Annotated in this window: 50 protein-coding genes (1 of these 50 running past the window's edge); 25 read left to right on the plus strand and 25 right to left on the minus strand. The window is 42.5% G+C overall.

From position 1 onward, the window contains the following. Nucleotides 1–282 precede the first annotated feature (282 nt). From fusA to JMY06_RS07025, 4 genes are all read right to left on the minus strand, one after another. The gene (fusA, locus tag JMY06_RS07010; RefSeq protein ID WP_201528837.1) at nt 283–2,409 is read right to left on the minus strand and encodes an elongation factor G; all 2,127 of its coding nucleotides are present in this window, start codon (nt 2,407–2,409) and stop codon (nt 283–285) included. A gap of 365 nt (nt 2,410–2,774) precedes the next feature. Next, nucleotides 2,775–3,248, minus strand: coding sequence for a 30S ribosomal protein S7 (rpsG, locus tag JMY06_RS07015; protein ID WP_201528835.1), 474 nt, complete (start codon nt 3,246–3,248; stop codon nt 2,775–2,777). Nucleotides 3,249–3,458: 210 nt separating this feature from the next. After that, the gene (rpsL, locus tag JMY06_RS07020; protein ID WP_201528833.1) at nt 3,459–3,833 is read right to left on the minus strand and encodes a 30S ribosomal protein S12; all 375 of its coding nucleotides are present in this window, start codon (nt 3,831–3,833) and stop codon (nt 3,459–3,461) included. Between the two features lie 320 nt (nt 3,834–4,153). Further along, nucleotides 4,154–5,431 carry an EcsC family protein gene (locus tag JMY06_RS07025; RefSeq protein ID WP_201617544.1) on the minus strand — a complete coding sequence of 426 codons (1,278 nt, stop codon included), beginning with the start codon at nt 5,429–5,431 and terminating at the stop codon, nt 4,154–4,156. A 633-nt stretch (nt 5,432–6,064) separates the two neighbouring features. Between JMY06_RS07025 and JMY06_RS07030 the strand changes: the two genes are divergently transcribed. After that, nucleotides 6,065–7,318: a beta-ketoacyl synthase N-terminal-like domain-containing protein gene (locus tag JMY06_RS07030; protein WP_201617546.1), complete on the plus strand. Its 1,254-nt coding sequence runs from the start codon at nt 6,065–6,067 to the stop codon at nt 7,316–7,318. A 3-nt stretch (nt 7,319–7,321) separates the two neighbouring features. Then, entirely contained in the window at nt 7,322–9,022 is a 1,701-nt protein-coding gene (locus tag JMY06_RS07035; protein WP_201617548.1) for an anthranilate synthase component I family protein, read from the plus strand. An 84-nt stretch (nt 9,023–9,106) separates the two neighbouring features. On the opposite strand, the gene hisC is transcribed toward JMY06_RS07035, so the two are convergent. The 8 genes from hisC to JMY06_RS07075 all read right to left on the minus strand — a co-directional run bounded on the left by hisC (nt 9,107) and on the right by JMY06_RS07075 (nt 17,363). Beyond that, on the minus strand, nt 9,107–10,228 hold the full coding sequence (gene hisC / locus JMY06_RS07040; RefSeq protein WP_201617550.1) for a histidinol-phosphate transaminase: 1,122 nt from the start codon (nt 10,226–10,228) through the stop codon (nt 9,107–9,109). An 87-nt stretch (nt 10,229–10,315) separates the two neighbouring features. Continuing rightward, the gene (hisD, locus tag JMY06_RS07045; protein WP_201617552.1) at nt 10,316–11,614 is read right to left on the minus strand and encodes a histidinol dehydrogenase; all 1,299 of its coding nucleotides are present in this window, start codon (nt 11,612–11,614) and stop codon (nt 10,316–10,318) included. Between the two features lie 293 nt (nt 11,615–11,907). Continuing rightward, a complete protein-coding gene (hisG, locus tag JMY06_RS07050; RefSeq protein ID WP_201528821.1) occupies nt 11,908–12,633 on the minus strand; it encodes an ATP phosphoribosyltransferase in 726 nt (241 codons plus the stop codon). Between the two features lie 142 nt (nt 12,634–12,775). After that, nucleotides 12,776–14,044: a UDP-N-acetylglucosamine 1-carboxyvinyltransferase gene (murA, locus tag JMY06_RS07055; RefSeq protein WP_201617560.1), complete on the minus strand. Its 1,269-nt coding sequence runs from the start codon at nt 14,042–14,044 to the stop codon at nt 12,776–12,778. Between the two features lie 105 nt (nt 14,045–14,149). After that, entirely contained in the window at nt 14,150–14,401 is a 252-nt protein-coding gene (locus tag JMY06_RS07060) for a BolA family protein (RefSeq protein WP_320157855.1), read from the minus strand. A gap of 163 nt (nt 14,402–14,564) precedes the next feature. After that, nucleotides 14,565–15,611, minus strand: coding sequence for an alpha/beta hydrolase (locus JMY06_RS07065; RefSeq protein WP_201617562.1), 1,047 nt, complete (start codon nt 15,609–15,611; stop codon nt 14,565–14,567). A 292-nt stretch (nt 15,612–15,903) separates the two neighbouring features. Beyond that, a complete protein-coding gene (locus tag JMY06_RS07070; protein ID WP_201617564.1) occupies nt 15,904–16,695 on the minus strand; it encodes a BON domain-containing protein in 792 nt (263 codons plus the stop codon). Nucleotides 16,696–16,853: 158 nt separating this feature from the next. Beyond that, nucleotides 16,854–17,363, minus strand: coding sequence for a YraN family protein (locus JMY06_RS07075; protein ID WP_201617566.1), 510 nt, complete (start codon nt 17,361–17,363; stop codon nt 16,854–16,856). Between the two features lie 213 nt (nt 17,364–17,576). Between JMY06_RS07075 and rsmI the strand changes: the two genes are divergently transcribed. Both rsmI and JMY06_RS07085 read left to right on the plus strand, forming a co-directional pair. Continuing rightward, nucleotides 17,577–18,554, plus strand: a complete 978-nt coding sequence (rsmI, locus tag JMY06_RS07080; RefSeq protein WP_201617568.1) for a 16S rRNA (cytidine(1402)-2'-O)-methyltransferase — start codon at nt 17,577–17,579, stop codon at nt 18,552–18,554. A gap of 59 nt (nt 18,555–18,613) precedes the next feature. Beyond that, nucleotides 18,614–19,636, plus strand: a complete 1,023-nt coding sequence (locus tag JMY06_RS07085; RefSeq protein WP_201617570.1) for an adenosine kinase — start codon at nt 18,614–18,616, stop codon at nt 19,634–19,636. A gap of 119 nt (nt 19,637–19,755) precedes the next feature. Here the strand turns inward: JMY06_RS07085 and JMY06_RS07090 are convergent, their stop codons facing one another. Together JMY06_RS07090 and nfuA are read right to left on the minus strand one after the other, a co-directional pair. Then, nucleotides 19,756–21,075 carry an O-acetylhomoserine aminocarboxypropyltransferase/cysteine synthase family protein gene (locus JMY06_RS07090; RefSeq protein WP_201617578.1) on the minus strand — a complete coding sequence of 440 codons (1,320 nt, stop codon included), beginning with the start codon at nt 21,073–21,075 and terminating at the stop codon, nt 19,756–19,758. A gap of 173 nt (nt 21,076–21,248) precedes the next feature. After that, nucleotides 21,249–21,923: a Fe-S biogenesis protein NfuA gene (gene nfuA / locus JMY06_RS07095; RefSeq protein WP_201528804.1), complete on the minus strand. Its 675-nt coding sequence runs from the start codon at nt 21,921–21,923 to the stop codon at nt 21,249–21,251. An 823-nt stretch (nt 21,924–22,746) separates the two neighbouring features. Here nfuA and JMY06_RS07100 point away from each other — a divergent pair. From JMY06_RS07100 to JMY06_RS07130, 7 genes are all read left to right on the plus strand, one after another. Continuing rightward, nucleotides 22,747–23,244, plus strand: a complete 498-nt coding sequence (locus JMY06_RS07100; protein WP_201528802.1) for a dual specificity protein phosphatase family protein — start codon at nt 22,747–22,749, stop codon at nt 23,242–23,244. Nucleotides 23,245–23,528: 284 nt separating this feature from the next. Next, nucleotides 23,529–24,554, plus strand: coding sequence for a bifunctional nicotinamide-nucleotide adenylyltransferase/Nudix hydroxylase (locus tag JMY06_RS07105; protein WP_201617701.1), 1,026 nt, complete (start codon nt 23,529–23,531; stop codon nt 24,552–24,554). Between the two features lie 38 nt (nt 24,555–24,592). Beyond that, complete coding sequence (locus JMY06_RS07110) at nt 24,593–25,147, plus strand: Pycsar system effector family protein (RefSeq protein WP_201617585.1); 555 nt, start codon at nt 24,593–24,595, stop codon at nt 25,145–25,147. 2 nt (nt 25,148–25,149) lie between these two features. Then, a complete protein-coding gene (locus tag JMY06_RS07115; RefSeq protein WP_201617587.1) occupies nt 25,150–26,373 on the plus strand; it encodes an adenylate/guanylate cyclase domain-containing protein in 1,224 nt (407 codons plus the stop codon). Beyond that, a complete protein-coding gene (locus JMY06_RS12010) occupies nt 26,370–26,483 on the plus strand; it encodes a nucleotide-binding domain-containing protein (protein WP_227672233.1) in 114 nt (37 codons plus the stop codon). The genes JMY06_RS07115 and JMY06_RS12010 overlap by 4 nt, the downstream gene beginning before the upstream one ends. Nucleotides 26,484–26,569: 86 nt before the next feature. Further along, complete coding sequence (locus JMY06_RS07125; protein ID WP_201617589.1) at nt 26,570–27,967, plus strand: nicotinate phosphoribosyltransferase; 1,398 nt, start codon at nt 26,570–26,572, stop codon at nt 27,965–27,967. After that, entirely contained in the window at nt 27,967–28,812 is an 846-nt protein-coding gene (locus JMY06_RS07130) for an SGNH/GDSL hydrolase family protein (RefSeq protein WP_227672228.1), read from the plus strand. Before JMY06_RS07125 ends, JMY06_RS07130 begins: the two co-directional genes overlap by 1 nt. A 160-nt stretch (nt 28,813–28,972) precedes the next feature. Here JMY06_RS07130 and JMY06_RS07135 read toward each other — a convergent pair whose 3' ends face one another. Beyond that, nucleotides 28,973–29,260: a type B 50S ribosomal protein L31 gene (locus JMY06_RS07135; RefSeq protein WP_201617600.1), complete on the minus strand. Its 288-nt coding sequence runs from the start codon at nt 29,258–29,260 to the stop codon at nt 28,973–28,975. Between the two features lie 464 nt (nt 29,261–29,724). Between JMY06_RS07135 and JMY06_RS07140 the strand changes: the two genes are divergently transcribed. Continuing rightward, on the plus strand, nt 29,725–30,348 hold the full coding sequence (locus JMY06_RS07140; RefSeq protein WP_227672229.1) for a YceI family protein: 624 nt from the start codon (nt 29,725–29,727) through the stop codon (nt 30,346–30,348). Nucleotides 30,349–30,543: 195 nt separating this feature from the next. Here the strand turns inward: JMY06_RS07140 and JMY06_RS07145 are convergent, their stop codons facing one another. Continuing rightward, nucleotides 30,544–30,978, minus strand: coding sequence for a hypothetical protein (locus JMY06_RS07145; RefSeq protein WP_201617602.1), 435 nt, complete (start codon nt 30,976–30,978; stop codon nt 30,544–30,546). Between the two features lie 882 nt (nt 30,979–31,860). On the opposite strand from JMY06_RS07145, the gene JMY06_RS07150 reads away from it, so the two are divergent. After that, on the plus strand, nt 31,861–33,486 hold the full coding sequence (locus JMY06_RS07150; RefSeq protein ID WP_201617604.1) for an FAD-dependent oxidoreductase: 1,626 nt from the start codon (nt 31,861–31,863) through the stop codon (nt 33,484–33,486). A gap of 138 nt (nt 33,487–33,624) precedes the next feature. On the opposite strand, the gene JMY06_RS07155 is transcribed toward JMY06_RS07150, so the two are convergent. Further along, on the minus strand, nt 33,625–34,302 hold the full coding sequence (locus tag JMY06_RS07155) for a TIGR00730 family Rossman fold protein (RefSeq protein ID WP_201617606.1): 678 nt from the start codon (nt 34,300–34,302) through the stop codon (nt 33,625–33,627). A 327-nt stretch (nt 34,303–34,629) separates the two neighbouring features. Here JMY06_RS07155 and JMY06_RS07160 point away from each other — a divergent pair, with 327 nt between their 5' ends. Next, on the plus strand, nt 34,630–35,256 hold the full coding sequence (locus JMY06_RS07160; RefSeq protein ID WP_227672230.1) for a M23 family metallopeptidase: 627 nt from the start codon (nt 34,630–34,632) through the stop codon (nt 35,254–35,256). A 31-nt stretch (nt 35,257–35,287) separates the two neighbouring features. Here the strand turns inward: JMY06_RS07160 and dtd are convergent, their stop codons facing one another. Next, complete coding sequence (dtd, locus tag JMY06_RS07165; RefSeq protein ID WP_201617608.1) at nt 35,288–35,740, minus strand: D-aminoacyl-tRNA deacylase; 453 nt, start codon at nt 35,738–35,740, stop codon at nt 35,288–35,290. Nucleotides 35,741–35,879: 139 nt separating this feature from the next. Here dtd and asd point away from each other — a divergent pair, with 139 nt between their 5' ends. Next, complete coding sequence (gene asd, locus JMY06_RS07170; protein ID WP_201617610.1) at nt 35,880–36,713, plus strand: archaetidylserine decarboxylase; 834 nt, start codon at nt 35,880–35,882, stop codon at nt 36,711–36,713. Nucleotides 36,714–36,738: 25 nt separating this feature from the next. Here the strand turns inward: asd and JMY06_RS07175 are convergent, their stop codons facing one another. From JMY06_RS07175 to fadB, 3 genes are all read right to left on the minus strand, one after another. After that, nucleotides 36,739–37,314, minus strand: a complete 576-nt coding sequence (locus JMY06_RS07175; RefSeq protein ID WP_201617612.1) for a hydrolase — start codon at nt 37,312–37,314, stop codon at nt 36,739–36,741. Nucleotides 37,315–37,679: 365 nt separating this feature from the next. After that, the gene (gene fadA, locus JMY06_RS07180; RefSeq protein WP_201617620.1) at nt 37,680–38,852 is read right to left on the minus strand and encodes an acetyl-CoA C-acyltransferase FadA; all 1,173 of its coding nucleotides are present in this window, start codon (nt 38,850–38,852) and stop codon (nt 37,680–37,682) included. Nucleotides 38,853–38,993: 141 nt separating this feature from the next. After that, nucleotides 38,994–41,153, minus strand: coding sequence for a fatty acid oxidation complex subunit alpha FadB (gene fadB, locus JMY06_RS07185; protein ID WP_201617629.1), 2,160 nt, complete (start codon nt 41,151–41,153; stop codon nt 38,994–38,996). A 644-nt stretch (nt 41,154–41,797) separates the two neighbouring features. On the opposite strand from fadB, the gene JMY06_RS07190 reads away from it, so the two are divergent. From JMY06_RS07190 to JMY06_RS07205, 4 genes are all read left to right on the plus strand, one after another. Continuing rightward, nucleotides 41,798–42,841, plus strand: coding sequence for a polyprenyl synthetase family protein (locus JMY06_RS07190; RefSeq protein ID WP_201617631.1), 1,044 nt, complete (start codon nt 41,798–41,800; stop codon nt 42,839–42,841). A 94-nt stretch (nt 42,842–42,935) separates the two neighbouring features. Beyond that, nucleotides 42,936–43,754 (plus strand): DUF72 domain-containing protein, encoded by an 819-nt coding sequence (locus tag JMY06_RS07195; RefSeq protein ID WP_201617633.1) that lies wholly within the window; start codon nt 42,936–42,938, stop codon nt 43,752–43,754. 44 nt (nt 43,755–43,798) lie between these two features. Continuing rightward, nucleotides 43,799–44,266: a hypothetical protein gene (locus tag JMY06_RS07200; RefSeq protein WP_201617635.1), complete on the plus strand. Its 468-nt coding sequence runs from the start codon at nt 43,799–43,801 to the stop codon at nt 44,264–44,266. Continuing rightward, nucleotides 44,259–44,993, plus strand: coding sequence for a hypothetical protein (locus JMY06_RS07205; protein WP_201617637.1), 735 nt, complete (start codon nt 44,259–44,261; stop codon nt 44,991–44,993). The genes JMY06_RS07200 and JMY06_RS07205 overlap by 8 nt, the downstream gene beginning before the upstream one ends. Nucleotides 44,994–45,127: 134 nt before the next feature. On the opposite strand, the gene JMY06_RS07210 is transcribed toward JMY06_RS07205, so the two are convergent. Beyond that, nucleotides 45,128–45,757 (minus strand): superoxide dismutase, encoded by a 630-nt coding sequence (locus tag JMY06_RS07210; RefSeq protein ID WP_201528772.1) that lies wholly within the window; start codon nt 45,755–45,757, stop codon nt 45,128–45,130. A 537-nt stretch (nt 45,758–46,294) separates the two neighbouring features. On the opposite strand from JMY06_RS07210, the gene rdgB reads away from it, so the two are divergent. From rdgB to JMY06_RS07240, 6 genes are all read left to right on the plus strand, one after another. Further along, a complete protein-coding gene (gene rdgB, locus JMY06_RS07215; protein ID WP_201617645.1) occupies nt 46,295–46,954 on the plus strand; it encodes an RdgB/HAM1 family non-canonical purine NTP pyrophosphatase in 660 nt (219 codons plus the stop codon). Between the two features lie 240 nt (nt 46,955–47,194). Further along, complete coding sequence (gene tig / locus JMY06_RS07220; RefSeq protein ID WP_201528767.1) at nt 47,195–48,538, plus strand: trigger factor; 1,344 nt, start codon at nt 47,195–47,197, stop codon at nt 48,536–48,538. A gap of 380 nt (nt 48,539–48,918) precedes the next feature. Next, a complete protein-coding gene (gene clpP, locus JMY06_RS07225) occupies nt 48,919–49,551 on the plus strand; it encodes an ATP-dependent Clp endopeptidase proteolytic subunit ClpP (protein WP_201528841.1) in 633 nt (210 codons plus the stop codon). Nucleotides 49,552–49,648: 97 nt separating this feature from the next. After that, nucleotides 49,649–50,974 carry an ATP-dependent protease ATP-binding subunit ClpX gene (gene clpX, locus JMY06_RS07230; protein ID WP_201617651.1) on the plus strand — a complete coding sequence of 442 codons (1,326 nt, stop codon included), beginning with the start codon at nt 49,649–49,651 and terminating at the stop codon, nt 50,972–50,974. 197 nt (nt 50,975–51,171) lie between these two features. After that, entirely contained in the window at nt 51,172–52,206 is a 1,035-nt protein-coding gene (locus tag JMY06_RS07235; protein ID WP_227672231.1) for an SDR family NAD(P)-dependent oxidoreductase, read from the plus strand. 527 nt (nt 52,207–52,733) lie between these two features. Further along, nucleotides 52,734–53,726 (plus strand): c-type cytochrome, encoded by a 993-nt coding sequence (locus JMY06_RS07240; protein WP_201617653.1) that lies wholly within the window; start codon nt 52,734–52,736, stop codon nt 53,724–53,726. 108 nt (nt 53,727–53,834) lie between these two features. Here JMY06_RS07240 and JMY06_RS07245 read toward each other — a convergent pair whose 3' ends face one another. From JMY06_RS07245 to argS, 3 genes are all read right to left on the minus strand, one after another. Next, entirely contained in the window at nt 53,835–54,929 is a 1,095-nt protein-coding gene (locus JMY06_RS07245) for a PTS sugar transporter subunit IIC (RefSeq protein ID WP_227672232.1), read from the minus strand. Nucleotides 54,930–55,132: 203 nt separating this feature from the next. Beyond that, on the minus strand, nt 55,133–55,963 hold the full coding sequence (locus JMY06_RS07250; RefSeq protein ID WP_201617657.1) for an SPOR domain-containing protein: 831 nt from the start codon (nt 55,961–55,963) through the stop codon (nt 55,133–55,135). 134 nt (nt 55,964–56,097) lie between these two features. Then, nucleotides 56,098–57,671, minus strand: partial view of an arginine--tRNA ligase gene (argS, locus tag JMY06_RS07255; protein ID WP_201617659.1) — the 3' portion only. Its footprint extends 256 nt past the window's final position; the window shows 1,574 of its 1,830 coding nt (coding positions 257–1,830); the start codon falls outside the window, past its right edge; the stop codon is at nt 56,098–56,100.

Raw genomic sequence — 57,671 nt, forward strand, 5'->3', positions numbered from 1 at the left:
TGTCCGATGGTGCCGACGTTGACGTGTGGCTTGTTGCGTTCAAACTTGGCCTTTGCCATGGGGTATTCCTCTTTATTTGGGGTTCAGCGCTTAATCAATGCTAATACAATAGTTAAGGCGATGCTGACCACATTAAGATAAGTGTTAAAAGGGTGCACATACAGTGTGCAGATATTATAAGAAAATCGCGACCAATAACAAGTCTTTTAATAAGTTATTGGTGTAATCAAAGCTGACAATACAAAGATAAGCTTTATATTGTCATAATTAACTAACTGTTAGTTACTCGTCGCCATCTTTAGAGTTGAACTTGGCGATAATTTCTGCTGCAACCGATTTTGGAATCTCAGCATACTTTTGAAATTCCATTGAGTACGTTGCACGGCCCTGTGACATCGAGCGCATTTGTGTGGCATAACCAAACATTTCCGCTAATGGAACTTCAGCGCGAATCTGCTTAGTACCACCAGGTAAGTCTTCCATACCTTGAACCATACCGCGGCGGCGGTTTAAATCGCCCATGATATCGCCCATGTAATCCTCAGGAGTCTCCACTTCAACTTTCATAACTGGCTCAAGAAGCGCAGGATTTGCCGCTAAGAAACCTTTTCTGAAAGCAATAGAACCAGCCATTTTAAATGACAATTCATCAGAGTCAACATCATGGTAAGAACCGTCATACAATGTAGCTTTTACACCAACGATTGGATAACCAGCAAGTACGCCGTTTTTCATGCGTTCTTGAATACCTTTATCAACAGCACCATGGAATTCTTTTGGTACAGTACCACCAACCACTTCTTCAGCGAATTCATATAAAACTTCACCCGCTGGATCAAGAGGCTCAAGACGTAACCAAACGTGACCAAATTTACCACGACCACCTGTTTGACGTACGAATTTGCCTTCTTGTTCGATAGTCTCACGAATCGTTTCACGATAAGCAACCTGCGGCGCACCGATGTTAGCTTCCACACTGAATTCACGCTTCATACGATCAACAAGAATTTCTAAATGCAGCTCACCCATACCACTGATGATAGTCTGACCAGATTCTTCATCGGTATGCACACGGAATGATGGATCTTCTTTAGCCAAACGACCTAGGGCAATTGACATTCTTTCTTGGTCAGCTTTAGTTTTAGGTTCAACCGCTAGGCTGATAACTGGATCTGGGAATTCCATGCGCTCAAGAGTAATGACATTGCTTTCGTCGCATAGCGTATCACCAGTGGTTACATCTTTCATACCTACTAAGGCAGCGATATCACCTGTACGAATCTCTGCAAGCTCTTCTTGCGAGTTCGCCATCATCTGTACGATACGACCAACACGCTCACGCTTCATTTTAACTGGGTTATAAACGCTACCACCTTGCTTGACAACACCTGAATAAACTCGTACGAAGGTTAAATTACCCACGAACTTATCATTCATGATTTTGAATGCAAGCGCTGAAAACGGTTCGTCATCTGAAGCTTCACGGAAGCCTTCGCTTTCGTCTTTGTCATTAAGAATACCTTTAATAGCAGGTACATCTATTGGGGCTGGTAGATAACGAATCACCGCGTCTAACATTTTTTGCACGCCTTTATTTTTAAAGGCAGTACCACAAAGCAACGGAATAATTTCGTTATTAATTGTCAGTTCACGTAAAGCAATATGAATTTGTTCTTCAGACAATTCACCATTCTCGATATATAAATTCATCAATTCTTCTGAAGCTTCAGCAGCGCTCTCTACCAGGAATTCGCGATATTCTTCCGCTTTTTCTTGGAGTTCAGTTGGGATTTCGCGCTCATCATACTCCATACCTTGAGACGCTTCATCCCAATAGATGGCTTTCATAGTCACTAAATCAACCACACCTTCAAAGTCATCTTCTTTACCAATGGGAATAACCAATGGTACGGGATGACCGCCTAGACGAGTTTTGATTTGTTCGATGACGCGATAAAAGTCAGCACCAACGCGGTCCATTTTATTAACGAACGCAAGACGTGGCACTTTATATTTATTTGCCTGACGCCATACGGTCTCAGACTGTGGCTGCACGCCACCTACTGCACAATAAACCATGCAAGCACCATCAAGTACCCGCATAGAACGCTCAACTTCAATGGTGAAGTCAACGTGTCCTGGGGTGTCAATGATATTGATACGATGTTCGTCGAACTGCTTTGCCATACCTGACCAAAAGCAGGTAGTCGCCGCTGAAGTGATAGTAATACCACGTTCTTGTTCTTGCTCCATCCAGTCCATGGTGGCTGCACCGTCATGGGTTTCACCAATTTTGTGACTGACACCAGTATAGAACAAAACACGCTCAGTAGTGGTCGTCTTACCAGCATCAATGTGCGCTGAGATACCAATATTGCGATAGCGCTTTAGGGGAGTTTTACGAGCCATAGTGTTTTCCTAGGGGAAGTCATGTATGTATTAATGTATTGTATACCTCTACCTTACATCCTTGGCAATAGCCATCAAGCTTGCCATTTTGTTGACTGTTTAGTAAACCTAATACGGTTAAAAAAGCGTCGATAATAAGAATATAGTGGCATCAAATTTGGGACAAAACGATTATACAAAATCATCATGATAGATGTCTGCTATCTGCAAAGTCTAATAACTTAAGCGACCAAACTGAGCCATTAGCGATAGCGGCAATCAATAGAATAAATAATATAGTTATTAATATTAACTATATATCGTGGTCAATCAGTTGAACTAATGACAGTATCTGATTGGCCACGACTTAAAAGCATTAAGCTTTCTTAGAAACGGTAATGTGAGAATGCCTTGTTAGCATCTGCCATGCGGTGAACTTCATCACGCTTTTTCATAGCATTACCTTTGCCTTCTGATGCATCACCCAATTCGCCAGCAAGACGCAGAGCCATTGATTTTTCAGAACGCTTTGCAGCAGCTTCAGCTAACCAACGCATAGCCAATGCGGTACGACGGGAGGGGCGTACTTCCATTGGTACTTGATAGGTTGCACCACCAACGCGGCGAGCTTTTACTTCTACCATTGGGCGAACATTTTCGAGAATGTCTTCGAAAAAAGATACTGGGTCTTCAATATTACGCTTTTGGGTTGCTGTTTCAAGAGCACCGTAAACGATACGTTCAGCAGTAGATTTCTTACCATCACTCATCACGTGATTGATAAATTTAGCGATGGTTTGGCTACCAAACTTAGGATCCGGTAGGATCTCACGGGTAGCAACGATACGACGTCTTGGCATAATAATTTTCCTTGTCTTCAGGAGTGTCTGACATTCACAATCTCGCACCCGCCAATAATTTTGGGGCGTAGCAGCAAGTTGTCAGTCAGCCTTACTGCATGGTGGTATGTTATGGTGGCAGTCTAATAAAACACTTAAACCAATGACACCAAACCCATGCACAGTTAATAGGTAGTACAAATAAACGCTAGTTTAATATTATCGCTAATATTAAACTTTAGGTTTCTTCGCACCATATTTAGAGCGACCTTGCTTACGGTCTTTTACGCCAGCGCAATCTAGTGCGCCGCGAACAGTATGATAACGTACACCTGGTAGATCTTTTACACGACCACCACGGATAAGAACAACACTGTGCTCTTGTAGGTTATGACCTTCGCCGCCGATGTAGCTTGCAACTTCATAGCCTGAAGTCAAACGTACACGACATACTTTACGCATGGCTGAGTTAGGTTTTTTAGGCGTGGTAGTATATACACGAGTACATACACCGCGACGTTGTGGGCACGCTTGCAATGCAGGAACTTTTGACTTTTCCTTGATGGTTTTGCGACCCTTACGAATCAATTGGTTAGTTGTTGCCATGAGGCATCCTTCTCCCGTTTGGTATAAAACAAAAAAATGGGTCAATCCACCAATCGTCTCACATTATACGAGATTTTTTAGGGAACCCATTTTTAGGACAGTGTATTATAAAGATATGTTGTTGATATTTCAACTACTTATCAGCAGTTTTACTTTACAAATATTCTTAGATGTGCTTTGAGCTTGATTGGCTTACCATGACTAAATGGCGATGTAATAACTTTTTTCAAGGGCCCCATTTAAATGAAAATTCTCAGCGCCCTAGAGGGCTATCATCATATCGCTTACTAAGTATACGCTTAACTAGCAACACTTATAAGCTATTTTTTAGCAGCCACTTTATGCTCAGAGTCCGTAGCCTTTTTAGATTTTTCTTCAGACTTCTCTTTTTCTTTATCAGTAGCGCCAGTATCAGCTGATTTCTCTGCTTTTTTATCGGTACTGGATTTCTTGGTATCCGTTTGTTTAGTAGTAGGCTTATTAGTATTGGCTTTATCAGAATCAGCTTCGTTGGCACCCTTCACCTTATTAGAGCCTTTCTCATCTTTATTTTCAGACTTGTTCTTTTCAGACTTGTTCTTTTCAGATTTACTTGCAGATGACTTGTCTTGATGATCTTCTTCGGTCTTTTCAACTTCAGCTTCATTGCTACTATCATCAGTAATGGCTCGATTAGCCAGTTTTGGCTCAGGAGCGAAAGTAGCTTGGGCCACGCCAATAACTTCATCAATCAAGTTACTATTATAGCGCATGCCTACCGCAACGGCAGTTACTGGTAAGAAACGGCGAATCCACGACAGATTGATTTGATCCAAATCAATACCTATTTGGCTGGCAATACTGTCTACCTGTTCAGCATAAAAATTAACATTGGTATTTTTAAAACCTAAATTTTTCAGCTCGCTATGTAAACCCCGGCTTTGTACATTATCAAGCAAGCCCTTACCTACTCCGATACCCGCTAGCAATGCCTGCTTTTCTTGCATTTTACTTAGGTCAGCATTAGCCAGTAACTCATAAGCCATTTTGATGCCTTGCTTACCCGTCAGTGGTTTATCATAAACTGCTGCCAACTGATAAACCGTACGTAAAGACACCAATAGCAACCATAAGGTATCAGCCAATAGTCCCGGTAAACCTGCAAGACCAGTAAGCCCACCCAAAGTTGCAAGTGCACGATTTTGATTAGCGATATCAGTCGCTAACGCGTAACGCTGTTCACTATCTAAAGTAGCGATATCTGCAAAACGATGCTCGCTTGGTAAATCTATTTGACTCCAATTGGCCGCCAATTGTGCAACTTTTACAAAAGCGCTATCCACCACTGAGTCAAACAAACTATTAGGGACTACTTTTTTGGCATATTTACCATAGGTCGCAAATCGCGTACCAAGCAGCTGCTGAGTGGTTTTTAGCGTTTGCTCACGGAATAAATCCTGCTGATAATCATCATCGCCTAGATTGACCGCTTTATATTGCCGTGGTTTACTCGTTTTAGCATTGACGCTATCAATCATTGAACCCATACGCTCAAGATTATTACGGGTAAAATGACCAATAGTGCTGATACTTTTAGTGAGAGTACTCTGCTTTGCCATAGTTATATCCTTAACATGAGGGTTATTGTCATTGAGTATTAAAGGTTAATATCTAAGTGCTTTTATTTATAAGTGTTTTTTATTTAATTTGTTGATTTAGTTTCCGTTGATTTAGTTGCCTATATTTTGAGTATTTGGGCAGCTATTACTTAATAGGAGCAAAATATTAATACAGCCTATAATATGCACTTATCCGCTAGATTCAGTCTATTATTCTAGCTACATTTTATCGTTAGTGTCAGTGATAACAATGTTATTAGTCGCATAAAGTTTGTATCTAAAAGTATAGCTTAGTTATCATAGTCAATGTCACCGTTGCTAAAATTTAATAATCCTTGTAGCAGTCACAGTAATTGTTCACTGCTATTATTTAAAAATAGTAAATTTTTACTGTTAGTCAAAGATTTTGCAGCGTTGATAGGCTATCATACTATGATGTAAGTCATGATTGAGAATGTGCTCAAACATTATCAATATTATAATGAATGTATTTAATAAAAGCTTTAAAAAATAGTTTAGAGGCCAGTCTAAAAGCTACCTCTTCTTAAACGGGAACTATAAGAAACTAATACTTCCATTAGAAATTAGCATTATACATAGTCGTCACTAAACAGCCATCATAAGGAATAGAGTATGCGCCGAGTTGTCATCACTGGAGCAGGGATTGTCTCTTGTATCGGACATGATTTAGCCACAGTTACCACTGCCCTCAAAAATGGACAGTCAGGTATTGTCTTTAACGAATCCTATGCTGAACATGGCTTTAAATCGCAAGTTAGCGGTAGCATTGATAAAGCGGCGCTGGATACTTCTGCCATTGACCGTAAGCTTAAGCGCTTCTTTAGTGATGCCAGTCTTTATGCTTATGTAAGCGCACTGGCAGCGATTGAGCAATCAGGCTTGTCACTTGAAACCATTAATAATAACCCGCGTGTGGGTGTCATTGCAGGTTCAGGTGGCGCCTCAACAGAAGGTGTAGTCACTGCAGTAGATGCAATGCGCGAAAAAGGTCTGCGCGGTGTTGGAGCGATGGCGGTACCAAAAACTATGAGTAGCTCAGTATCAGCAGCGCTCGCAACGGGTCTTAAAATCCAAGGGGTTTCCTACTCAATCTCTTCTGCCTGTGCTACGTCAACCCACTGTATCGGTCATGCTGCTGAACTTATTCAGCTGGGCAAGGCAGATGTGGTATTAGCCGGTGGTAGTGAAGCTGAAGACTGGACGCAGTCCTGTATGTTTGATGCGATGGGCGCGATGAGTACCCAATATAATGAGACGCCCAAACAATCCTCGCGGGCTTATGATAAAGATCGTGATGGCTTTGTGATTGCTGGTGGCGGTGCGATGGTTGTGGTTGAGAGCTTAGAGCATGCACAAGCTCGCAGCGCAAATATTTTGGCTGAAATCGTTGGTTATGGTGCCAGCTCCGATGGAGCAGAGATGGTCGCACCCAGTGGTGAAGGTGCCGTGCGCTGTATGCAACAAGCTTTAGATCAAGCAGGATTAACAAGCGTCGATTATATCAATAGCCATGGTACTAGCACGCCACTAGGAGATATTACTGAGCTGAAAGCCATTGCTGACGTGTTTGGTGCTCATGATAATACGGTTGATTCTAAAAAGTCTGTTCCGCCTATCAGCTCGACCAAATCAATGACTGGTCATAGCTTAGGCGCCGTTGGGGCGCAAGAGCTTATTTATTGCTTACTGATGCTGCAAGAAGACTTTATCGCGCCAAGTATTAATATTGAGCAACTAGATGCGGCTGCCGAAGACTTTGATATTGTCACTGAAAAGCGTGATGCTAATCTTGAAACCTTGATGAGCAATAGCTTTGGCTTTGGTGGTACCAATGCCACATTAATTATCAAGAAGTTTGATGCTTAAGATATGATTGCACCCGATAACATTAAAAAAGTCCATCCCACCAAAACGCCATCGGTTCAGAACCGATGGCGTTTTGGTGGCTTGCCTGCGGCAGAATTTCTACCGCTACTCCAACGTTATTTAACAATGCAAGATTCTCGTGCACAGTGGCAACTGGTTTGGCTTAATAATGACGGCCGACCGGTGATTGGCTTACTACCGAAAGTAATATGGCACGTTTATTTTAACGACAACTCCCATTCGCTTATCCCCATAACCGTGCCTATCTATAAGATTATTAAAACCTGCCGCGATAATAATAATTCTGTCACGACAGCTTATATGAGTTATACCGACTGGCAAGATGCATTAATCAGTTATAGCAAACACTATGAAACTGTTTACAACGCTCCTGTTTCAATAAACAGTGAAAGCATTAAGCCAAGTTATCACCACGGACTCATGGGCTTTATTGGCTATGATATAACTGCTTTTGAGCTAAGCCCAGCGGCTGAAATCCAGCCGGTAACTCAACCTTTTGCGGCGATGGGACATTATGATATTTACTTAACCCCGACTGACAATGAAAAATATTGGGCACTAAATATTGAGATAACGGATACTGACGATGAATTAGATAATCCCAAACTAGCAGCGCTTATATCCTATTTGGATACGCTCGATAATAAGCTATCTGCTATAGACAGAGCTAACGAACCTACAGACTCACTAGCGCCGCTGATATTAACTGCTAAATGGCATAAAAGCGATTATCAGCAAGCCTTTGCTCAAGCCCAGTGTTACTTGCAACAAGGCGACTGTTATCAAATCAACCTAACCCAAGCGTGGCAAGGTAGCCTTGTTACCTCTAACAACCTGAATGAGAACGCTACAACAATAACCAAGCTTATTGATTATTTGCCCGACCTACACCGTAATACGCAAGCACCATTTGCCGGTTATATTGGTATTAGTACTCTGGAAAATGATAGTTCAAAAACTGATAGCTCAGACAATATTAACTTTGAACTATTAAGCTGCTCGCCGGAGTTATTTTTTACCTTTATCAAAGCAAGTAATACAGATGGCAATACAGCCTCGCATCATATCCGTACTAAACCCATTAAAGGTACAAGACCGCGTGGCATGAATGCAGAGCAAGATTTGACCCTAATGCAGCAATTAACTGCTAGTGATAAAGACCGAGCTGAGAATGTCATGATTGTGGACTTGCTTCGTAACGACTTAGGTAAATACGCCAAGACTGGGAGCGTAAAAGTGCCAGAGCTATTTGCTATCGAGAGCTTTAGTAATGTCCATCATATGGTCAGCACTATCACTGCTAAGTTAAAAGTGGACGCCCATCCATTAGCCGTATTGTTTGGTAGCTTGCCGGCAGGATCTATCACCGGTACGCCTAAAAAGCGCGCGGTAGAGATTATCTCTGAGCTAGAAGCTGATGCGCGTGGTGCCTATTGTGGAACTATGGGCTATATGAACTTTGATGGTAGCGGACAGTGGAATGTGCTAATCCGTACGCTGCAAGCACATATCTCATCGAGTACTACTAGAGAAGTCAGCTTATGGGCAGGCGGCGGTATTACTGTAGCTTCAGATTGCGATGATGAATACCAAGAATGTCTAGATAAGGTCGGAAATCTATTAAACGTCCTGAGGCAAGCGGATAGCATTCAACAAACCTTTATCGAGACAAACTGGGCTTGATTCTCGATGTCCATTTAGGATATATCTAGCTACTAATTGATATCAGCTTAAACAAGACATTTCTAAACCAACTTTGCCATCAAATTACAATGCCTTTAATGCATTAATCAACCGTTCATGCTGTGCTTTCGTACCGATAGTAATGCGTAGATACTCTTCAATACGTGGCTGATTAAAATGACGAACGATAATACCTTGCTCACGTAGCGCATTCGCAACCATACTCGCATTGCCCTCTTTAGGACGCGCAAATATAAAGTTGGCATGCGATGGCAACACTTGATAGCCTAATGTCGTTAAATCAGCCGTCAACGATTCCCGCAAATCAATAACTTGCTGGCAGGTTTCCTCAAAATAAGGCTTATCTAACACGCTAGCGGTTGCCCCTGCTTGTGCTAACTTATCCAGCGGATAGCTATTAAAGCTGTTTTTCATACGAGTCAATGCTTCAATCAATGACGCATTACCAAAAGCCATTCCTACTCGTAATCCAGCCAGTGAACGCGATTTTGAAAAAGTTTGAGTGACTAATAAATTATCAAACTCGTTAATAAGACTGATAGCTGAAACTGCTTTATCCGAGCTGTCTTCAGCTGCATAAGCGAAATCAATATAAGCTTCATCAATCACAATTACTGCATCAGGATGCGCACTTGCTAGCTTACGTATATCAGCAAGTGATAATAATAAGCCTGTAGGCGCATTAGGATTAGCGATAATGATACCGCTACAAGGCTGACTATAATCATTAGCATCGACACTAAAATCATCTGCAAGGGCAATCTGTACCAAATTTATGCCAAAGGTTTGCGCATAGACCGGATAAAAACTATAGCTGATATCTGGTGCTAACAACGGCTGCTCTTTCATAAAAAAGCTAGCAAAAGCCAGCGCCAATACTTCATCTGAGCCGTTACCAACAAAGACTTGCTTGCTATCAAGACCATGTAATTGTGCTAAGGCCGCCCGTAAGTCATCAGACTCAGGCGCAGGATACAGACGCAAATCGTCCGCTTGATTGGCTAAAACCGCAGAGATAGCCTCGCCTACTTTTGCAGAGGGTGGAAATGGATTTTCATTGGTGTTTAATTTACATAAATTATCGTGCTGAGGCTGCTCACCAGGGACATAAGGAGATAAATTCTTTGCTTTATTTGACCAGAGTCTAGTGTCTGTGTTTCTGTTATCTATCGTTGAATCACTCATAAATTATCCTACTATCAAGCGTATATATAATTATAAAAATTATAAAATAAGTTTAGAAATATCTTCATGAAATACCGCTAATAAACACTACGATTGATAGCGATAGCGAGCTGAACGCGCATGGGCTTCTAAATCTTCACGCTGCGCGAGAATATCAGCAGTCTCAGCTAAAGGCTTACTACCGCTCTCGCTACAGTAAACAATTGACGACTTCTTTTGGAAATCATAAACGCCAAGCGGTGAAGAAAATCTTGCGGTACCTGAGGTTGGCAATACATGATTAGGACCTGCACAGTAGTCACCGATGGCTTCAGGCGTATGACGTCCCATAAAGATAGCACCGGCATGACGAATGTCATCAAGCAAAGTATCAGGATCATCAACGGACAACTCTAAATGCTCAGGTGCAACGCGATTAATTACTTCCATGCCCTCAGCGCGGTCTTGAACTAGAATGAGCGCACCACGGTTTTTTAGAGAATCACGGGCGATATCAGCTTTTGGTAAATCTGCTAATGCTTTTTCAATCTCTACAGCCACTTCTGCAAGCTGTTCGGCACTGGTAGTCACAAAAATTGCTTGAGCGATACGGTCATGCTCAGCTTGCGATAATAAGTCCATCGCTAGCCAATCAGCGCGATCATCAGCTTGCCCTTCAGCATACACCAATACTTCAGACGGGCCAGCAATCATATCAATGCCCACTTGGCCAAATACGGCACGTTTAGCTGCGGCAACGTATTTATTACCGGGGCCAGTAATCTTATCTACAGAGGGAATAGTTTCAGTACCATAAGCCAATGCTGCGACTGCTTGTGCACCGCCAATAGTAAAAACCCGATCAACTTTCGCCAAATGTGCCGCTGCTAAAACTAACGGATTGAGAATACCTTTTGGGGCAGGCACGACCATGATGATCTCTTTAACGCCCGCTACTTTTGCAGGGATAGCATTCATCAATACTGATGATGGATAAGACGCTAAACCGCCCGGTACATAGATCCCTACCCGATCAAGTGGCGTGACCTTTTGACCCAAACGGTTGCCAAGCTCATCTTTATATTCCCAAGTTTCTTGTACTTGGCGTTCATGAAAGGTCTGTACCCGTGTTGCCGCTGTAGTTAACGCTTCTTTAACCTTAGTATCAAGGTTAGTAAAGGCCTTTGCCAAAGCTTCTTGGGATAATTCTAGCTCGTGCATTGAGGTTGCTGGATGCTGATCAAACTGCTGGGTTAACGCCAATACTACGCTGTCGCCATCATGGCGTACCTGCGCAATAATATCATCGACCGTTTTTAACAAATCGGCATCATTCACCGTCTCAAAAGCAAGCAAAGTAGTTAACTGCTGCTCAAAATCGGCATCTTGGGTACTTAACTGGCGCATAACCTATTCCTATGTTTAAGCTAAAAATACGAATCCAAAAATAAAGGATCTATATGTCTGTATGCTTTACGGCAACTAAAATTATTAAGCTACTTATCACTATTATTCTATTATTATAAGGGGCTTTTATTTGCAGGCATGCAGACGCAATAAAACCAGTTTAGCATGCTATATCTATCTGGTAGCGCTAAACTGGTTTAATAATGCTAATGGCAATCCTTTGTATTATTAGCAGTTATCTGTCAACAATAATAAAGACACTTATATTTAGAAAGCTGGGCTAAATAGCAGTGCTATGACGCTGCCGCAATGCTGTCTTTAAAGCTTTCAAGAATAGGCTTAAGTAGCGCAAACTTACGCTTATAGCTGACTTGGTTGACAATCAAACGTGAAGACACATCACAGATATGATCACGCGGCTCTAAACCATTAGCAATCAGAGTATTACCAGTGTCTACCACATCGACAATTAAGTCACCTAGACCAACTAGCGGTGCTAGTTCCATCGAACCATATAACTTAATAACGTCAACTTGCTGACCTTGGCTGGCAAAATAAGCACGGGCGACATTGACATACTTAGTCGCGATACGTAGACGACGATTAGGCAGCGGCGCACCTTTTACACCAGCAGTCATCAGCTTGCACTGAGCAATCTGCAAGTCTAATAGCTCATAAACATGATTGGCACCATGTTCAAGTAGCACGTCTTTACCAGCGACACCAAAATCCGCAGCACCGTGTTCTACATAAGTTGGCACGTCACTGGCACGCAAAATCAAGACGCGGACATTGGGATTGGTCGTTGGAAAAATCAATTTACGTGAAGCGGCAGGATCTTCTAACAACTCCACCCCAGCGGCCTGCAACAACGGCATGGTTTCTTCTAGAATACGGCCTTTAGATAACGCTAACGTTAAGCCATTGAACTCATTGTCCACTTCATTTAATAAGCTGTTTGTGGGTAAGTGTTCAGTTTGCTCAGTCTTAGTTTTTTCAGTCTCAGTTTGTTCAGTCATAGGAGCTAGGTGTCCGTGTGCGGTTAGTGTCCCTTGGCGGTCAGGATTTTATAGGGTTATAATTTTAATAAAAGGGCAACAATCCATTACCCTTTTACTAAAATTAAGCATTACTAGTTATGAGATTTAAATACTGAAAATATCAGTCATTAGAGTTAATACGTTCGATATTAACACCTAGTGCGCGCAATTTGTTTTCAACGTCTTCATAACCGCGATCAATATGATAAATGCGATCAATTAAGCTTTCGCCTTCAGCAGCAGCAGCAGCCATAACCAATGACATAGAAGCACGTAAATCAGTTGCCATCACGGGCGCTGCGGTAAAGCATTCAACGCCTCGAACGACAGCAGTATGACCGTCAATTTTAATAGAAGCCCCTAAACGGTTAAGCTCAGGCACGTGCATAAAGCGGTTTTCAAAGATATTTTCGATAAAAGTACTCGTGCCATCAGCAAGACAAGAAATAGCCATCAGCTGTGCTTGCATGTCCGTCGGGAATCCTGGATGCGGTTGGGTACGAATATCGACTGGATTTGGACGTTCAGTCATTTGCGCGCGAATCCAATCTTCACCAGTCGTAATCATAGCACCCATCGCTTCAAACTTCTCGAGCACTGGAATTAATAATAAGGCAGACGTATTCTTAGCCAGTACATCACCGCGAGTCATCAACGCCCCTGCCAAATAAGAACCGGTTTCGATGCGATCAGGCACTACTGAATACTCACAACCATACAGACGCTCAACGCCTTCAATAATCATAGTTGCCGTGCCAATACCACTTATTTTAGCGCCCATTGCTACTAGCATATCGGCCAAATCAACCACTTCTGGTTCAAGCGCACAGTTGCCCAAAACAGTCGTGCCTTTGGCTAATGCTGCCGCCATAATGACGTTTTCAGTACCACCAACCGTAACCATATCAAAGGAGAAATTACAGCCAATAAGTTTGCCGCCTTTAGGAGCATGTGCTTTTACATAGCCATTTTCTACGCTAATTTCAGCACCCATCGCCTCAAAGGCTTTAAGGTGTTGATCAACCGGACGTGAGCCAATCGCGCAGCCACCAGGAAGCGACACTTCTGCTTCACCAAAACGTGCCAGCAATGGGCCAAGTACCAAAATTGAGGCACGCATGGTCTTAACTAAATCATATGGCGCATAAAAATTATCAATATTCTTGGTATCGCAAGTGACGGTATCGTCCTGCTTTTGGATACGAATACCCATACCACCAATCAGCTTAATCAACGTTGTCACGTCTTGCAATGAAGGCACGTTATGTAACGTCGTTGGGGTCTCGGCCAAAATCATGGCCGCAAGTAAAGGCAAAGCGGCATTTTTAGCGCCTGAGATAGTAACTTCCCCTGCAATACGACTGCTACCGGTGATTAAAAACTGATCCATATATGTGACAACCTAACTGTGAATGTGGGAAAAATGAAGGATTAAAGAGATAGAAAATGAGCAACTTAAGCGTTAGTCACCTAAAGCTAACGGTATAAAAAACAGTTAGCCTTGTGACTGAACATCCCACTCAGCAGGGGTTAAAGCCTGAATATTAAGCGCATGAATATCGCCACTAGCAATTTTATCATTAACCAAGGCATAAATAGCTTGTTGACGCTGTACGGAACGTTTGCCCTCAAAGCTGGCATCGACTACGCGTACATCAAACTTATTGCCTTGATTAGCGGCTTGGATAAAAGCGTCTGGGAAGTGCTGCTGTAAAAATGCGATCAAATCGTCGGCGTTCATGCTCATAGAATATCCTGTATTATCTTTAAAATAGCGTTTAGGTTCAATAGGAAGTCATTATAACAAGAGTTTGATTATCTTACAGTACTGTCTGCTGATATACGCTCGAACTTTGGGCAGTTAAAATGGCTAACAATGACTGATAGTGATTACTAATGCTTTCAATGTATTAATTAAGCTCTTTATCTAAATACCGTAATACTTGCGCGCGCACATCATTTAGCCAACGTAGAGGTGGTGCCATGGCACCAATACTGGTGGCGTGACTGGCGCCCTTAATCACGCCGTTTTCCACGGTTGCACCATACTTTCTTAATGCTTTAGTCATATTAATGGTATTTTGATCATAAACGGTTTTATCATTTTCAGCGGTCAACAGTAGATAAGGCGGCTGTGTGCCTTTGATATGTCTATCTGGCATGACCTCATCAGGGGTAACATCATTAGCAAAAGCACTAGAGCTACCATATTTACGAAAATCATAGCTATAAGGACCTGCAATGCCAATGACGGCGCTGATATCTTTTGGACTGATACCATAGGGAGCTAGAAAATCTGAATTAGACACTGCTGCCATCATATTAAAGGCGCCAGCTGAATGCCCAACCACGGCCAAACGCTGGGGATCGGCATGGAAATTTGCGGCATTATCATGGCTCCATGCAATAGCCTTGGCGGTATCTTCAACGTAATCCGGATAAACGTGCTCGGGCGCTTTGCGATAGTTAATCACAGCTGTAATGTAGCCTGCTTGCGCCAGACTCTGCCCAACAAAGGCATAGTCCTCTTTACTGCCACTCTCCCATGAACCACCGTGGACGAACACCACCATCGGATAGCTTTCGCTGATACTTTCCTGTGCCTGCGTCTGCATCGCTTGCGCTAAAGGCTTAGGATAATACATGTCCAAATCTTGCAGGGGCGCGTCGCCATATAAGATGTTTTTCGTGACCCCAACGCCGCCACTTGAAGTAAACGTATTAACTAGGCTCAATGCAGATAAAGCCTGAGCCTGTTGCGCGGCTAGGGCAATACCGCCTATAGCTATTACTGCAGTCACGCCTGCGCCTGCCAGCTTAAGTCCACGCGGTTTAGGTGTTTGGGGCTTGTTACCCTGTAACTCCTGCGCTTGTAACTTAGCCGTCTGTGAATTTGTGACAGTGGTCCCATTAGCTGGCTTGTCCGTAAGATGACAGTCCTTTTTTGTATTCTTCATATCCGTATCCCTATCAGGTTTCAATTAACTGGGTAGCAACCATCACCCTAGTATTGTTGGTATCAATAATGAGCGCCGTACTGACCGCTAGATTATTCAACTTAGTTTCTTTTTATACCCTTGTTATCTTACCGACTTCTTTAAAATTTACCGTCTTTTTACTGTTATGACTCTTAAGGTTCTTGTGAATAGTGCTTATACCAAGATAAATAGTACGCAATAGGAAAATAGTACTTGTCTCTTTTTACATGAGTTAGTGAGGTGAGTTATCTATATGAGTTATTTAACTTATTTATTGATTGTCATACAAGTCAATATAAGGGCTAGATGTCTCTTGCGCTGCTGGGTTATTATTGTCTAACACGACAATTGGTGCGGCATCTCTAACCATCGGCTTAGCAACGGTTGCAGAGGATTTTATGTTACTTTCAAACATAATATCATCCTCATTAATCGGTGCTCCTCTATCATCTAATAAGGTCGTCAACAAAACCAACTCAGTGATACCTACCGTTTTATTAGCAATATCAATCAGCAAGCTTTGCTGAGTCGGCGTCATCCGTCCCATCACATAGACCACGCCGTTATTGGTTACCGTTTTAATTTGTGACGCTCTTATACCATTGTTAGCGGTCACTCTTCCCAGTAGCTTCGAGGTAATATAACCATCATGGACGGTTGAGCTATACCCTTTGGCAACGCTGATATTCATCTCGTTATAGACGCTGTGAACGTCGGGCATGGAGCGCACTACTTCCTCAATTTGCTTTTTAAGTGCTTCCGATGGCACTTCACCGGTCAGCAATACTTCGCTATAAAAGCTGTTGATACTAATGCGACTGTTTTGTTGCAGATTTTCTTGTAGGCCATAAATATTGACCTTGACGGTGTGCTCAATACTACGATCAAGCAGGCGCTGTGGAATGGTGCGTTCGGTCACGGGTACGCCATAAGTCCCTTCGGTGCTATTGGTTAGATAATTGGTGGTACAGCCGGTATTCGCAATGCTGGCCATGACGATTGCGCCAATTAGAGCACGGCGCGGCGTGGTAAAGATAGTGGTGAGCGAATGCATCCTTGTCATTATTTACCTCATAAGACATTATTAAATAGGTGACGTCGATTATTACGGTTACTTTAATTGAAGTTACTTTACTTACATTTTATCTTTGACGGTTAGGTATTTGGTAACGGCATATTGTTAAAACCCTTCAGTTACCTTTTGAATGGAATTTTTAATCATTACCACGCTGCGGCCATAAATGCACCCATAAACCATTCAGGCTGGTAATCAGTTTTTAAATGGTTCACTTGCTCAATATCATAAGCAATCACATCAAACCGGCAATCATAGCTGGCATATTTAGGAGTCTGCTGTAAAAAGTATTTAGCCGTTTTGATAACTTTACGCTGTTTTGACTTCGTGACACTAAGGGCGGCATCACCAAAACCTGAACGTAGCCGCTGACGTACTTCAATAAATACTAAGGTCGACCATGCCTGCCCGGCCTCTAGCATGACCAAATCCAGTTCACCGACTTTAGGCTGCTGCCAGTTTTTTGCAATCAGCGTCAGCCCCTTATATTGCAAAAACACCAATGCTTGTTGCTCAAAATAACTGCCCTGCCGCTGCTTAGGAGAGTTCAGTGCCAGCGGACGATGATGGTTGCTTTTATTAGTATTGTTATCAGTATTAATATTGGCAAGATTATTAGCAGTTTCATTAACACTGTCATCAGTATTATTAGTCATAACATGGGTTTCCTTTATTTAAGATGAACAACCATGATGACCGTTAAGCACGCTATTATTGTCAATAAAAATGATAGGCCACGCAACAGGCAGGCAATTCAGATTTATCATAGCACAACATGCTAAACTAATGACTTTTGCGCGTTTAGTGCTTTGGTAATAAGCGCATTTGCCAAGCGCTTTTACAATGGTCACAACACCTAAGAGGTTTTCATGTCTACCCCCACTACAATGCCGGCTTGTCTCTATATCGTTGCCACTCCCATTGGGAATTTAAGCGATATGACGCCGCGCGCGATTGATACGTTAAAGCAGGTTGCTATCATCGCTTGTGAAGACACACGTACCTCCGGTAGGCTATTGTCTCATTTTGGCATTGATACCAAGATTGATATTAAGGGCGCTAAAGATAATAATGATGATAAGGCGGTTAGTAAAACTGACAATGATAAAAACAACAGTAATAATACTGATGGCAGTAACACTGAAAGCAAAAAAGGCCATAATAAACTGTGGGCTTATCATGAACATAATAGCGCGGTTCAAACGCCCAAAATTATCGAAATGATTCAGCAAGGTCATTCGGTCGCTTTAATTAGTGATGCCGGAACACCACTAGTCAGTGACCCTGGTTATCAATTGGTACAAGCTGCGCATGCCGCAGGCGTAATGGTCTCGCCTATCGCTGGGGTATCAGCTGCTATTGCAGCGCTATCAGTGGCAGGGTTGCCATCCGACCGTTTTAGCTTTATTGGTTTCTTACCCGCTAAGACTCATGGTCGCCAAAAACAATTGACCGCTTTAAAATCCCGTACCGAGACGCTGATACTCTATGAAGCCCCGCATCGTATTATTAGTAGTCTGGAAGATATGGCAGAAGTCTTTGGTACGGAGCGCGAGGTAACTTTTTGCCGAGAATTGACTAAGACTTTTGAGACCGTTTATAAATCTACCCTTGCCGAATTGATTGAGTTCGTTAAAGCGGATGACAATCAGCAACGCGGTGAGATGGTAGTGATTGTCGCTGGTGATAATGTCGCCCAAGATGATGATGACATTAGTGTCCACGATGAATTATTGCAGCGTTTGTTAGTAGATTTATCCGTTAAAAAAGCGGCGGCTTTGGCCTCTGATATCACGGGTGTCAAAAAGAACGCTTTATACCAGCGCTTGCTTGAATTGCAGGTTTAGGTCGCTGACACTTTTATTTTGTTGTTAATTTTTTAATATTAAATTAGGAGAAATAGATAATGTACGATGTGATGGCAATAGGTAATGCATTGGTTGACCATGAATATATGCTCAGCGAGGCGGCGCTAGAAGAGACTGAGCTGACCAAAGGCAATATGACGCTGGTGGGACTTGAAGAGCAGCAACAGCTGTTGGCGTATTTTCAACTGGCAGAAATTGAACCGTCAAAACAAGCCGGCGGTGGCTCAGCAGCCAATACGATGTTTGCCTTTGCCAGCTTAGGCGGTAAGCCGTTTTATGCCTGCCGCGTGGGCGATGATAAGCAAGGGCAGTTTTATCTGCAAGACTTAAATCAAGCCGGTGTCACCACCTCAGATCAGTCGATACATGCGGGCGGCGTGACCGGCTCATGCGTGGTGGCTGTGACTGAAGACGGCGAGCGCACCATGCAGACCTACCTTGGCACCTCAAGCGATATCACCGCTGATAATGTCAATTTTGACGCGCTAGTGCAAGCCGACTGGCTATATTTAGAGGGCTACTTAGCAATGTCTGAGGGCATCCAGCCTGCCATGACCCAGTTGCGTCAACAAGCAGGAATTCATGGTGCCAAAATCGCCGTAAGCTTTGCTGACCCAGCAGTAGTAAGATTTGCTAAAAAAGGCTTACTTAATATGCTCGGCAATAAAGTCGAGATAATATTCTGTAATAGCGAAGAGGCAAAACTATTCACCGATAAAAAACAAGTGAAAGCGGCAGCACGCGCGCTACTTGAGCATTGCCAAATTGCAGTGGTGACGGATGGTGCCAAGGGTGCGATTATCGCGCAAAAACCTGAGAATGACAACGACGATATTATCATTCATGACGTTGCCACCCCAGCTGTTGCGGATGTCATTGATACCAATGGCGCAGGCGACAACTATGCGGGTGCGTTTTTATATGCCCTATCACAGCAATACAGCTTACCAGAGTGTGGTCGTCTTGCCAGCGAAATCTCAGCTCAAGTCATCCAGCAATTTGGTCCACGCTTGGAACCACAATATTATCAAGAAATTGCCCAACGGGTGCTGTCTGCTTAGGTCATTAATTTAACTTTTAAACTGCTGAGAAAATAAAAAAGCCCATATCAAATCGACATGGGCTTTTTCTTATTAATTTTACGTGACGGACTTAGCAATATTATACCGACGTCTTTACCTTAAGAAGACACTAAGGCTTGTTCTAAATCTGCTTTAATATCGTCAATATGTTCAATACCAATCGACAAACGTACCATATCTTCGCTAACTCCCGCTTGTGCCAATTCTTCTTCATTGAGCTGGCGATGGGTAGTCGTTGCTGGATGGCAGGCTAGTGATTTAGCATCACCGATATTCACTAAGCGTGTAATCAGCTGCAAGGCATCAATAAAGCGTGCCCCTGCATCACGGCCACCCTTCACGCCAAAGGTCAAGATAGCTGATGGCGTGCCTTTCATATAACGTTTTGCAAGTTCGTAGTCAGGATGATCTGGCAAACCGGCGTATTTTACCCAAGCGACTTTATCATGGTCACGCAGGTATTCAGCAACGACTTGCGCGTTTTGTACATGACGCTCCATTCGCAAGCTTAACGTTTCCATCCCTTGCATAATACTAAAGGCATTTAACGGACTTAATGCCGCGCCGGTATTACGCAGCGGAGCAACACGAGCACGGGCAATAAAGGCGGAAGCACCGATATCTTTGACAAAATTCACCCCATGATAACTGGCATCGGGGGTATTAAGTAGTGGAAAACGCTCAGGATAATCACCCCAAGGGAACGTGCCGCTATCAACAATCGCACCACCGATAGATGTGCCCGTGCCGCTCATATATTTGGTTAATGAATGCACCACGATATCAGCACCAAACTCAAACGGACGGCAGAGTGCTGGCGTAGCAACCGTATTATCAATAACTACCGGTACACCATATTCATGAGCGATATCGCTCAACGCTTGAATATCGACAATATTACCGAGGGGATTACCGATACTCTCGGCAAAAATTATTTTAGTTTTATCATCAATCAAACCACGAATAGACTCAGGATTTTTATGGTCAAAAAAGCGTACTTCGATACCTTGGCGCGGCAAAGTATGAGCAAATAAATTATAAGTACCGCCATATAACGTCGATACGGCAACGATATTGTCACCCATTTCACAAATGGTCTGCACGGTATAAGTAATCGCCGCCATTCCTGAGGCCACTGCCAAGCCGCCTACGCCGCCCTCAAGCGCGGCCACACGTTCCTCAAGTACCGCATTGGTCGGATTCATAATACGGGTATAAATATTGCCTGGAACTTTCAAATCAAATAAATCTGCACCATGCTGCGTATCATCAAACGCATACGAGCTGGTGTGATAAATGGGCACAGCGACCGCTTTGGTCGTTGGCTCAACACTATAACCGGCATGAATAGCTAGGGTCTCTAAATGTGGCGTGCGCGCTGTTGAATTAGCTGAGTTAACGGATTGTTCATCACTCATCATATACTCCTTGGCAAAATTAAAAAACTATCTATCAAAAATCATAGTTACAAAAAAAGCTGAGTTAATAGTAACCCAGCTTTTTTATGAAAGAATAGCAAATTTTTAATGTCTTAATGAATAAAATTCATAACCAGCAAGAATAATAAATTATTTTAGTTTAACCTAAACCTTTATTTATAATAGGCATTTTCAGTGCTGGTGTGATCAGTCTCATCAACCACTTGGGTGAGTTCTGGTATTTGCTGCTTGAGCTGCACTTCCACACCTTGGCGTAAAGTCATATCGACTGCAGAACACCCTTGGCAACCACCACCAAATTTTAGCACAGCGGTAAGGCCAATACCTTCTTCTTCAATAAGTTCTATTAAATCAACCATACCGCCATGCGCGGCCAAACCGGGGTTAATCTCAGATTGCAATACGTAGTTAATACGTTCTTCAACGCTAGCATCTGCACCAACTTTTGGTACTTTAGAGTTTGGAGCTCGGAAAGTTAACTGACCACCGAAGCGATCTTTATTATAGTCAATTACCGCATCTTCTAAATATGGTACGGATGCGGCATCAATAAAGGCAGAAAAATTATCATAGCTGAACTGCAAATCAGCACTGTCTTCTTCACCCGGTTGGTTATAGGCCATACAGCATTCAGCACGCGGCGTACCGGGATGCTCAACGAAGATACGCACACCGATACCATCGGTATCTTGCTTCGATAGCAAATCAGCCAAATAACCTTGCGCTGCTTCAGTGATAGTAATATTGCTTTTGGTTTCAAGCTGCTCAGTATCTAACGCCGACTCATAGTCCGCAGGAGCGGTATCTGTTGGGTTGTGTTCACTCATAATTATTCCTATGCGTTATGACACAAACGCTATATTTATCAAAAGCTGCTGTGTCGTGAATTTGGGAAAATATGGGAATTGCTAATCGTCACGGCTTATCGTTATATTGGTCTGTCCGTGATAACTATCAAGTTATAACACCTATTATACCGTACTCAGAGCTTAATTCCGACTGCGCTACTGTGATTTAAAGTTATCTTCTACTCATAGACAGATTTGGTTTTTTTTATGACCATACCTTTAGGCATAATTAGGAAATAACTTAACTATATTTAAAGAGGTAAGCTTTATCTTAAGGCAGTAATGTCGTTTATCAAGCGTGAAGAATACATGGCGCAGAACCCATTACAGCGTTTAACGAGTTTAGTGAAAACACTCAAGACCTTATCGTAAAAAACCTTAAATTAATACCATAGCACCGTATGAGGAATAATGACTAAATATAGTCATTACGTTATAATTTTCAGAAAAACAGAGACAAACATTACCCCTGCCCACTATTATCTACAAGCTTCAGCCATCTCTTTACGAATATAAAGTAGATTGACTACCACCAAACCAGTGGTAATATGAACAAACGAGGGGAACAAGATATTAAACCCCATTATCAAGCAGCACTGTCTCTTCTTTAATAAGGTCTCTTATGGATCGGTTATCAGGCATACCATTTGCCTCAAGAGTTTCAACTAGGCTTAAAAGGTTACACTCCAAATCAGCTGCTGCTATTTACTCGGTTAGCGCAACTGGCTTAATGTCTGGTCGGCAGTCCGCTTCGTCTTTGACGTCGGCGTCTCAGCCTACATTGTCTAAAAACGAGGCCCCCTTGCCTAAGCCCGCTGTCTTAATTGACGATACTACCAATCTGTACCAAGTTGATGATTTATTATTTAGAAGTGAGCAGCTACGTGCTGGGGATATCGCGTTGCTAAAAAATAATAACATTGACGCTATTCTCAATCTACGGATCTTTGGTCAAAGATCGAACCATAAGCTATTAAAGGATCTTATCGATGATACCGCTATCAGTTTGTGTGGTTATCCGCTTAAAACATGGTATGTCACCCCGCAAGAAGTAGCAGAGGCACTGACGCAGATAAAATCCTTACAATCTCAGAATAAGTGCGTATTAGTTCATTGTTACCACGGTGCCAATCGAACTGGAATCATCGTCGCCATGTACCGCATCATTGAACAAGACTGGCCGATTGAACAAGCCAAGCTGGAAATGGTGACCGGTGATTTTGGCTATCATCCAATGTGGTACAACCTACGAGCCATGTTAAATACTGCCACAGTTGACGCCGTTCGGGCGCAAATGTAGACAAGCTTGCTGTATTAAACGCTAATGTCTGCGACCTTTTCCTTTCATTTTTGTATTGCCTCATTGTCCTATAATAAGTAGCCATCATTAGCAATTATGTATCGTGATACCCCTTTACACTTGTCAGTATGTAAAGGGCTGTGTCAGTATTAGCGTCATTGAACCATCATAAATAAATGATTGATAATAATTAATAGATATATCGCAAGGAGTTGGCGTTGATGAGTGTGTTACCTGAACAAGATATAGTGGCAAATCCAGTACAGAGTCCAGTTGGTTTAAATATGCACGATGACGCTAAACATTATCGTTATCTGGTATTTATCGGCCGTTTTCAACCGTTCCACCGTGGTCATAAAGCGGTTATTGATGAGGCGCTAAAGCGGGCCGATGACGTGATTATGCTTATCGGCTCAGCCAATCTACCGCGTAGTTTGCGTAATCCGTTTTCGGTTGCTGAACGTTCTAACATGATTAAAAAGGCATACTCAGCAGACGAGGCTAAGCGTATTCACTGCGTAGGCCTTGATGATGCATTATATAATGACACGCGCTGGCTAAAATATGTACAAGCCGGCGTCAAATCAATCACCGGTGATTTGGACGCTGATATTGGTCTGATTGGGCACTCTAAAGACAGCTCATCATACTATCTCTCCTTATTTCCTAATTGGGCAGCCGTCTCCGTACCCAATTATCATAACCTCTCAGCCACCCCCATTCGCGACAGTTATTTGATGGGCGCAGCGCCTACGCCTGAGCGCACTCCCGAATCGACACGTAACGTGTTAAACAAATTCAAAAAAACTTCTGACTATCAGCGCTTGCATGAAGCAGCAGGCTTCATTTATAAATATAAAAAACAGTGGGAAGCGGCCCCTTATCCGCCAACCTTTATGACCGCTGATGCACTGGTGGTACAGTCAGGGCATATTCTTTTAGTAGAGCGTCGCGGCATGCCAGGACGTGGATTGTGGGCACTACCAGGCGGTTTCCTTGACCCAAAAGAAAGCTTATTTGGTGCCTGTATCCGTGAATTACGTGAGGAGACGCGCCTAGAAGTTCCTGAGCCAGTACTGCGCGGCTCATGCCACAGTCAGCATACCTTTGATGATCCATACCGCTCTGCTCGTGGTCGAACTATCACCCAAGCCTTTTATTTCCAATTAAAAAACGACCCAAAAGGGCTACCAAAAGTAAAAGGTGGCGACGATGCCGCTGGAGCATTTTGGTTACCGCTGGCTGAGCTTGATGCCAAAAAGATGTTCGAAGACCACTATGCCATCATTACTAAAATGGTCGGGTTGTAGGATTTAATAGTATTGAACCAACATAAGCTAAGGATGAGATGGCTTTGAACGAAGAAAATAAAAATAATATCGAAGATAAGACATCGTTTCTATTTGAAGTTCTTAAAAGATATGATCATTATATTGCCACAACAAACTTTAAAGTTGGTTTGATGATGTCTTTTATTGGCGCTATTATTTTTGGACTGACTGTACGGGTAATTTCCATTCAATCAACTCAAGCTGGATGTAGTCTAGTTTACTCCTTCGCTGTCACTTTTTCTTTATTAACAATAATCTTCTCTCTGGCTGCTGCTGTGAACTTATTAAGAGTAGTATTCCCAAATACTGGAACTCATACCGATGGAACCTCTCTAATTTTTTTTGGAGACGTTGCTAATAGCAAGAGTGGAGCTGACGGCTATAAAAGTAATATTGAAAGAGCTGACTCTGGAAACTTACTTAATGATTTATCAAAGCAAACCTTCCTCGTAGCAGAAGTAGTAAATGAGAAATTTAGAGTACTAAAAATTTCCGTAAATATTATTATTTATGCTGTAATCCCTTTACTCTTCATCTCTATAACTCTAATAATTATCGAAGGAATGAGATAATAATGTCTAATTTGGAAAGCTTATTTCAAAATTACTATGAACAAATCAATAATAAACACTCATCATTGACTAAAAATGAATCATTAGAAGCCTATGATTCACTGACAGAATCGCTAACGCTAGGGCCACAAGCAGAGTTTTTATTACAGGCTCAAATAAGACCCCATTTTGGTAAAAAAGGGGTTAATAACTCTCCAATTGGAACGCACCCTGACTTCATTGCATTAGAAAGTACAAGAGCAACGCAAAATCATTATGCATGTACCTTATTTGTAGACATTAAAGGATCAACTAGACTATCTCTTTTATATGATTTAGATTTTGTTTTTAAATTTAAGAATACCGTTATTCAAGCTTGTGTAGAAATCATTAGATCATTTGATGGTCATGTTCATAGGTTAATGGGAGATGCTGTAATGGCTTTTTTCGGAGGCAGTTCTACTGAAAAAGAAGATGCTATTGCAGATGCAATCAATTGTTCCATTACTCTTAGAGCAATTCTAGAAGAAAGTATTAAACCTTGGATGGAAAAACAAGGTCTTGAAGCAAAAGATTTTGGCTTTAGGGTAGGCTGTGATTTTGGAGACAATCATGAAGTAATTTGGGGAAGCTTCGGCTACCAGAATGTAGGAGAAGTTTCAGCAGCTGGTCTTCCAGTAGATATGGCCTCTAAACTTCAAGGTCTAGCAAGAAAAAATGAGACAATGCTTGGACAAGGATTATTAGACTACGTCAATTGGCCAGAAAAATATTCAAATATTAAAACTCGAGTTAAAAACAATTCAGTTGAAAATCTCCCTATAGTAACTCCAAATCTTACCTACAAGGATAATTCTTCTTTAAACTATAAGATGCGCCAACTTTCATACCTAAATTGCCTAGAGTTCAGTGCCTTACCTAGAGACTTTCGAGAGAGGATTAGTGGTAGCCAGATAAAAGCAAACTCACACATTGAATATAAGTGTTTTTCTATAGTAGACGAAGAGAAAAAAGAATATATTTCATCATCAAGGTTTTTAGATCCAGATATTTCATTAGTTTTCGAAGTTCAAGCTCAGACAGCAAACAGGTTACTTTTCCCTTTGAAGGTGTGTTTTACTAAGACGAATCATGGAGTAGCAACACCAATTGAAGAAAGAGATATTGAGCAAAAAAACCTCTCAGGTACTTACAAAAGAAACGACTTAATAAACATAGTAGTGCAATTGCTCCATTATCGAAAATAGATTTTGAAGAAGCTACCCTTTATCCTGGACTTCATACCATGAAATGTGAAGTTTATGATAAAAATGGGCTTTTACTTTTCCGTGACTGGATAGGTGTCATGATTAAGTAGTCTACTTATTTCACTGCCCAAACCGATGGACGGCAAGGGTTAATCGCCGCAATTTTCGTAGCACCTCAAAGCAGAGGAGTTCTGTGATGTACACCAACAATCTAAATAACCTAATTCTCAATAGTGACAGCTATAAAACATCACATTGGGTGCAATATCCACCCGGTAGTGAGTATATGTCAAGCTATATCGAAGCCAGGCATGCCGACTATGATGTGGTGTTCTTTGGGCTGCAAGCCTTTATTAAAGAATACCTAAGCACGCCCATTACCCATAGCGATATTAATGAAGCCGAGACCATTATTCAAGCACATGGTCTGACCTTTAACCGTGCTGGTTGGGAGCGCTTGGTCGATAAGCATGGCGGTTATTTGCCGCTACGTATTGAAGCCGTTCCCGAAGGCAGCATCGTTCCCGTCTCTAATGTGGTCTGCCAAATCGTCAATACCGACCCCGAGTTTTATTGGCTACCAAGTTATATTGAAACCGCCCTACTACGGGCGATTTGGTATCCATCCACCGTGGCTAGTGTGTCACGCTATTGCAAAGGCATCATTCGCCAAGCGTTAGAGAAGTCTGCGGACAATACTGATTCGCTGCCATTTCGTCTGCATGATTTTGGTTCGCGCGGTGCCTCAAGTCATGAGTCGGTGGCAATTGGTAGTTTAGCGCATTTGGTCAACTTTGCCGGTACAGACTCCATGACTGCTTTGGTTGCGGCCAGTCGTTGGTATCAGATGACTGATGACATGCCAGCATTTTCGATTCCTGCGGCTGAACACAGCACCATGACCGCATGGGGACGCGAGGGTGAAACCGCAGCCTTTGCCAATATGATTGAGCAGTTCGGCGGCGAAGGTAAATCCTTCTCGGTGGTTTCAGACAGTTATGACTTATGGAATACCATTGATAATATTTGGGGCGATACCCTAAAAGATGATGTCAAAAATATGGGTGGGACTTTGGTTATCCGGCCCGATAGTGGTGAGCCAATCAAAGTTATACGCGAAGCATTAGAGCGCTTGGCCGTGAAGTTTGGTACTACTCTTAATAGTAAAGGTTATAAAGTTCTGCCTGACTATGTGCGTATTATTCAGGGTGACGGTATCAATGCCCAAAGCTTGAGCAAAATTATTAATGCAGTGATGGCAGCCGGCTTTAGCACTGACAATATTACTTTTGGAATGGGCGGCGGCCTGTTACAACAAGTCAATCGCGATACCATGAGCTGGGCGATGAAAGCCAGTGCTATCTCAATCAATGGCACTTGGAAAGACATCTATAAAGACCCCGTTACCAGCCATTCTAAACGCTCTAAAAAAGGCCGCTTAGCACTTATCAAAGACAGCAGCGGACAGATGCAAACTGTCAAAGTCGATGATTTAGATGCTGGCACCGATAGTCTACTGCGCGACGTTTATATCGATGGTAAGTTATTAGTTGAAGACAGTCTCACGACTATTCGGGAGCGCACTGGATGGTAATGACAGCCAAAAATCTCCTACTCGCCCCTGTTTACCTCTATCAAGGCCGCAAAGTTAAACGCGATACGGTTCGCTTGCCAGAGCCGGATGGCGACAGGCACGGTCTTCTTAAGCTACACTCTGAAAACAGTGACGGCGTTACAGCTGCCAATTTGCAAACGCTAAGTCTGATGGTTGTTGGCGATTCTGCAGCGGCAGGTGTTGGTAGTGAGACCCAACAACAGGCCTTAGCGGGCAATCTTATTCCAGCCTTACAGCAGCAACCAGCTATTCATTCGCAGTTTAATGAGATTAGCTGGTCATTACAAGCGACTACTGGTTATACCAGTTTTGATATTCTGCGACGGTTGTATGTGCTGACAACGCCTAGCCAGCCAGTCGATGTGATGGTGCTTAGTGTCGGTGTTAATGACACCACCACTAATGTCTCAACTGTGAAATGGCAGCAGCAGTTAGAAGATATTATTGCTATTGCTCAGCGCAAATTTGGCGTACGGATATTGATTTTTGTAAGCCTACCACCGATGGCGAAAATGCCCGCACTACCCGCACCGCTTAATAACTTTATTGGTGCCAAAGCTACTAGTCTTGATCAGGTATTGCAGCACGTTTGTGCTCAGCATGACACCGTACATTATATGGCAACTGATTTTGAGCGCATGGCACAGGAACATAATAAGAAACATGGTAACGGCGACCCTATTGATGCCGCCACCATGTTTGCTAGCGATGGCTTTCATCCTAGCAGCATTACTTATAGCTATTGGGCACAGCAATTGGCAGAATTAATTGTGCCGTTATTACATCAAACACCGGAAAAGTCAGTACAATGTTTAAAAAGTTAAATTAGCCCGTAAATCTTAAACAAAAAAACCGCTGAACATTCAGCGGTTTTTTTATAGTGCAGCTTAGATAACTTTAATTAAATAATACTAATAAGTTACTAAGTTTAGTCTCAGCCAAATGCTTGGTATCAACCAAAGAAGCTTACGTAAGACGTAAAACTTATTCAGCAGAATCAGTATCAGCAGCGGCTTTCTTGTTACGGCCACCGAATCCACCAAAGCGTTTGTTAAAGCTAGCAACACGGCCTTCGGTAGAGCTTTTACGCTGCTCGCCGGTATAGAATGGATGCGACGCACTTGAAATATCAAGTGGGTAGTATGGATATTCTGACCCTTCGTATTCACGAGTGGTTTTGGTTTTTACGGTTGAACGGGTCAAGAAATACACATCAGCGTTAGTGTCGTGGAATAAAACGTCATGGTAATCAGGATGGATATCTTTACGCATAATAAACTCTCTATGTCCGATGTGTGGTCAGTCTGGTCGATTGTTTATCTAGAAGACAGGCACACGTAACTGAGGCACTAAGGGCATCTATCCGTATGGCAACTGCGTCACTGGCTTATTCCAGTACCCAACACCACATCTTCGCTCACTTAGCCTTTCCCCAGCGGGAAAATCAAACGACGATTTTAACGGTTTTTGGTATTTGATGCAAGGTGCTGTACGCGCCGAACACAGATAAAATTTTAATATAAACGCCTCATATTAAACCGATATAAAATAGCCATACTAGGCTGAATAGGCAAGTATGGATAATCATTATTAACGTCGTGAAGACTACTTTAATAACATTACTGACTTTTGGTAACTAATACGTTATAAATGTACCTTATAAATGATTACCGTCATTTATAAGGTACATTTATAATACCGAAATAACAATCAATCATCAACAAGGATAAATTATAATGCACATGACCCACATGAAAACAACCTCTTTATCCACTCGTGTCACTAAGGCGCTTTTTGTTACTTCAGCACTGGCGCTAACCACCGTTGCCAGTGCGGCCCTGCCTACTCAATGGCAACTCGATAATGCTCATACCCGAGTGGGCTTTGAAGTTGAGCATTTAGGGTTTTCGACCACCATGGGTCATTTTGATAAGGTTGATGGCACGCTTAGCTACAATATGAAAACACCCAATAAAACTCAAATGAACTTCGTTATTGATACTGATAGCATCAACACCGCTTGGGCAGCACGTGATGAGCATCTAAAGAAAGACGACTTTTTTAATGTTGCCAAATATCCGACTATGACTTTCGACTCTACTAACGTAAACTTTTATAATCCACAGCAAGCCAAAGTAACCGGTGATTTCACATTACTAGGCAAAACTATGCCACTCACTTTAGATGTGACGTTAAAGAAAATTGCCAATAGCCCGATGACTAAAGAGCCTGTTATTGGCTTTCGTGCAACTGGGAATATCGACCGTGTCGCTTACGGCATGACCACCTTTTCTCAAGGTATTACCACCAATGTTCCTATCCAAATCGATGGTGAACTGATAGAAAGAAAAGTAAAATAATTAATACAAAAAAATTCGACCCATGTCCTTTATTTAACGTCTCCCCGATGATAAGCGAAAGATATTAAATAAAGGATACAAGCCGAATTATTTTTATACTTACTAGTGTACAGTCAGTGCTAGCGTATATTCAATACTACTATGTATCTAGTACTGAATACAGCTTTGACTTACGGCATCATGAATAAAGGCGCTTTATTTGGTTGGAACTACATGCCAAACATCGCCTTTTTTATCGCCTTTTTTATCACCTTTTTTATCATTAGCATAGAAATATAAAGGCTTACCACTCACTGCCCACTGATATTTGCCATCTTCACGTTGGAACGTCGCGAATTGACCAACAGCTTTGGCATTGTTAGGAGCCATGAATGCAGGCCACGCCACCAGACAGGCTGAGCCACATTCTGATTTGTTCATTGAGTCTTTATCAAAAGTATATAAAGTCATATGGTTGGCAGCATCGACCAACATACCATTATTGCTGGCTACTGGTGCCGTATTACTGCTAGGGGTACTATGAACATCGTGCATACCTGATTCGTCGTTACCGACCACATTCTTTAACGTCGAACACCCTGTGACAGCTAAAACGCCTGTTAGTGCAGATAACATGATAATACGTTTCATAATAATTTCCTTATAATTAAAAATGTAATTCGGTTGGTTTAAAGTCTCGTCCGGGTTTGCTTGTTTGAACTTGTGCTCATCTAAACGATAGTCAAATACTGCGTTCAAATGACTAAAACCCTAACGCCTGAAATAAAGATAGCGGCTATCTATCCTAATAATGGATGCCACACTCCAATTATTTTGATCCATTCTTAATAGTATTTCATAGTGGCATTTTTTATTTGCACTCATTACTTAAATACTGAACTTATATAGTAATACTTACATAAGCATGTCAGTAATCAATTAAAATTTTTGGATTTATTTATCATAAATTGGTTGCTGCTCTTTCCATTTTTTAACCTAGCCGCTTTTAAATCTACATTCAGACAGTTTTAATATAGCACATGCTTTAAGTAGGTCAATTCTACCGGTATATAAACTTACAAAACCGTGTGAAAATTACAAATTGAGTCGGATAAACCATCATTTTAATCCCTGAGCTACGGTCGATGCTGCAACTTCATAGCAGTCTGTTGACAAAACTAATGCATCCTCTTACGTATTTACCGGGATATTTACTACAATTTTTTGTAAAATATGCTTTATGATTTTTCATACTAACTTCAATAGGCTTCTATAACGATAAGTAAAACTACATAATTACTTACTATTGAAAGTGACGCAAGCGGTTTATCTTCTCCATTGAACTCAACCGTTACCGCACGCATATAATCACTAACATCAAAAATATCAGTACTAAAAAGCGCGCCGACCCTAGCCGCGTGACACTATGATTAAAAATCATTAAGCACATAAAGCGATAAAGACAAGTTGTCAGCCCGTACCGATGCTCACTACCCATCTGACGCTTACGACATCAAGGATATGACCACAACAATGACTCAATCTTCTACGAATATCAAACCTCAAGCCGTTAAGCATGATGCGGCGACTCTTTACCAGGCCCATGACGAACAAGTAAAACGCGTTGGCATTCTTGGTGGCGGTACAGCGGGGGCAACCATTGCTATTCGCCTTGCCGCCTTAGGTCTTGAAACCTATGTTTTTGAAAAACAAAAATCGCTAATCGATGGCCCGCCAATGTGTCATTTGCATGCCGGTGGCAATCTATATCGCGAAATCCCTGATGAGGATTGTGTGGCGTTACTGAAGCAATGTATCGATATCCTGCGCCTATATCCTTATACCATCGATGTACGCCCAACGGTATTTGCCGTGCCGACTCGCGATGAGGGCTTGCCAGAAGATTTATTACCGCGTCTCGATATTTTAACCCAGGCTTATCGTGATCTTATCGAGCAAGATATTAATAATAAAGTTTTAGGCGAGCCGGAAAATTATTATCAGTTATATGGCCATGAGCAGCTGATTGAGCTGTCTGAGCGCGAGCAAGTTCCTGTGCCTAGCAGCGTAGACGAATGGCTGATTCCAGTTGCCAAATACCTAGACTTAAACAAGGTTAAATTCCCATTAATTGTGGTTCAAGAATACGGTTGGAATATTTTTCGCTTGGCGGCTTCTGCGCAGTTGGCATTAGATGAATACGACCATGCCCACGTTTTTACCAATACTAAAGTTAAAAAAGTCGTTGCGGTCGATTGTGATAACTGTGCGAACGCCGACCACCATGTCAGTAAATGGCGTATTGATTATGAGCAGCACAGCGAGACTCAAGATAATGAAGCTAAAGATAATGAAGCTAAAGCTGACTCTATCGAAGTCGATTATTTAGTCAATGCTTGCGGCTTCCGTACCGGCATTATTGACGATATGGTTGGGGTCGAAGTCAAGCGCATGGTGGAATTCAAATCCTCCTATATTACCCATTGGGACAATACTGGCGGACAAATTCCAGAGATTATTATTTACGGCGAGCGGGGTACTCCTGAAGGCATGGCGCAGCTGACTCCTTATCCAAGCGGCTATTTTCAGATTCATGGCATGAGCAAATTCATTACCTTATTTGATGATGGACTGGTGGCCTCTAACGAAGACAGCGCCCAACCTAAGCTCCCTGCACAATATGTCCATTACATAGAAGATGGCTGGGATAAAGCACCACTACAAGCCCGTAGTCAGCAAGCGATTGAATATATGGCAGAATTTGTACCGACTTTTAATAGTGCCCGCACTGTCGGCAATGCCTTATATGGTGGTCAGCAAATCCCCGGTATCGATGATACGCTGCGAGTAGCGGATGTGAGCTTATATCCTAATTTGCACTATGCTCGCGCTGAAAACGTTAAGGCCTCTTCAACCTTACTTGCCGCCGACGAGATTGTTAATCAGCTCATCGAGCTTGGTTTACTAGAGAATGACCTGCCTGCCGATCGTGATCGCTATGCTCATGAATGGGCCTATTTAGCCCGTAATGACAGCATTACTATTGATGAAGTGGCACGTGAATTGGCCGATGAGCGTGGGTTCCCGTTGGCAATGGCCGGTGTCAATCACAGTATTCGTGAAGAGGCATTAAGTAATTTGACATCAGCTGAAATATAAGCATTTATATTTAGCTACAAAAGCTAAAAATTAGGTATAAAAACCGGAATCCAAGACCACTCATTAGCCGTCTGTTCCGGTTTTTTATTTTATTCAAAGGGGTTAATGTTGTACGTACTATTATTAAACCAATTAATATTAATTACCTGCCATGGTTTCGGTATCTACGTCATCATCAATTTTGACTACGACGTGTAATAAGTCAATGGCCTCGGCAATCGTATTACAAACCACCAACCGCTCAAGATCTTCTTGCTTCATAAAACCTTGGTCAGCTGTATATTTCAAATGGTCAATCAGACGGTCATAGAAACCATTGATATTTAGAATAATCATCGGCTTTTCATGCTGATACAGCTGTCGCCATGTGGCAATTTCCATAATTTCCTCTAATGTACCAAGGCCACCGGGTAAGGTGATAAAGGCATCAGCATACTCTGCCATGACTGTTTTACGGGTGTGCATGGTATCAGTCAGATGCAGCCGCGTTAGCTGCTGATGGGCAATTTCATGTTTGAGCATAAAGGTAGGAATCACCCCAACCGCCTGTGCACCGCCTTTAATAACTTTATCTGCTACTGCGCCCATCAGACCAATACTAGCGCCGCCATAGACCAAACCCAAGCCATTTTTGGCTAATGCCTGACCGAGGTCACGCGCGGCTTGCTCATAGATGTCGCTATTGCCTAATCGCGAGCCACAGTAAACGGCGACTAATGGCATAGCTAGCGTTGACTTATCCACCGCTTTTTCAATATTAGTGATATCTTGGCTGGTTATTACTTCATAATTTTCATTGTTAATTTTCATTTGCATATAGCGTCCTTAATTTTTACTTAAATCGTTATTTTTGCGTACTTTTTTTAAATTATGTTCAACGGTTTGCTGGTTTGAATAAATATTCGACTACTTTTTTTAGTCAGATTTATATATATACGTTATACGTGTCTACCAGAGCTCTGAGAGGGTTGTCAACGATATATGAATTACGCATAATAAACGTAAACACTATCAGGCTCTATTGCCAGCATTTATCTTACCATAAGCCGCGCTATCTCGCGGCGACAGCGATTTAACAACACGCAATTACTACATTTTTTACGCTGTTGTAGCCACTAAACGGTAACATCTAAGGTCATTACTATGCCGCCACCAACGTTAAATAAGCACCAGAATCGCAGGCATATTAATAAATACTTACGCACGCTAATAGTGCTGATAACAACATTTATAAAGACAGTTACTAAAGCTGGCATCATAATTTTATTCTTATTTGCCATACAACTGCTTATAGTGAAAATCACCCAGCAATCACAATCCTTCATGGCGTCAACATGGCAGCGGCTCACCTTGTTACAACAAGAATTGCCAACAGAAAATAGCTTGCCAAGCCCGCTACTAGACCGACATCTAACCGATACCTGGGCCGGCGCCCGCAGCGAAGGGCGGTCACATGAAGGCATTGATATTTTTGCGCCACGTGGCACGCCTATTGCGGCCACAACCCAAGGAATAGTAAGTAAAGTTGGCAATAATAGACTGGGTGGCCGCGTGGTGATGGTCATAGGGCCTGGCGGTGCGAGCCACTATTACGCCCATTTGGAAGACTACGCAGATATTACCCCGAACGATTGGGTCGATGCCGGTGATATTATTGGCTATGTGGGCGACAGCGGCAATGCCAAAGGCACGCCGACGCATGTGCATTATGGTATTTATATTAATGGTAGCGCGGTCAATCCTTACCCTTTATTATCCAAGTCTAAGTAGCTACTCTCAACCCGCTTAAACTTCTACTACCTTAAACTTCCAATAAAAAGTTTAGTGGGCCATCATTGATACTTTCAACTTGCATATTAGCCCCAAAATGTCCGCTCGCCACCACTGAATGCTGAGTATGCGCGTAAGCTAACAGCTCAGCAAACAAGGCTTGCGCGGCATCGGGTTTCATCGCAGCGCCAAAATCAGGGCGACGGCCGTTATTGGTATTTGCCATTAAGGTAAATTGAGATACCAATAAGAGTCCGCCGCCGACTTGTTGTAGGTTTTGATCCAGTTTCCCAAGCTTGGTAGGATCACTAGTATTCTCAAAAATACGATAAGTGAGAATTTTATCTATAAGCCGCTGCGCACTCTGTATATTATCGTCATGCCCCAGCCCAATATATGCCAATATACCGTGCTCGATACTGCCAACACAACTGTCATTAACCGTGACGTTGGCACGGCTTACGCGCTGAATAAGTGCTTTCACTGATTGTCTCCTTTACAGATTATGGTCATACGACAGCTGCTGACCGTGATAAAATATAAACATTAATTATAATTTTTAACTTTTCTTGATTATTTTTTTAGCGTTTCTTTTATTTTAATTCTTATTTTGGTAGCCTATTATGACTTTATTTACCACCATCCAGCAGTTTGTGCCACAACAGCAACTGAGTAAAATAGCCGGACGCTTAGCTGCTAGCCGCCATCCTTTAGTTAAGCGCGCGTTTATCCGCAGCTTTGCCAAAGCTTATAATGTCGAACTGGATGACTATGAGCGTCAGAGCTTTAATGCTTATGAGAGCTTTAATGACTTTTTTACCCGCGAGCTAAAAGACGATGCACGTACTATTGATAAAACTTCGCACGGTATTGTTAGCCCTGCCGATGGCATAATCTCGCAGCTTGGACAGCTTCATGATAATAAGTTACTGCAAGCTAAAGGTCGCCATTATGACGTCGGACAGCTACTCGCTGATAGTGAAGATGGTCACTATTTTGCAGATGGTAGCTTTGCCACGGTTTATCTAGCACCAAGCAATTATCACCGTGTCCATATGCCATTTGCTGGTACTTTGACTAAGACCCGTTATGTTCCCGGCACTCTATTCTCAGTGAATAATAGCACTGCCGCTAATGTGCCTGATTTATTTGCCCGCAACGAGCGCTTAGTATGCATGTTCGATACCGAATACGGCAAGGCAGCAGTCGTCATGGTTGGGGCGATGATTGTCGCTGGTATTGAAACACAAGCGACGGGTAAGATTATCCGTACAGACGATATTCAAGAAGCTGAGCATGATATGAAATTTGCGCAAAGCGATGAGCTAGGACGTTTTTATTTAGGCTCAACGGCGATTGTGGTATTACCAAAAGCGGCAAAAGCAGACTGGTTAAATGGTATGACGCCTAACACTGCTGTACAGCTTGGACAGTTATTAGGCGTGGCAAAGGTATAGTTTATTGACCGTAGCGCTGTAGTTGCTACTTAATCAAGTTACTAATCGTCTTAAAGGCGGGGTCTTTACTGCTACGACACAGCTCAAACAAGATAGTCTCTACAGTAGTAATGACTCCGCCCGCTCTACGTATACGGCGCAGCGCGAGTTTTTTATCATAAGGAAAACGCGAACCTACTGCATCAGCAATAATGACCGGTTGCATACCATTATCCAATAGATCAAGTGCCGTTTGTAGGACACAAACATGAGTTTCAACGCCAAATAACAACACAATACTGCGATTTTGCTGAGCAAGGTGATTCCATGAGTCGTCATTGTCACAAGCACTAAAGGTGACTTTTTCAAAACCTCTAGCATTATCGCCTTCTAATAGCTCACGGATCTCAGGTAAAGTTTCACCCAAACCTTTTTTATATTGCTCATTAAGCATAATAGGAATATCGAGCGCTTGCAGACCTTTAACCAAAGTAACAATCTTTTTGACGATGTTTTCATGGTCATTAATATGCGGAGTCAGACGTTCTTGAACGTCAATGACCATCGCTTGCGTGTTTTCTCGAGCAATACGGTAAGTGCGATCGGTAATCATAATAGCCATGGTACACTCCTTGTACGCCTGCAACAGAGCGCTGCAGACTAATATATTGTTTGATTGGATATTAAATGAGGGTTTAGTTTTATAGTTATAACACTCTTCCTTATTTAGTCATATTTTATTCAGGGCGTCAATGAGGATAGTCGTTAATAAGAGCTATTCAGCCCTAATACAGACTATTAAGCTCTAATAATCGCTATTTAATAATAGCTTATAAGATTTTTGACGACCCTATTTGATAATCCTAATAAACAATATGCACATACAGAAGCCCCCAGTCATAATGACTGGGGGCTTTATTAATAGTTAGGGTTTTATTAAAAAAATAAATCTATTTTTAAATTATTGAATATCTAGCGAGTTAAGACTTAAACCCGTTCAATAATAGTAGCGATACCTTGACCAAGTCCGATACACATCGTAGCCAGACCAACTTCGGTATCCATCTGTTCCATAGCGTTCAATAAAGTCACAGTAATACGTGCACCTGAACAACCCAGTGGATGACCTAGAGCAATCGCGCCGCCATTGATATTGATGATGTCTTGCTTATCAGTCAGGTCCATGGCTTTCAGCACCGATAAACTTTGTGCCGCAAAGGCTTCGTTCAGCTCAATGGTTTGCATATCATCAAGGCTCATGCCAGCACGTTTTAATGCTTTTTGCGTGGCAGGTACAGGGCCATAACCCATAATAGCTGCGTCACAACCGGCAATCGCCATGCTGCGAATACGAGCGCGCGGCTTCAGACCCAAGTCTTTGGCTTTTTGGGCGCTCATGACTAACATCGCTGACGCACCATCTGATAATGCTGATGAGGTTGCTGCCGTAACGGTGCCGCCTACTGGGTCAAAGGCTGGACGTAGCTTTTGCATTTGCTCCATCGTTGCATCTGGACGAATCACCTCATCAACGGTACACAGTTGCAAGCGACCTGCAGCATCATGACCTTCGATACCGATGATTTCATTTTTAAAACGACCTTCAGTGGTTGCTTCCCAAGCGCGGCGATGCGACTCAAGACCAAAGGCGTCTTGTTCTTCGCGGCTGATATTATTCATCCGGCCCAACATTTCAGCGGTCAAGCCCATCATGTTTGAGGCTTTGGCATAGTGTTTAGAAGCTTCAGGGTTGAGGTCAACGCCATGCATCATACCGACGTGACCCATATGTTCAACACCACCAATGATAAAGGTATCGCCTTGGTTGGTCATGATTTGTGCAGCAGCCGTATGCAGCGCCTGCATTGATGAGCCGCACAGACGGTTAACCGTTTGGCCACCAGCGGTTTTTGGAATATCAGCCAATAGACCAATGTTACGGCCGATGTTTAAGCCTTGTTCTAGCGTCTGATTGACACAACCCCAGATGATATCTTCAACATCTCGCGGGTCAAAATCGTTACGTTCCACTAAAGCGCGAACCAATTCAGCAGATAAGCTGTCAGCGCGCACATGGCGGAACATACCGTTCTTAGATTTTCCCATTGCTGAGCGAACGCCATCGACGATGACCACATCTTTTGGACTTAAAATTGTCATATTATCTTCCTTTCAATTTTTATTATCAGTGTCAGTACAGCTTGCTCGTAATATTGTATTGATAGCTCATAATTCATAATAAATTATTAGTAATCGTTACCGAGCATGCGTACTGAACTTCATCCTAGTAGTGACTGATTATTACGTAGTCGCGTAAAAGGTCTCGCCAGCAGCAGCCATATCGCGAATTTTTTGCGGGGCGGCATAAGCTTTGCCAAGGTCGGCATATTTTTCGCACAGCGCCAAGTAGTTATCTAAACCCATTTGGTCGATATAACGGCAGGGTCCACCACGGAATGGTGGGAAACCAACGCCCATAATCATTGCCATGTCAGCTTCTGCTGGAGTGTCAACGATATTATCTTCTAAGCAACGTACGGTCTCATTACAGAAAGCCAGCATCATACGGTCGATGATCGCTTGGTCATCAAACTCTTGAGTATTGCTATCAGTGGTGTCTTTTAGCAACTCATAGGTCGCATCGTCAGCCACTTTCTTCGGCTTGCCGCGTTTGTCCAGCTCATACTTATAGAAACCAATACCGTTTTTCTGACCTAGACGCTCATTATTATAAAGATGTTCAATCGCGCCTTTATAATCAGGCTTCATGCGGTCGGGATAGCCTTCTGCCATCACTTCTGCGCCGTGTACACCCGTATCTAGACCAACCACGTCGATTAGATAAGCTGGACCCATAGGCCAGCCGAATTTTTCCATGACTTTATCGACATGGACGAAATCCGCACCTTGCTTAAGCAACAAGTCAAAAGCGCCAAAGTATGGGAATAGAACACGGTTCACAAGGAAGCCTGGGCAATCATTAACTACGACAGGCACTTTGCCCATTTTAGAGGCTAGCGCAACGGTGGTAGCGATGGCTTCTTCAGAGGACTTTTCACCGCGAATAACTTCAACCAATGGCATACGGTGTACTGGGTTAAAGAAATGCATACCAACAAAGTTTTCTGGACGGGCAAGCGCTTCCGCTAAATAAGTAATCGAGATGGTTGAGGTGTTTGAAGCTAAGATACAGTTGTCTTTGACCAAGCCTTCCACTTCTTTGAGTACCGCACGCTTAACGTTTGGATTCTCAACCACGGCTTCGATAACGATATCAGTTTCGCCAAAGTCGCCATAGTTTAAGGTTGGACGGATACGGCTTAAGGTTTCACCCATTTTGGTAGCCGTCATTTTGCCACGGTCGACCATTTTACCTAATAACTTGCTGGCCTCACCCATGCCCAAATCTAACTGTTCAGACTTGATATCTTTCATGATAATTGGCAAGCCTTTGCTGGCTGCCTGATAAGCGATACCGCCGCCCATGATACCAGCGCCTAGTACAGCCGCCTCGGTAATTTCATGTGCTTGCTTGCTGTGTTGTTTGGCTAATTTCTTAACCAATTGGTCATTTAAGAATAGACCAACCAAACTTTCAGCTTGTGGGGTTTTAGCCGCTTTAGCAAAACCCGCTGCTTCCACTTCAAGCGCTTTATCACGGGGTAAATTAACGTGTTTTTCAATCGCTGCAATAGCAAGTGCTGGTGCAGGATATTGCTTAGGATTGGCCTTGGCAAAAATCATGGCTTTAGCACTACTAAAGGCCATCGTTTGCTCAAGCTGGTTTAATTTAACCGGATTAAGTTTTTCTTCACGGCGTGCTTGCCAATTAAGCTCACCTGAAATGCACTTCTTCACCAAATCAATCGCAGCATCTTGCAAATCATCAGCAGGAACGGTCGCATCAACTAAGCCTAATTTTAAGGCATCGAGTGCTTTTTTTGGTTTGCCAGTAGCGATAAGCTCAAGCGCGTTATCAATACCGATAATACGCGTACTACGAACCGTACCACCAAAGCCTGGGAAAATGCCCAGTTGAGTTTCTGGCAAGCCGATAATTGCTTTTTCGCTCATGACCCGATATTCGCAAACCAGGGTCATCTCACAACCACCGCCCAGTGCTGCACCATTAATCGCCGCAACTTTAGGGAAAGGCAAATCCTCAAAGCGGTTAAAGTCGTTATTAATACTAATAACCCAGTCTTTGATATCTTCTTCTGATTGTTTAAATGAGGCCACAAATTCAGTAATATCAGCGCCAGCAATAAACACGCCTTTGGCTGAGGTGACAATCAAACCTTTGACATCACTGGCTTCCTCTAATGCTGTGACTGCTTCACCAAATTGTTTATTGGTCTCAGCATCGAATTTGTTAACGCTCTCATTTTCGGCGTTGTACTGCATATTGGCGATGCCATCCTCTAGCATGCTTACCGTAATGCGATTTCCTTGGTATACCATTTGGAACTCCTTACTATGTGTTAAATTTTAAATTATAAAAGCTACGTTTTAGAATTAAAATAAATAGCCTGTTAAATTGTGCAGCCTAATGTCTTTATTATCTAGCGCTCATTGACATGGCGCTTCGTTGTTATACTGACAGTTTTATACTTGCTTAAATTTAAGTCTAATCTTTCATATCTCATATTTTGTAATAATGGCGAAACACTACCTTTGCAGCGGGCTAAAGACTGTCTTTAGCCTTGTAAATACTAAGCATTGACGCCATTAGACCGTTTTTGACGTCAATCAGTGTAGGGGATTATGCCCCCAACTGTCACAAGCTAAAACCATACTCACAAGTCACTATTAAATCAATCGCAGGCATTTACCTCACTACCTTTGTGCATTATGAGCGTATACCGAGTAATTATATTCGTTGATGTTAACGATATTATTAATATCAAACTGCCACTTCATCAAAGCACATTCAGACGCCAAGTTAAATCATCGATACGTAACCAAAACTTATAGAACACTTATTATAAAAACAAATGTAGAAAACAGTAAAAAATAAGTCCTACTTAAAGGCCTAATACAAGCCTCAGCCCCTATCATGCTACACTAACCCTATTTTTATTATTCACCTGATAACTGGTTGGGTTATGACTATCTCTACTGCACCGCGCTTTGTTCCTTTTACCACTTTTGAACCTTTTCACCATGCATTACGGGCGCAATTAGCACAAGATATCGACGCGCTTTTTGCTTATGCTGATTTGCCAAGTCCACTCAACGATGCTTGCCGCTATGTGATGACCGGCAACGGTAAACTGGTTCGTCCCCTACTGCTCGCCAGCGCCTTTGTTAGTATCAGCGCTAGTAATAAGCAAATGGCCAATAGGTCAACTAGCAATCAATTTTCTAATACAAAGGCTATTGATGGTACGAGCGCAATAGAGAATCTAAATGATTTTTTAGACGCTGATGTACGCTACGATATGTGTCGGCGTGCGGCATTGGCCGTGGAGCTGCTGCACACTTATTCATTAGTGCATGATGATTTGCCCTGTATGGATGACGATGCGCTACGCCGTGGTCAACCCACTTGTCATATTGTCTTCGATGAAGCGACGGCATTGCTGGCAGGTGATGTATTGCAGACACTCGCTTTTGAAGTGCTAACCGCAGAGATTCCAACCTTCGCGCCTTTTGATTCGCAGGTAGCCAGCCAACTATTAGCCATATTTGCGCCACGAGCGCGGCGCATGGTATCTGGTCAAATGCTTGATTTGAACGCTGAAGCCAGCGCTGCGGTCTCGCAAACTGCTTTAGAAGCCATTCACCGTGATAAAACCGGTGCCTTGATTGAAGCAGCGGTATTAATGGGTGGGATCTGTGCGCAAGCAACTGCCCTACAGCGGATAGCATTACAAGACTGTGCGCAGCATATTGGCCTCGCCTTTCAAGTTCAAGATGATATTTTAGATGTCACTGCGAGTACTGACGCTTTAGGCAAACCTGCCGGTAGCGATGAGAAGCTCGATAAATCTACCTACGTAAAATTGATGGGTGTAGAAGCTGCTAAAAATTATGCACAGTCGTTATTTACCGATGGACGGGCAGCGATAACACGCGAGCTTGGTGACAGTACAGAAAGCTATGCCCTACTTGAACTTATCGAACGGCTCTGGTCTCGTAAAAAGTAGCCCCGTAAAAAATGGGCACGCATAAAATGAGTCCATAGAAATATATGTTTAGAAAAAAAATGGATGAAAAAGGACTTTAATTCAGAGGGCGGCAATGACTGACACCAATACCCAACGTATTTATCTAGGAACAGGTGGCTATAGCGATACCGATTTATTAGGCACGCTTTATCCAACCGGTACTAAGAAAACTGACTTCTTACGTGAATATGCCAAGCGATACGGCGCGGTGGAAATTAATAGCACTTTTTATGCCCCCATTGGTCAAAAGGCCTTTGCCGGTATGGTCGACAAAGCTTATGTTCAGGCCAAAAGTGAATTACAATTCGCCGTCAAGCTCCATCAAGACTTCACTCATGCCCGCAAAGGTAGTGCGGAACACGCACTGTCTTTTCTTACTGCCCTAACGCCATTAATAGAAGCGAACTGTCTAGCACCCCTGTTATTACAGTTCCCGCATGGCTTTGACCGTACCCGAGATAATAGGCTGTATCTAGCCAATCTAGTCAGCTGGTTTAAAGACTATCCATTAGCTGTTGAATTCCGTCATGCCAGCTGGCATACCCCACAAGTCGTCGATAGTTTTGGTGAACAAGGTCTCATTTGGTGCAGTGTTGATTATCCCAAAGTTAACGGTCTACCGCCATCACGACTGATATTTACTCAGCGCACCGGCTATCTAAGAATGCATGGTAATAATCTAAACTGGTGGGATGCGATGAGTGCCAGCGACCGTCACGATTATCGTTATAGCGAAGCTGAAATACAGGGTTGGGCACAAGCGATTGCCAATCAGCGTCAGTACTTTGATTGCCTTTATATCTTTTTTCAAAATACGGTCAATGCGCATGCTTTTTATAATATTGCGATGTTAAGAGAGGCGTTGGGTAGTTTTGGGTTTGAGGTGTTGTGAGCAACCTAGACTTTTAAGTAACGTCAATTATAGGAGCTATAGGTATGGAAATAAAAGTTAGAGAAGCTGATGATGTGCAATTAGATATAGATGCTCAAAGCATCGTTATATTGCCGTATAATTATGAGGCTAATAAAAACTACACATATAACTCAACATCAATTTCGTTTTACAAATACGCTAAAAGCAAGCTTGATATTAAGTACTTCACTGAACCTGAACTATTAGTTGAACAGCGCTCTGGAGACTGGTTCGCTCCCGTCTTGTTTGTATCTTCTGTAGCTATGACGCAAAATCCAGAACTGATAACTATCGCCTTGAGTGTAATTGCAAATTATGTAACTGACTTTTTCAAAGGTAAAGATAGTCCTAACATTCGACTTAAAGTGGTTCACAAAGAAACAAAGACGTCGAAATTGACAGAGATATATTATGAAGGTGGGCTAGATGGATTAAGCCAATTAGAAGCGTCAATAAACAAAATCGCTAATAAAGGTACATCTGATGAATGATAAGAAAATCTTTAAGGATATTCGTAGTGACTTCTGCAATTTTATAGACTCTTGTAGTCACTATGGTTTCTATACAAGAGCAATAGATTTACAGCGTAAAAAAGTTTTAGATTGCGAAAATTATCTAGAAGTTATTAAACAGTATAAATATCAAGCTATTGGAAGAGAAAATGAGTATGAGGCTAACCAGCTTTTTCATATGCAATGCATGATTAACGCCTTACGATCTTATCTTTTTATGTGGATTCAACTCAAAGAAGGTGAGTTTCAAAAATCTTGGACTAGTCTAGTAGATGTTCAAGAATATACTGCTATCGCATTAAAAACTAATGACTACGAGGGTGTTCGAATTTTTGAGGCACGTTTGATAAGTGCTGAAAAGTCTCTTTTTCCTAATTGGAATAGATACAATAGTTGTGGTTTTATAGAAACTATCGGGGAATGTTCTATATGTCATAATTTATTTTTTGATTGCGAGCATATAGAGAATGCAATCTATATGGGTAGTCTCTGTGAGCGTATAAATCGAAAGGTCGTAGAAATTAACCATGTTGCACTCGTAGAAAACCCACGCGACCGTAGATGTATTTTTACTAATATATCAGATGATGATGGAAACGAAATCGATAACTTTACTTTAGAGAAAACGGGAAACAAAGTAGATAACAATGATGGTTATCATTGCAAGGCTACATTATTCTATTTTTCTAGATTAGATGTCTCATAATTAAGCCTATAGTAGGACTAATTATGAAGTAATGTAATGGCTCTAATGAAACTGTAGCAATGAAAAAAAGGACACCTCGCGGCGTCCTTTTTTCTACTTATAAAGCTACGATAATCTAATGATTAAAGAGTTATTTACTCTTCAACGCCAGCATCTTGACCTTTATATTTTGCATTAGCGTAGTCCCAGTTCACTAATTTGTCTAGGAACGTGTCGACGTAATCAGGACGACGGTTACGATAATCGATGTAGTAAGCATGCTCCCACACATCACAAGTCAATACGGCTACTTGATCATGCGCTAATGGGTTATCAGCATTACCAGTTTTAGCGATTGATAGTTTGCCGCCGACTTTATCGGTAACGAGCCATGCCCAACCTGAACCGAACTGTGACGTTGCTGCGTTTTTGAACTCCTCACGGAACTTATCATAGCTACCGAAGTCTTCTTCGATTTTGCCTTTTAGATCGCCAGTAGGTTCGCCACCGCCATTCTTAGGCGTCATGCAGTTCCAATAGAACGTATGGTTCCATACTTGGGCTGCTTGGTTAAACATCGTTTGCTTGCTGTCATCTTTAGAGGCCGCTACGATGATTTCTGGTAGCGTTTTGTCTTCTAGACCAGAACCAGGTAGCAGTTCATTTAGCTTATTGACATAGGCTGCATGATGCTTGTCATGATGATATTCTAGCGTCTCGGCACTGATATGTGGCTCAAGCGCGTCTTTTGCATATGGTAGGTCTGGTAAAGTAATCTTTGACATAGTTATTTTATCCTTGCTGTTTTAGCCGTTAATCTTATATTTCAATCACGCGTCTGTGTTAAATACACTTACCTCAAACTTTACAGACAACGTAAACGTTACCACGACATCCTCAGATATTGTTTAAACGTATGAGCATAAATTATCGGGCTAAGTTTATTGTTAATTAGAGTTATTGCTCAATGTGCTATTGCACATCGTTATGCATTCAGAGTTTAGCCTTATACTACTATTAGATTAATACTACTGACTACTTAATACCACTAATTAATAGGTATTACTGCTAAGTTATTATTAATTTTAAATACACAACTTGTAAGCTATAATTCACTATAGCTTACTGGGTATTATAGCAATAATAATGCCTAATATCAGTTACCGAATGTTATAGCACACAATTACTCTCTATTAACCTTATAATAGCTAAGCGAATACCCAAACAATTTGATTCGGTAGTACTCAATCTAATAGCATTTAATACCGTATAACTTTAACACTAAGTAATGATTTAATACCCTGTAATAATGGACTTAACTTATGAGCGACTTTCAATCCCAACATCTATCAGACAATGTATCGCAAGCAAACCTAACACAAGCGGACTGGGTTCTTGCCAGCAATAATAAAGGTAAATTGGCAGAGTTTAAACGACTGTTCGCTGAGGCTAATTTAGACGTTACGATTATGCCGCAAGGCCAGCTCAATATCGAAGACGCTATTGAAGATGGTCTAAGCTTCGTTGAAAATGCTATTATTAAAGCGCGTCATGCCAGCCGTATTAGCGGGCTACCCGCTATTGCTGATGACTCAGGTCTCTGTGTGCCAGTATTGGGTAACGCGCCCGGTATATATTCTGCTCGCTATGCCGGTGAGCACGGTAATGATACCCTGAACAATGCCAAGCTTATTGCTGATTTGCAGCCAATACGCGCACAGCAGCCCGATACCCCTGTCGAGGGTTTATTTGTTTGCGTATTGGCAATGGTTCGTCATGCCGATGACCCTCTACCGATTATCGCCCAAGGTTTATGGCAAGGCGAGATATTAAACGCGCCACATGGCGATGGCGGTTTTGGCTATGATCCGCTATTCTGGTTACCCGATATGCAAGCAACGGCTGCCAGCTTAAGTGCAGCTGATAAAAACCAAGTCAGTCATCGCGGTCAAGCCATTCGCCAGTTACTAGAGCAGTTATAGTTACTGACTTAATTTATAGTTATTAGCGCAGTTATCGTCGTAATAAAGGTTAATTGGCGTCATCGTTTAGCTATTACGCTCAAAACAGATAATTTTTACTTTAATTAACAGATAGATTATACTGGTCTACTTTTAAAATTTTATTAAAATACCCCATTCATTCCGTGGCAATCAGCTGTAACGCGCACATATTTTGAGGGCTTGATTGCCAACTATTTTAATCCTAAAGGTGTAATCAACATGGCTACAGATTTACAAATCACAACCAACAAGCTGTCTGAAAAAGAAACCCAGCTGACCGTTAAAGTACCTGTCGAAAAAATTCAAAACAAAGTCGAAGGTCGTATTCGTCAAGTGGCAAAAACAGCCAAAATCGACGGTTTCCGTAAAGGTAATGTTCCTATGTCGCATATCCGCGCCCAATACGGTGCTGGTATTCAACAAGAAGTGATCAATGATGTGATCCGCGATACGGTATTTGAAGCGATTAAAGCTGAAGATATTCGTGCCGTTGGCATGCCTAATATCGATGACGTAAAACTTGAAGACGATTTCTTGGTGTATCAAGCAACAGTTGAAATCTTCCCAGAAGTTGACGTTCAAGGTATCAATGACATCGAAGTTGAGCGTCATACTGCCACTGTTAACGAAGAAGACGTTGACACTATGATCGAGAACTTGCAAAAGCAGCGTGAAGAATTTGTCGAGAAAAAAGGCATGGCGGCAAGTGGCAATCAGGTTATCTTTGACTTTGAAGGGTCAATCGATGGCGAGAAGTTTGAAGGTGGCTCAAGCGAGGACTTCAAATTGGTTATCGGTAGTGACCAGATGATTCCAGGATTTGAAGCTGGTATCAAAGGTATGAAAGCTGACGAAGAAAAAACCATCGACGTGACTTTCCCAGAGGATTATCAAGCTGAAGAGCTGGCTGGTAAAGAAGCCCAATTCAAAATCAACGTCAAAAAAGTTGAAAAATCAAAACTACCTGAAATCAACGAAGAGTTCCTTGAGCTATTCGGCGTAAAAGAAGGCGGCATTGATAAGCTAAAAGACGATGTTCGCAAGAACATGGAACGCGAAATCAAAAACGCCGCGCGCAGCCAAGTCAAGCAAGCTACTTTTGATGCATTGCTAGAAAAGAACGAATTTGACGTACCAAACGCCATGCTAGAACAAGAAATTGAGCGTCAACGCAGCATGATGATGCAGCGTTTTGCGCAACAGTTCGGTTCAAGCGCTGATAGCTTCGATAAAGACATGCTACCAAATGAATTATTTGAAGAACAAGCGATGCGTGCTGCTCGTCTTGGCATCATCGTTGCTCGTGTTATCGATACCAAAGGTCTAGAAGTAGATCAAGAACGTGTTGAGGCGTTTATTAAAGAATCGTCAGAAAACTATGAAGATCCAGCAGAAGTAATCGAGTATTACACTAATGATAAGCAACAGCGTGCAAACATTGAGTCTGTAGTCCTAGAAGACCAAGTGGTTGATTATCTAATTGAGCAAGGTAAAGTAACTGACAAAGAAGTTAGCTATCAAGACTTATTAGCCGCTCAGCAGCAACAACAGCAATCAATGTAATATTGTAGTGTTTTAGCGCTACTCAACGAAACTGTGATTAAAGTGCCCTAACAATCTGTTGGGGCATTTTTATTGGTGGTTTGTGTGCTTACCCCTTGATAAATGACCATAGACGCCTTATTAATAGTGAATAATTAATCATTTATCAGCTCAAGACTTATAACATTAAACGTTTATAGTTTCAAAAAACTATCATAACCTTAATTATTTTTAGCTAAAGTCAGTTAGTATGACTAAAAAGCGCTGCTATCAATAATGAACCAATATCTACAATGATGAGCGCGTGCTAGCCTTTACCCCTTTATTTACACTTTTATTTATAGGATACCTCTATGACAGATTATGATCGCATCACTAATAACCCGCATTTTGATATGCTGATGAGTGCGCACAATGCTCAAGGTGCTCAGAATACCCAAAGCGCGTTAGTGCCAATGGTGGTTGAACAATCTTCGCGCGGTGAACGCTCGTTTGATATCTTTTCACGCCTACTACGTGAGCGAGTTATCTTTTTGACCGGACAAGTCGAAGATCATATGGCCAACCTTATTGTGGCGCAGCTACTGTTCTTAGAAGCTGAAAACCCTGATAAAGATATTCATCTATATATCAACTCGCCAGGCGGTTCTGTTAGTGCGGGTTTGGCTATTTTTGATACCATGAACTTTATTAAACCTGACGTGTCTACTATTTGTATGGGCGGTGCTTATAGCATGGGTTCTTTTCTTTTGACCGCTGGAGAACGAGGCAAACGTTATGCACTAGCTAACGCTCGGGTGATGATTCACCAACCTTCAGGCGGTGCTCAAGGTCAAGCCTCTGATATTGAGATTAATGCTCGTGAAATCTTAAAAACCCGTGCCCGCTTAAATGAAATTATGGCTGAGCGTACTGGTCAACCGGTAGAGAAAATTGAGAAAGACGTTGAGCGTGATTTTTGGTTGGATGCTAAAGAAGCAAAAGAATACGGTCTAGTTGATGAAGTATTAGAGCGTCGCCCTGCATCATTATAAACACGGTATAAGCGCTACCTATAGCGCCCACTATGTCACTCAGCATTTGAGTGGCATCAGTCTATTTATAAGCTTTAAATTCTAGGAGTGCCTTTTTATGGCAGAAGATAATACCCCGCAGTGCTCATTTTGTGGCAAAGCCAAAAGCGAAGTCAAACAGCTCATTGCCGCCGACGATGCCAATATTTGTAATGAATGTATTGAGCTGTGTACCGACTTGATTGTGGATAGCGATGTCAGTGATGATGGTGACACTGATGGTGAAATTGATACCACTTGGGTCAATAAAGAACTGCCAACACCAAAGCAATTACGTGCGCATCTAGATGATTATGTCATCGGACAGGACGGGGCTAAGAAGGCCCTAGCCGTGGCTGTTTATAACCATTATAAACGCCTAAAAGTCAGCCAAACCTTAGCAAGTGACCGCAAAAAAGCCAAAATTGGTGCTGATGATGCGATGGTTGAGCTGGCCAAGAGTAATATTTTGCTTATCGGACCAACCGGTTCTGGTAAAACCTTACTCGCGCAAACATTAGCGCGCTTGTTAGATGTGCCCTTTGCCATGGCAGATGCCACCACCTTGACCGAAGCCGGTTATGTTGGTGAAGATGTCGAAAACATCGTGCAAAAACTGCTGCAAGCATCTGACTATGATGTGAGCAAAGCTGAGCAAGGTATCATTTATATTGATGAGATTGATAAAATCAGCAAAAAAGGTGATAACCCGTCTATCACTCGTGATGTATCAGGCGAAGGTGTGCAGCAAGCCTTATTGAAACTCATCGAAGGCACCGTTGCTGCTATTCCACCACAAGGTGGCCGCAAGCATCCACAGCAAGAGCTGATTCAAGTGGATACCAGTAATATTCTCATCATCGTTGGTGGTGCGTTTGCAGGACTTGATAAAGTCATCCAGCAGCGTACAGAAAAAACTGGTATTGGCTTTAATGCTGACGTTAGCTCAAAAGAGGACGGCCGCCGTAGCTCAGAATTGCTCAAGTCGGTGCAGCCGGAAGATTTGATTAAGTTCGGTCTTATTCCAGAGCTAATTGGCCGTTTACCTGTGCTTGCCGCTCTCGAGGAGTTAGATGAAGATGCGCTGGTTCAGATATTGACCGAGCCAAAAAACGCACTTGTGAAGCAATATCATTATCTATTCGATATGGAAGGCGCTGATATTGTCTTTACTAAAGAAGCCCTTGACGCCATTGCCAAAAAAGCGATGGCACGCAAAACAGGGGCACGTGGTCTGCGCTCTATCGTCGAAAATGCCTTACTTGATACTATGTATGAGCTGCCTTCAATGGAAAAAGCTGAGACGGTCACCGTCACCGTTGATGAGCAAGTCATCAATGACGGCAAAACACCTAAAATAGCCTCGTCTACATCTGATTCAGAACAGCTGGCTGTGGACTTTTAAGTCGTCTTAGTTGCTTTTTAAAAAAAACGGTATCTGGCATCAAGTGTGCTTAGATGCTGTTTTTTTTGCACTTATCATTCATAGAGTCTCAGTCAAAAAATGACAGGCGCGTCTATTAATCGTAATCAAAGCTAGCGGCAAATCATGCTAAAGTAGCATGAATCGCTCACCACTAATGATACAAAGGACTGTTTATCATGATAACTGCCATGACGGCTATGACCAACACGCTGCGTCAGCGCCTAACCCTTTTTCCAAACCTTGCTTCTGCAAACGCTACCTCTGCAAATTCTGCTCAAAGTACAGATATCACCTCCTATTATCATAACCATGTCGCTGCCATTACTGGTGCCGGCTCTGGTATCGGCCGTGAGCTTGCCTGTCATTTGGCAAGTTTGGGTTGCCATCTAGCGTTGTCAGATATTGACGCTGAACAGCTGGCCAAGACCCAAGAGATGCTCATTGGCTACGATAGCAAAGTAATGACCACTGTGCTCGATGTCTCAGATAAAGAGGCCGTCGATGCATGGGCGGATAGCGTAATGGCAACCTATGATAAGGTGAACTTTATTTTTAATAATGCTGGGGTAGCGATGTACTCTACCGTCGAAGGCAGCAGTATTAGTGAGCTTGAATGGGTCATGGATATCAATTTTTGGGGCGTTATCTACGGTACCAAAGCATTTTTACCGCTGATTAAAAATAGCGTTAAAGAAAGTAAAACCAATGCAGCTATAGACAATGGCCATGTGATTAATATCTCAAGTCTCTTTGGACTGACCGCTCAGCCTTCACAGTCTGCCTATAATGCCAGCAAATTTGCGGTACGCGGCTTTACTGAAAGCCTACGCCAAGAATTGGACATTCAGCGTTGCGGTGTCTCTGCGACCTGTATTCATCCGGGCGGCATTAAAACCAATATCGCTAATAATGCACGCGGCAATGACAGCTTAAGCGAGCTTGGTATGCGCTCAGGTAGCAAAGCAATTAAGAATTTTAATAAGTTTTTGCGTTTTGATGCTAAGGATGCCGCCTGGATTATTCTACAAGCTGCAGCAACAAATCAACGCCGCTGTTTGATTGGCAATGACGCTAAGATGATGGATACGGTACAACGACTTTTTCCTAACCATTACAGCACTGTCCTGTATCGCGCCCATAAGCTATCACGTAAAATAAAACCCAGCCGCCGTGCCCAAACTAGCGCTACCAAATCTACTACTACTGTATAAAAACATTAAAAGCTGCCACCAATATAAAAAAACTCAGTATGAAGAGACTATATAAAAAAGGCTTAAACATTATTTATGTTTAAGCCTTTTTTTCAATACTAAATAAGCCAGTCTAGCTATTTTTAGTTTTAAAAACAGCTTTTACATATTTAGTTACGTGAATTAATACTTGTGCTAAGTTTGACCACATTTTAGTACCTAGTATTTGGTATACTAATGTTACTAGTAACTTACAGCTTACTGACGTATTCTATATTTTGTAACGGTTTAATGATTTAAATATGAGTAATTCTTAGCTAAAAGTTAATAATTACTCGTTTAGATGACGAATTTTATTATTGGTTGCCTATTATATTTCTATATTTACCTATCGGATCAAGTAATAACTATAGAAAGACAATATCCAAATCAGGATATTACAACAGTCAGTTTTTGACTAATCAATCAGTCTATTATGGGTATTTTGCTACTTAACATAGCATATAAATATAACTTTACATATTATTTTTTATAATAAGGATATGCCAATGAAAGATTTTTCATCAGCCAAACCTTCTGTCCTTATGGCAGCTATTTTTGCAATCAGTGCTGTTGCTATTACTGGCTGTAGCAGCGATAAGGACATCAAAGCCGTCGACCGTGTCGAAGAAGCCGCAGCTATCGCGCGGGTGCAAGGACTGGAAGCCCGAGAAGAACAACTAAGAGGCAATATGCCAGCAGCTACTGATACGACCGCATCTGCAGAACCAGATGCTGATGCTGGCGAAGCTGGCGCCAGACCCAGTATCAAAATGCCTGATGAATCGACTATTCCCGATGATGAAGGTGGGCCGGCAATACGCCGTGGTTTACAGATTGCTAATCATACCTATAAAGAGCTGCCGGACAACGTGGGCAACCAACTTAATTGTACCAGTTGTCACTTAGGCAACGGCTCAGAGGCCTATGCCGCGCCTTGGAATGGTGTCGCGAGTATTTATCCTATTTTCCGTACACGTGCGGGTCGTGTAAACTCTATACAGGAGCGGATTAATGGTTGCTTTGAACGTTCAATGAACGGTAAGCCTCTAGATCTAGGTTCAGATGATATGAACGCTATGGTTTCTTATATGAACTGGTTATCACAAGATCTGCCTATTGGCGTCTCACCTGAAGGTCGCGGATTTGCCAAGGTTGACAAGACATTAGAGCCAGATCGTGATAAGGGCGAAAAGCTATTTGCTGAGAAATGTACCGTTTGTCATGGTGCTGATGGAGAAGGCCAATATAACGATGATGGTACTTATGTCTATCCTGCCATTGCCGGTGATAAGTCATTTAACGATGGTGCGGGCATGGCGCGTACTTATACAGCCGCTTCATTTATTAAAGGTAAAATGCCATTTGGTCAAGGGAACTCGCTAAGTGATCAAGAAGCAGTTGATATTGCTGATTACTTTACCCATTTAGCGCGTCCGGTAAAAGCCAATAAAGATAAAGATTGGCCAAACGGCGGCGCCCCTAAAGACGTCCGTCGCTAATCTTTAAACATTTATAACTAAAAAAGCCCAACTACTTTAAATAGCTGGGCTTTTTAATGGGTACCGATTAAGATAACCGAGATAGCTTAGATAATGTTGGCACTAAATCTAAGGCAGTTTCATATCACCAGCGACCAGCCAGCCGAGGCGGCGCATGACATAAGCAACTGACCAAGCAATAATAGCAGGCAATACGAACATCAATAATATAATCGCTGTCCACAGCTGATTACTACTCATTATGTCTTGTGAGGCTTCGATAACGCCAAATACCCCAACCAGTCCTGCTGTGCCCATACCTGCTCCCGTTGCCGTGCACGCCAGCCCAAATCCTGCGGTCGCAATAGGACCCACAATGGCACTAGCTATGATTGCCGGTAATAAAATCAGGGGTTTTTTGAGCACGTTAGGAATCTGTAGCATGCTAGTGCCTAAACCCTGTGATACCACGCCGCTAACGCCATTGTCTTTATAACTTGCTACCGCGAAGCCAATCATATGCGCCGCGCTACCAACTACAGCAGCACCACCCGCTAAGCCGCCAAGACCAATCGCAATACAAATTGCCGCACTAGACGTTGGCAAGGTTAATAAAATACCAACCACCACTGCGATGACAATGCCCATTAACAATGGCTGTAGTGTCGTTGCGGCCTGAATACCTTGGCCAACAGCGTTCACTGCCGCAACCACCGGCGGATTCAGCAGCGCACAAACCGCTAATGCTACCGCACAAACCACTAAGGGCACCAGCAAAATATCAAGCTTGGTCTTGCCAGCAATCCACGTGCCCGCACGGTAGGCAAATACTGAGGTCAAATAAGCCCCAATCGGATTACCCGGCAAGGCAACAAAGGTTGCAGGACCGGCTACTTGTGGCGTAAACAGCGTCCCTGCCATCAACGCCTCAGAATGGGCGCCTAGCATCCCTGCTACTAAGCAGCTGAGCATCACTAAGGTGGGCGCTTTTAGATAATAAGCAATGCCCACACCAATTCCTGCCCCCATCAATACCGAGGCCATTTTACCTACGGCTATCAATGCTGATATATTTATCCAACCACCAATTTGTGAGATGATAAGTCCGGCAATTAAGGTAACAAACAAACCCAACGCCATACCTGTAAAGGCATCAATAAAGTACTTTTGAAAAAATGCTTTAATACCGCTATGCTGTGCTACTATTGTTTTGGATACATCCATGGTCATGCTCTTTGTCTAAAGCTCATAAAAGGGCTACATTAAAAAAATGAGTAAAAGTTAATAAAATAGTTTGGACTTATTAAAATAGTTTTAATAATACAATTTTAATAAGATTATTCCTATGAAGGACTACTCAATAGACGGGTATAAAAAAAGCGCCCTAATGGTGACGCTTTCTTTAAAAAAAACAGGCTATCAAACCGCTAGCGGCGCTGTTCAACAATAATAGAATCAATACCATTATTCTGCAAACGCTGCTGAGCATTGGTAACGGCTTGGCGATTATTCATCGGTCGTGAGATGACTTGATAGATGGGCGCACCGTTAGCAGTCGCATTTTTGACAACTTTTGCATCGACACCCGCCATCAATACTTGTGCACGGCGACGATCGGCTTCGTCTGCATTACCAAAACTATTAATTTGCAAAATATAAGTCGTAGCAGGCCCGGCCCTTTGCACGCTTGCCGTCCCTGCACCAGTATTGTTTATTTTGCTTGGCGCATTACTATTATTGCTAGTAGTGTTGCTGTTAGCAGGCGACGACCCATCATAAGTAGCATCTTCTTCAACGATGACAATATCGTTATCATCGCTGCTATTGGCCGCATTATTATTACCACGACTTGGCTCGATGACCGTATTTTCAGAAATACCGAAGTTACCGTTATCACCGTTACGATTGCTCTCAGGCTGCGTTACCACAGCATCAGGCTCAAAATCGCTGATACTACCTACCTCACTGCTATCGGAATCGCCAATAGCTTCATCAGGAATGGTTGCCATTTCTTGATTGGGCAAAATATCATAAAACTCATAATCGCTATTATCGGTATCAGTATCAACACGCGGCTGGACCTGTCGATTGGGATCAGTTGCCGTCGATCCGGCTGGGCTAAAATCAAATAATGGTGACAAGTATAGAAAAACCCCTATCATCAGCGTTAATACTGCCCCGACAAACATCCATAATAAGCCTGACACGCTACTGGCCTTGCGCTTTTCAGTGGCACCTTTGGGTTTTTTGGCTAACATGGATCGTATTCTCCCTACCGAATCTATCTATAATAATGAACTGTCTTTATAACCAAGGCTATATTAACAAGCGCGTGACGTTTTACGACTTTATATGCCACTAACGTTGCCATGTTAATGTTCTAAATTAGATGCTACATGCTAGACGGCGCTGACAATCCTAGTAAACCCAGACCATTAGCCAACACCTGCCGTACCGCTTTTGATAGACGCAAGCGCGCTTGCATCATATCCAGCTCAGCCTGAGTTGGGGTCTCCCCTGAAGTGAGACTTACGGGTAAAATACGATTGCTGTCATACCAGCCATGAAATAGCGCAGCCAATTCTTTAAGATAATTGGTCAATACGTGGGGCTCATAACCTGTCGCTGAACGTAATAAGGTAGTAGGATAAGCAGCAAGCAGCTTGATAACTTCATTTTCAGCAGGTGCAATAAGTAGATGTTGCTGCTGCGCACCAATAGCATCATCCACTTTAAAGCCGCTGGCAGCTAATTTTTCTAGTACACGGCAGACGCGCGCATGGGCATACTGAATGTAATAAACCAAGTTGTCTTTACTTTGGGATTTGGCAAGCTCCAAGTCAAAGTCGACATGCACTTCTGGCTTACGCGCTACATAATAAAAACGTGCCGCATCATTACCCACTTCTTGACGTAATTCACGCAAGGTGACAAACTTACCCGAACGTGATGACATTTGTACCTTTTCATCGCCACGCCATAACGCCACGAACTGTACCAACACCACATCAAGGCGGTCAGCGTCAATACCCAGCGCTAATAATGCGGCTCTAACGCGCGGCACATAACCATGATGGTCAGCGCCCCAGACATTAATAACTTTATCAAAACCACGGTCGAACTTATTCTTATGATAGGCAATGTCAGAGGCAAAATAGGTACTCTGACCGTTAGCTCGGCGCACTACTCTGTCTTTTTCATCACCAAAGTCGGTCGATTTAAACCAAATATTCCCGTCTTTTTCGTACAGATAGCCTTTATCATCCAGTATTTGTAATACTGGCTCAATCTCAGCATCAATTGACTTTTCGCTGAACCAGCATTCATAGCGCACGCCAAAGTCGTTTAAGTCGTCTTTGATATCCGCCAAAATGCTACTAAGTGCCGCATTTAAAAATAGCTCGTAGCCATTACCGAGCAGCGTTTTGCTATTGGCAATTAAGCCATCAATATGCACTTCTTTATCACCCGATAACAGCACTTTTTCGCCATCAGCATTAACTTCGAATTGCGCATCTTCTGCGACATTTTTTATTACTTGGGAAAAGCCATGTACATAACTGTCGCCATGCTGATTTTTTAAGGTCTCTGCAATATCACGAACATAGTCACCTTGATAACCATTGACTGGGAACTGTACACTTTCGCCATTGGCTTCAAGATAACGCAAATAAGTGCTGGTCGCTAAGATATCCATCTGCCGACCGGCATCATTAACGTAGTACTCACGGGTGACGTCATAACCAACCGCTTCTAACAAGTTTGACACACTCATGCCAAATGCGGCACCGCGTCCATGACCCACATGTAGGCTAGAGGTTGGATTGGCTGATACAAACTCAACTTGGACTTTTTGCCCATCGAACTGCTTACTCAAACCAAAGCGTTCTTGCTGATTAAAAATATCGTCTAATACAGCAAACTTAGCTTCGGCGTTCAAAAATACATTGATAAAACCGGGGCCAG

Source organism: Psychrobacter urativorans, assembly GCF_904846675.1.
In the GTDB taxonomy this organism is placed as follows: Bacteria; Pseudomonadota; Gammaproteobacteria; order Pseudomonadales; family Moraxellaceae; genus Psychrobacter; species Psychrobacter urativorans_B.

Coding starts and splice junctions, on each gene's coding strand:
- JMY06_RS07150 (WP_201617604.1), top strand. CDS start 31,861: ATGACTCAATCTTCTACGAATATCAAACCTCAAGCCGTTAAGCATGAT.
- JMY06_RS07075 (WP_201617566.1), bottom strand. CDS start 17,363: ATGACTAATAATACTGATGACAGTGTTAATGAAACTGCTAATAATCTT.
- hisG (WP_201528821.1), bottom strand. CDS start 12,633: ATGACTGAACAAACTGAGACTGAAAAAACTAAGACTGAGCAAACTGAA.
- hisC (WP_201617550.1), bottom strand. CDS start 10,228: ATGAGTGATTCAACGATAGATAACAGAAACACAGACACTAGACTCTGG.
- JMY06_RS07160 (WP_227672230.1), top strand. CDS start 34,630: ATGCCGCCACCAACGTTAAATAAGCACCAGAATCGCAGGCATATTAAT.
- fusA (WP_201528837.1), bottom strand. CDS start 2,409: ATGGCTCGTAAAACTCCCCTAAAGCGCTATCGCAATATTGGTATCTCA.
- JMY06_RS07175 (WP_201617612.1), bottom strand. CDS start 37,314: ATGGCTATTATGATTACCGATCGCACTTACCGTATTGCTCGAGAAAAC.
- rpsG (WP_201528835.1), bottom strand. CDS start 3,248: ATGCCAAGACGTCGTATCGTTGCTACCCGTGAGATCCTACCGGATCCT.
- nfuA (WP_201528804.1), bottom strand. CDS start 21,923: ATGAGTGAACACAACCCAACAGATACCGCTCCTGCGGACTATGAGTCG.
- murA (WP_201617560.1), bottom strand. CDS start 14,044: ATGGATCAGTTTTTAATCACCGGTAGCAGTCGTATTGCAGGGGAAGTT.
- JMY06_RS07140 (WP_227672229.1), top strand. CDS start 29,725: ATGCACATGACCCACATGAAAACAACCTCTTTATCCACTCGTGTCACT.
- JMY06_RS07125 (WP_201617589.1), top strand. CDS start 26,570: ATGTACACCAACAATCTAAATAACCTAATTCTCAATAGTGACAGCTAT.
- hisD (WP_201617552.1), bottom strand. CDS start 11,614: ATGCGCCAGTTAAGTACCCAAGATGCCGATTTTGAGCAGCAGTTAACT.
- JMY06_RS07070 (WP_201617564.1), bottom strand. CDS start 16,695: ATGACAAGGATGCATTCGCTCACCACTATCTTTACCACGCCGCGCCGT.
- JMY06_RS07240 (WP_201617653.1), top strand. CDS start 52,734: ATGAAAGATTTTTCATCAGCCAAACCTTCTGTCCTTATGGCAGCTATT.
- JMY06_RS07065 (WP_201617562.1), bottom strand. CDS start 15,611: ATGAAGAATACAAAAAAGGACTGTCATCTTACGGACAAGCCAGCTAAT.
- JMY06_RS07060 (WP_320157855.1), bottom strand. CDS start 14,401: ATGAGCATGAACGCCGACGATTTGATCGCATTTTTACAGCAGCACTTC.
- JMY06_RS07155 (WP_201617606.1), bottom strand. CDS start 34,302: ATGCAAATGAAAATTAACAATGAAAATTATGAAGTAATAACCAGCCAA.
- fadB (WP_201617629.1), bottom strand. CDS start 41,153: ATGGTATACCAAGGAAATCGCATTACGGTAAGCATGCTAGAGGATGGC.
- JMY06_RS07035 (WP_201617548.1), top strand. CDS start 7,322: ATGATTGCACCCGATAACATTAAAAAAGTCCATCCCACCAAAACGCCA.
- JMY06_RS07085 (WP_201617570.1), top strand. CDS start 18,614: ATGTACGATGTGATGGCAATAGGTAATGCATTGGTTGACCATGAATAT.
- fadA (WP_201617620.1), bottom strand. CDS start 38,852: ATGACAATTTTAAGTCCAAAAGATGTGGTCATCGTCGATGGCGTTCGC.
- JMY06_RS07030 (WP_201617546.1), top strand. CDS start 6,065: ATGCGCCGAGTTGTCATCACTGGAGCAGGGATTGTCTCTTGTATCGGA.
- clpX (WP_201617651.1), top strand. CDS start 49,649: ATGGCAGAAGATAATACCCCGCAGTGCTCATTTTGTGGCAAAGCCAAA.
- rsmI (WP_201617568.1), top strand. CDS start 17,577: ATGTCTACCCCCACTACAATGCCGGCTTGTCTCTATATCGTTGCCACT.
- JMY06_RS07250 (WP_201617657.1), bottom strand. CDS start 55,963: ATGTTAGCCAAAAAACCCAAAGGTGCCACTGAAAAGCGCAAGGCCAGT.
- JMY06_RS07025 (WP_201617544.1), bottom strand. CDS start 5,431: ATGGCAAAGCAGAGTACTCTCACTAAAAGTATCAGCACTATTGGTCAT.
- JMY06_RS07210 (WP_201528772.1), bottom strand. CDS start 45,757: ATGTCAAAGATTACTTTACCAGACCTACCATATGCAAAAGACGCGCTT.
- JMY06_RS07195 (WP_201617633.1), top strand. CDS start 42,936: ATGACTGACACCAATACCCAACGTATTTATCTAGGAACAGGTGGCTAT.
- JMY06_RS07105 (WP_201617701.1), top strand. CDS start 23,529: ATGCACGATGACGCTAAACATTATCGTTATCTGGTATTTATCGGCCGT.
- JMY06_RS07145 (WP_201617602.1), bottom strand. CDS start 30,978: ATGAAACGTATTATCATGTTATCTGCACTAACAGGCGTTTTAGCTGTC.
- clpP (WP_201528841.1), top strand. CDS start 48,919: ATGAGTGCGCACAATGCTCAAGGTGCTCAGAATACCCAAAGCGCGTTA.
- rpsL (WP_201528833.1), bottom strand. CDS start 3,833: ATGGCAACAACTAACCAATTGATTCGTAAGGGTCGCAAAACCATCAAG.
- JMY06_RS07245 (WP_227672232.1), bottom strand. CDS start 54,929: ATGGATGTATCCAAAACAATAGTAGCACAGCATAGCGGTATTAAAGCA.
- JMY06_RS07190 (WP_201617631.1), top strand. CDS start 41,798: ATGACTATCTCTACTGCACCGCGCTTTGTTCCTTTTACCACTTTTGAA.
- tig (WP_201528767.1), top strand. CDS start 47,195: ATGGCTACAGATTTACAAATCACAACCAACAAGCTGTCTGAAAAAGAA.
- JMY06_RS07130 (WP_227672228.1), top strand. CDS start 27,967: ATGACAGCCAAAAATCTCCTACTCGCCCCTGTTTACCTCTATCAAGGC.
- asd (WP_201617610.1), top strand. CDS start 35,880: ATGACTTTATTTACCACCATCCAGCAGTTTGTGCCACAACAGCAACTG.
- JMY06_RS07090 (WP_201617578.1), bottom strand. CDS start 21,075: ATGAGTGATGAACAATCCGTTAACTCAGCTAATTCAACAGCGCGCACG.
- JMY06_RS07200 (WP_201617635.1), top strand. CDS start 43,799: ATGGAAATAAAAGTTAGAGAAGCTGATGATGTGCAATTAGATATAGAT.
- JMY06_RS07115 (WP_201617587.1), top strand. CDS start 25,150: ATGTCTAATTTGGAAAGCTTATTTCAAAATTACTATGAACAAATCAAT.
- rdgB (WP_201617645.1), top strand. CDS start 46,295: ATGAGCGACTTTCAATCCCAACATCTATCAGACAATGTATCGCAAGCA.
- JMY06_RS07110 (WP_201617585.1), top strand. CDS start 24,593: ATGGCTTTGAACGAAGAAAATAAAAATAATATCGAAGATAAGACATCG.
- JMY06_RS07135 (WP_201617600.1), bottom strand. CDS start 29,260: ATGCGTAAAGATATCCATCCTGATTACCATGACGTTTTATTCCACGAC.
- JMY06_RS07205 (WP_201617637.1), top strand. CDS start 44,259: ATGAATGATAAGAAAATCTTTAAGGATATTCGTAGTGACTTCTGCAAT.
- JMY06_RS07235 (WP_227672231.1), top strand. CDS start 51,172: ATGATAACTGCCATGACGGCTATGACCAACACGCTGCGTCAGCGCCTA.